Here is a 55789-nt window from a genome sequence, read left to right on the forward strand (position 1 = left end):
AGGAACTGAGGAACTGAGGAACTGAGGAACTGAGGAACTGAGGAACTGAGGAACTGAGGAACTGAGGAACTGAGGAACTGAGGAAAAAGGCGGCAACTGACGTTTTCCTTCTTCAATTCTTCAATTCTTCAATTCTTCAGTTCCTCTGTTCCTCTGTTCCTCTACCCGGCGCCCACTCACCCAACCCGCGCACGCGCTTCCAGATAGCGGCTGATCGAGGCGTTGAGCTCGCCGCCGAGAATGAAGATCGCCGAGATGATGTAGAGGAACACGACAGCGATCATGATCGAGGCGAGCCCGGCATAGGTCGTCACATAGGACGAGAAATGGTCGAGATAGGTGGCGAAGATCGTCGACCCGACCAGCCAGGCGATCAGCGTGAAGACGATGCCCGGTATGATCGAGACGAAGCGGCGTTTGCCGGCCGGCAGCCAGATATGCACCGAGAACAGCCCGATGACGATGACCGTCGAGGCGACCACGTAGCGCCAGATGGTGATCGTTCCCATATAGGGCTTGATCCATTCCAGATGCGCTTCCGCCAGCCGCGCCAAGAGCGGCGCGAACACCAGAAGCACGCTGACGGCGAGGAAGCAGGCGGTGGCGATCAGGACGAAGATGATGCTCTGCACCCTGCGGTGGATGATGCCGCGCGTCTCGGTGACCCGGTAGGCGCGGTTGAGCGACGTGCGCAGCGCCTCGATGCCGTTGGAGGCGAAATAGGCCGCCAGCAGCACGCCATAGGTCAGAAGGTCGGTGCGCCGCACGGTGAGCACGTTCTGCACCTCATGCGCGATCGGCTTGGCGATCTGCTCCGGCCATGTGTCGAAGACCAGATGCACGGCGGTGTCGGCGAAAGCGCGAGCGCCGAGGAAGCTGGCAAGCGTGGTGGCGAAGATCAGGAACGGAAACAACGCCATCAGCGAGGTGATCGCCAGATGGCTGGCCATCGCCCAGCCGTCATCGGTGTTGAAATGGCCTATCGCATCGTAGAGCACGCGCTTGAGGGCAACGATATTCCGCAGCAAGGGCCCGCGCTCCGCTCGATTGTGTCAACGCCGCGAATATGGGAAGTGATTGCGGCAAATGGCAACCCCAGGTCCCACAACGCGCCCCGCGACCAAACAGTTGCGCACCGTCATCGTCACCGGAGCTTCCTCCGGCATCGGCGCCTATTGCGCGCGGGCGTTGAAGGCGGAAGGCTGGCGGGTCTTCGCCACGGCACGCAAGCCGGCCGACATCGCGGCCCTCGAGGCCGACGGTCTGGAGGCCTTCTACCTCGACTATCGCGAGCTCGAATCCATCGCGGCCCTGGTCGATGCGGTGCTGGAACGGACCGGCGGCACGCTTGACGCGCTCTTCAACAACGGCGCCTATGCCCAGCCCGGCGCCGTCGAGGACCTGCCGGTCGCGGCGCTTCGCGAGCAGTTCGAGGCCAATTTCTTCGGCTGGCACGACCTCACCCGGCGCGTCGTGCCGGTCATGCGCCGCCAGGGGCACGGCCGGCTCGTCCACTGCTCCTCGATCCTCGGGCTGGCTCCGGTCCGCTTCCGCGGCGCCTATTCGGCCTCCAAGCACGCCATCGAAGGCCTGATGCTGTGCATGCGCCAGGAGCTCGAAGGCAGCGGCATCCACCTTTCGCTCATCGAACCGGGACCGGTGATATCGAAGATCGCCAGCAACGGCCTGCCCTGGTTCCTCAGGAATATCGACGTCGAAAACTCCGTCCACCGCGCCGACTATCAGGCGCAGCTCGCAAGGCTTCAGGCAGGCGGCAGCGTGTCGAAGCTGAAGCCGGGCCCGGAGATCGTGCACAGGGCGCTCCGCCACGCGCTTCTGTCACAGCGCCCGCGCCCGCACTATGTGGTAACGGTGCCGGCTAAGATCGGCGTGGCGCTGAAACGCGTCCTGCCAGCCTCCCTGCTCTACCGCGTGCTCGCCAGGCGCGCCTGACCGAACCTGAACCGGAGCCAGCCAGATGCTCATCACCTTGAAGATCCTCGCCGTCATCGCCATGGCCGCTGTGGTGATCGTGCTGGTCCGCGGCCTGATCAACATGATGCGCGGCGGTTCCGGCATGACCTCGAACAAGCTGATGCAGGCGCGCATCATGCTGCAGGCCGTGGCCTTGGCGCTGCTGTTGCTGGTGGTCTATTTCACGCGCAAATAGCGCAGGCTCGGCAATTCCAGGAAAATGCGGGGCGGTTTTCCGGCCGGAATTGCGCAAAAATCGATCGAGGGGGATCGCGTGGTCAAGCTCAACAAGATCTACACCCGCACCGGCGACGACGGCACGACAGGGCTCGGCACCGGCGAGCGGCGGCTGAAATCCGACCTGCGCGTCGACGCCTACGGCACCGTCGACGAGGCCAATGCCTGCATCGGCATGGCCCGCCTCCACACCGCCGCCGAGCATCCGGCGATCGACGCCATGCTGTCGCGCATCCAGAACGATCTGTTCGACCTGGGAGCCGACCTCGCGGTGCCCGATGACGGCAAGCCGCTGGAATACGAGCCGCTGCGCATCGTCGCCGCGCAGACCGGCCGCGTCGAGCAGGACATCGACGCGCTCAACAAGGATCTGCGGCCGCTGAAATCCTTCGTGCTAAACGGCGGCACGCCGGCCGCGGCGGCGCTCCATCTGGCCCGCACCGTGGCGCGGCGCGCCGAGCGGCTCATGGTGGCCCTGGCGCAGGATCCGGCCGAGCATGTCAACCGCGAGGCCCTCAAATACATCAACCGCGTCTCGGATTTCCTGTTCGTCGCCGCCCGTGCGGTCAATGACAATGGAAAGGCCGACGTGCTATGGGTTCCCGGCAAGAACCGCTGAATCCGGAGGCGGGAGGGTCCGATGTTCATCCCGCTTTACGACACCAACAGGCTGCGTCACATCCGCCTGCAATATGTGACGATCGGCCTGATCGCGGCGAATGTGCTTGTCTATCTGGCGACCACGCTTGGCGGTGAAAATTTCACCAATGCCGCGGTTCTCGGCCTGGGCTTCATCCCGTCGGTGGTCCACGACAAGGTCGAGCTGTCGCCCGAATTCGTCGTCATCCCCGAGAGCCTCAGCTACCTCACCTACTCGTTCCTGCATGCCGACATCTTCCATCTCGGCGGCAACATGCTGTTTCTTTGGGTGTTCGGCGACAATGTCGAGGATGCGCTCGGCCACATACGCTATCTGATCTTCTATCTCGCCTGCGCCGTAGCCGGCGCCTTCTTCCAAGGGTTGGTGGCGTGGGATTCGCAGGTGCCCCTGATCGGCGCCTCGGGCGCCATCGCCGGCGTCGTCGCCGCCTATCTGATCCTCTATCCGCGCGTGAAGGTCTGGGTGCTGGCCTTTGCCCGTATTCCGCTGCGCATCCCGGCCTTCATCCCGCTGATCCTGTGGATCCTGTTCCAGGTCGTGATGTTTGCCGCCGCCGGCGAAGACCAGATCTCCTGGGCCTGCCACATCGGCGGTATCATCGCCGGGTCGGTCTTGGTGCTGGTGCTGCGCAGCCGCGGCGTGCCGCTGCTGGCCGGCGCAGACGGCGAGCCGGACCCGACGCCCAACGTCCAACAGCCGCCTGTTCCTGCCGAGCCGGCCGCTGGCGATCCGGCGCAGCCGACCTCGCAATGGGGCCGTGGAGCAGCAACGCCCCGGGACTGAACCGATTTGGGTGCGTCATGGGATATTGACGCGCCGATTTGCCGCCACTACGGAAACGGCACCGCTGGGCGGATATTCCGTCCGTAATGTCGGCTTTCGACAACTCTGACAGGGCGCACGCTGCTATAGCGCCCCGACTATCTCAGGAGAGGTGACAGGAAAATGAAGATCCTTGTGCCCGTTAAGCGGGTTGTGGACGCCAACGTCAAGGTCCGGGTGAAAGCCGACGGACTGGGCGTTGAGCTTGCCAACGTCAAGATGGCGATGAACCCGTTCGACGAGATCGCGGTCGAGGAAGCGATCCGCATCAAGGAAGCCGGCAAGGCGGAAGAGATCATCGTCGTCTCGATCGGTCCGCAGCAGGCGCAGGAAACGCTGCGCACCGCGCTCGCCATGGGCGCCGACCGCGCCATCCTGGTCAAGACCGACGAGCAGACCGAGCCGCTCGGCGTCGCCAAGGTGCTGAAGGGCGTGGTCGAGGCCGAGAAGCCGGGCCTTGTCATCCTCGGCAAGCAGGCGATCGACGACGATTCGAACCAGACCGGCCAGATGCTGGCCGCGCTTCTGGGCTGGGCCCAGGGCACTTTCGCCTCCAAGGTCGAGCTCGCCGGCGACAAGGCCAAGGTGACGCGCGAAGTCGACGGCGGCCTGCAGACGGTCGAGTTGAAGATGCCGGTGATCGTCACCGCCGACCTTCGCCTCAACCAGCCGCGCTACGCCTCGCTGCCCAACATCATGAAGGCCAAGAAGAAGCCGCTCGACGAGAAGAGCCCGGCCGACTACGGCGCCGACGTCAAGCCGCGCCTCAAGGTCATCAAGACCGAGGAGCCGAGCGGCCGCAAGGCTGGCGTCAAGGTCAAGAGCGTCGCCGAGCTGGTCGAGAAGCTCAAGAACGAAGCCGGCGTGCTCTAAGCGGTCAGGAAAGGATCAAGAAAATGGCAATTCTCCTCATCGCCGAACACGACAATGCGAGCCTTTCCGACCAGACGGCCAAGGCGCTGTCGGCGGCCCTCCAGATCGGCTCGGATGTCGACGTGCTGGTGGCCGGCAAGGGCGCCAAGGCTGCGGCCGATGCTGCCGCCAAGCTGAAGGGCGTGCGCAAGGTGCTTCTGGCCGAAGCCGACGAGCTTTCGGAACGCCTCGCCGAGCCGACCGCGGCTCTCGTCGTCTCGCTTGCAGGCGGCTACGACACGATCGTCGCGCCGGCGACCTCCGCCGGCAAGAACATCGCGCCCCGCGTCGCGGCACTGCTCGACGTCGCGCAGGTCTCCGAGATCATCGAAGTGGTCTCACCCGACACCTTCAAGCGGCCGATCTATGCCGGCAACGCCATTCAGACCGTGCAGTCGACCGACGCCAAGAAGGTCGTCACCGTACGCACCGCTTCCTTCTCGGCGGCGCCGGAAGGCGGCTCGGCCTCGGTCGAAACGGCCAGCGCCGCCGCCAATCCCGGCCTCTCCTCCTTCGTCGAGAACAAGCTTTCCGAGAATGACCGTCCGGAACTGACGTCGGCCAAGATCATCATCTCGGGCGGCCGCGCGCTCGGCTCCTCGGAGAAGTTCCAGGAAGTCATCCTGCCGGTTGCCGACAAGCTCGGCGCCGCGGTCGGCGCCTCCCGCGCCGCGGTCGACGCCGGATACGCGCCGAACGACTGGCAGGTCGGCCAGACCGGCAAGGTCGTCGCGCCCGACCTCTACATCGCCGTCGGCATCTCCGGCGCCATCCAGCACCTGGCCGGCATGAAGGACTCCAAGGTCATCGTCGCCATCAACAAGGACGAGGAAGCCCCGATCTTCCAGGTTGCCGACTACGGCCTGGTCGGCGATCTCTTCGTCATCCTGCCGGAGCTGCAAAAGGCGCTTTGACGCCGTCCGTTCTGGCATATTAAAATCCGAAGGGTGGGGTAGACGAAGTCGCCCCGCCCTTTTAGTTTGCACTGCACAAAAAGCGGGCCATCAAGGCCTGAAGTCATTCCGGCGGTTTTGCTTCCGGATTGCGGGAAATAAACAAATAGGAGCGTTTCCGCGCTTCAAGGAAGCGGAACTGTTCCGGACGGGATCGGGGTAATGAGCAAGATCGAGACGATCGGCATTGTCGGCGCGGGTCAGATGGGTGGCGGTATCGCCCATGTCTCGGCGCTGGGTGGCTACAAGGTCCTTATTCACGACGTGTCGCCCGACCGGATCGAGAAGGGCATCGCCACCGTCAGCGGCAACATGGCCCGCCAGGTTGGTTCCGGCAAATTGGAGGAGAAGGCTCGCAACGAAGCGATGGCTCGCATCTCGGCCGCCCCGACCATGGCCGACCTCGCCGCCGCCGACCTTGTGATCGAAGCGGCGACCGAGGACGAGACGGTCAAGCGCAAGATCTACGCGCAGCTCTGCCCGCAGCTCAATCCGGAAGCGATTCTGGCGACCAACACCTCGTCCATCTCGATCACCCGGCTCGCCGCCCAGACCGATCGTCCCGAGCGCTTCATCGGCATACATTTCATGAACCCGGTGCCGGTGATGAAGCTGGTCGAGCTGGTGCGTGGCATCGCCACCGAGGACCAGACCTTCGAGGCGGCCAAGACCTATGTGAAGCACCTCGACAAGACCATCACCGTCTCGGAGGATTTCCCGGCCTTCATCGTCAACCGCATCCTTTTGCCGATGATCAACGAGGCGATCTACACGCTCTATGAGGGCGTCGGCACGGTCGATGCCATCGACACCGCCATGCGGCTCGGCGCCAACCATCCGATGGGGCCGCTGCAGCTCGCCGACTTCATCGGCCTCGACACCTGCCTGTCGATCATGCAGGTGCTGCATGAGGGCCTGTCGGATTCGAAATACCGCCCCTGCCCGCTGCTGGTGAAATATGTCGAGGCCGGCTGGCTTGGCCGCAAGACCGGGCGTGGCTTCTACGACTATCGCGGCGACCAGCCGGTGCCGACGCGCTGATCTTCTGCGGCTGAACCCTCTCGACGCGGCTTAGATCATTTCACCGTTTCACGGAAACGGCGAACTGCCCTATCTCTTTGTTTTTACGCAATTCCGGGCGGAAAACCGCTCACACTTTTCCTGGAATTGCTCTAGGACGCCGCGGCGAGTGGCAGGGGCGGCGCGCCGCGTTTTGAAATATCGTCGGGCGAAGCTTCGTCGGGCGCCGCCGAAACGCAGCCGCGCCCGGCTGCCTTGGCGGCGTAGCAGGCAGCGTCGGCGCGGGCGATGATCTCGTCCACTTCGCCGCAACCGGCGCGGATCGGCGCAAGCCCGATGCTGGCGCCGATCGAATGCGGGCGCCCGTCCCAGCTGAAATTGAGGTTGCGGATGGCGTCGATGATCGAGCGCGCGGCGATCGGCCCGCGCTCCGCGGCGTCCGACTTCAGGATGACGGCGAATTCGTCGCCGCCAAGCCGCGCGACGATGTCTTCCTGGCCAAGCACGCCGCGCAGTGTATCGGCCACGCGCTTGAGCAGCGCATCGCCCGCGGCATGGCCGCCGGTGTCGTTGACCGCCTTGAAGTGGTCGAGGTCGACGAACATGAATTGGTGCTCGCCGCCATTGAGGCGGCACTGGTCGACCAGATCTTCCATGGTGCGGATGAAGCTCGAGCGGTTGGCGAGCCCAGTCAGCGCGTCATGGGCGGCGGCGTAGGCCAGCTGGCGCTGCAGGGCGCGCGCATCCGTGAAATCCTGGAAGACGATGACCAGGCCGCAGAACTCGTCGCGGTCGTTCATAATCGGCGACACCACCTGGCGGATGCTGCAGCGCGTGTCGTCGCGCCGCACCAGAACCGCACGCGTGTTCTGGTCGCAGTGCGGACGTTCGCTCGCCGAAGGACGCGTCAGCCCGATCCTCTGCCCGCTTTCCTCGTCGACCGCCCAATAGACATGGCCGAGCACCTTGCCCATAGCCTCGCCGACCTCGACGCCGGTGAGCTTTTCGGCGACCGGGTTCATGAAGGTGACGCGGTTGGCGGCATCGGTGCAGATCACCGCGTCGCCGATCGACTGCAGCGTCACCCTGAGGCGCTCCTTCTCGTCGGCCAGCATTGCCGCCGAAACGATCAGCCTCGCCTCGGCTTCCTTGCGCTCGGTGATGTCGGTCAGGCTGCCTATGGCCCGGATCAGCCGGCCCTCGCCGTCGCGCTCAATCGTCTTGCCGCGGTCGAGGATCCAGACCCAGTACCCGTCCTTGTGCCGCATCCGGAACTCGGCTTCGAAAAACGGCGTCTCGCCGGCAAGATGCGCGCGATCCGCCTCGGCGACGCGCTCGCGATCGTCGGGGTGGATCATGGTCAGCCAGCGATCGGGGTCGCCGTCGAGCTCGCCATCCGCATAGCCCAGCATCTTTACCCAGGTTTCGGAGTAGGTCGTGCCGCCGTTGCGCATATCGAGGCTCCAGACGCCCTGTCCGGCGCTGGTCAGCGCGAAATTCCACCTTGTCTCGGCCTCGGCGATGCGCGCCTCGGCCTGCTTGCGCGCGTCGATGTCTTCGATCTGCGACACCAGGTAGAGCGGCTTGCCGGTATCCTCGTCGCGGATGACCGAGCCGGCGAGCCGCGCCCAGACCGCGGTCCCGTCTTTCCTGAGGTAGCGCTTTTCGAAATGGTAGGAGCTGATCCGGCCTTCCCGCACGTTCATCATCGTCTCGCGGCCGATCGAGAGATCGTCCGGATGCGTGATTTGCGGGAAAGACAGCGCCTCGATCTCCACCCGGCTGTAGCCAAGCATCGCGGCGAAAGCTGGATTGGCCTGCTGGATGCGCCCATCCAGGCCGACGATGGCGACGCCGATCGCCGAATCCTCCATGGCGCGGCGGAAGCGCTGCTCGCTCTCGGCGATCTGCCGGCGGTCATCGACGATGCGGTGAATGAACAGCGCCGACAAGAACAGCGTCGCGGCGGTGATGGCGATGAAAACCTGCAGGCAGAGCCTCAGCGCGTCGGCGCCGAATTCGAGACGGGGCAGCAGGATCGACGCGGCGGTGGCAACCAGACCGACCGCCAGCAGACCCTGCGCAGCGTGCCTGTCGGCACGGATCCTTTTCCAGTTCAACCACGCCACAATGCGATCCCACCCAACACGCAACTGCACGTTGCCACAACCCTGGCGGATCGGTTTTAAGGAATGGTTGCGTAAACGCCGGCGATCGCGCCGCTAACCGGCAAACAATTGGCGGCATGATTAAGGTACTATTTCCAAACCGTATCAAAGGATCGGTGTGGGGCGGCTACCAGCGCACGAAGAGGCGCCCGCCGATGGCACCGAGCAGCGTCAGGAACGCGATCGCGATCGTATACCAGGTGGCGACGAAGAGCGGTGAATCGTCGAAGCAATGCGCGGCATAGAAGGTTGCCGCGAGCCCGCCCGCGAGCAGGCCGGCGACCGCGCCCGCAAGCACCGGCCTGGTCGGCGCGCCGTAACGCAGCATGCCGAGGAAGATCGCCAATGGGCCGATGCCGATCAGTGGGATGAAGCTCATGCAGATCATCATGTTCGTGCCGACGAGCCGCTTGCCCCAATCGGCCTCGGGCACGACAAATAGCTCGAGGATCACGGCCAGCACGACCAGAAGCGGTGCGGCGATCATCCAGGCCATCGCCCGCCTGGTCGAAGCACCCGGCATCGACAGCACGCGGATCAGCGCGAAGGCGCTGACCGCAAGCACCAGCGTGAACAGGAATTTCGACATGAAGCGCATCGTGTGCATGGCCGGCATGATGTCGGGGCGCGGTCCGATGGTCGTAAAGAAGACGGCCGCCGCGATCACCACGGCCACGCCGACCGCCAGCCACCAGGCCTTGCCGAGTGGCATCGCCTTGTCGCGGGCATCGGCGTCGAGCGCCTTGATGAGATCCTCGGTCCTCATGTCACTGTCGTCCGAATCTTTTTGCGATCGCGGCGAGGCCGCGATGCAATGACACGCGCACCGCCGTCTCGCTGATGCCGAGCTTGGCCGCCGTCTCGCCGATCGACTGCCCATCGACCGAGATCGAGGAGACGACCGAGCGTTGCGCCGGCGGCAGGCCGTCGAGCGCCCGGTTGATGTCGCGCTCGCTCACCGTTTCCGCCTCCGGCTCGGCGAAGGTGTCGGCGATCTCGTCGATCTCGACCTCGATGCGCCGCCCGCGCCGGCGGAACGCGTCGATCAGCTTGAAGCGGGCGATGGCATAGATCCAGGGCAGCACCGGCGCCTCCGGCCGCCAGGTGTGGCGTTTGACATGAATGGCCAGCAAGGTTTCCTGCACGACATCCTCGGGATCGACCCCGCCCTGAACGATCTTGCGCCGGACAAAACCGCGAACGAGAGCGGCGATCCGGTGCAGAAAGTCGGCATAAGCCCTTTCATCTCCCGCGATCGCGGCTCTGAGCAGCCGGGAAAGCTCGGCCTCATCCTTGCCGGTCACAAGAGTTTACCCCCGATGTTCGCGTCTCGGCCCGGATTTGTTACGTGGCCGGCGAAATAATGTCCAAGCCAAACTGATGCAAACTCACGAAAGTTTGCGGATTTGGTGGTTTGCTGCTCGATGGACGGCGAGCGGATGCAGGTCGGTCCTGGTCGGCCACGGCAGAGAAAAAGTGTGCCTCAACCTCACATTGACGCAAGGTAAACCCTTCTGTAGCGTCAGAAGATCGGAGGGGGGCCAAGATGGATTTCATCGAGCGCATTTTTGGATTTTCTCCCGACAACGGCTCGGGAACTTTCGAGGGCAGCATTGTCATTGCAGCCATTGTCCTCGTCGCCGCCGTCTACTTCTACAGAAGACAGAAATCACTGAAGAAATAACATTTTAGACAATCGGCGGGGCACGCCTGCCGAGAAGTGCATCGCCGTTGCGTCCTCTCAGCGTGGGAAACACGACATGTTGGGATCACTGGTCGAACACGTTCGAACCGCGGCCTTTTTGTTGTTCGCCGCCGATTTCTGGAAGCGTCTCGCCGACGGACTGAAGGTGCTGTTCGCCACGATACGCATGCTGCTCTGCCGGCTGGTCAAGGGCCAGAAGCTGCCGAGCCCGTCACAGAGCGATTGCTGCATCCAGCTGCCGCCCGATGTCTACAAGCGCGCCGATCCGCTTCTCTATGCCCAGTACTACCTGATGGCGCAGGGGCTAGCCGTGACCTGGGACAATCCGGACATCGACATTTTCGACGGCGCGGCGCCCGTCACCGGCGCGCTTCAGCCGGCACATAAATACCGTGTCCGCGTCCGCGTCTGGAACGGCTCCTACGATGCTCCGGCGGTTGGGGTGGGAGTGGCTCTGTCCTATCTGTCCTTCGGCGCGCAGACCGTCTCCCATACGATCGCCAGCACCGCCGTCAATCTCGGCGCCAAGGGCACGATCGATTGTCCGGCTTATGCCGAGTTCAGCTGGACCACGCCTGCCATCGGCGGCCATTACTGCCTCCAGGCGCAGCTTTCCTGGAGCGATGACGCCAACCCCGGCAACAATCTCGGTCAGAAGAACGTCAATGTCGCCGAGATGCAGTCGCCGGCAAAGTTCGCCTTCACCGTCCGCAACGAAGCCTCGGTCGCGCGCCGTTTCCTGATCGAGGCGGATTGCTACGGCCTGCCGAAATTGCAGCCTTGCGTTCCGGAAACGCCGCCTGGCGAAGGTCTTGGTGAACGACCCCGAACACGGCTTGCCGAGAGCAAGGCGCGCTGGGCCAAAGCCTTGCGGGAGCAGGCTTACGGCCATTTTCCCGTTCCGGACGACTGGTCGGTCAGGATCGTTCCGGACACGCTTTCCCTGCAGCCGCGCCAGGAGGCCGAAGTGGCGGTCGAGATCGAAGCGAGGGACGCCGCCTTCCGCGGTTCAAAAGCCTTCAACGTCCACGTTTTCACGATCGGCGAGAGCGGATCGCGCGACATGACCGGTGGCGTGACGCTGACCGCGACGAAAGGGTGAGGCGCCCCCATGGCTTACAAGCACTATACGAGCTGCTTCCTCTATCCGGCCGGAGGCAAGCCCTACAATGAGGACGACCGTCTGGCGTTCCTGGCCGGCCAGGCGGTGAAGATCCTCGTCATCACCGGACTGGCGGCCGGCATCGGCTTTCTGGCCGGGCCGGTCGGCGCGGTGCTTGCCGCCGCCATCGCATATCTCGCTTCGGCCACAGCGACGATCGACAAGGCCGCCGCGGAGTGGCTCAACCATCGCCTGGTCTGCCTGGACAAGGACAATCCGAAATGCGCCGTCGGCATCGTGTCCTACAACCCGTTCCGCAGCGATCTCGGCGCCTTCGACAATGACCAGTATTTCGACGTCATACTGATGCCGCATCCGACGACCGAAATCCTCAACGCCGAAACGAACCAGGCGGCTTTGGCGGCGGCCAACCGCTACAATGCCGATGGCACGGTCGTCACGGAATTCGCCGCCAAGATCGCCGCCCATCCGGCAAACGACATTCTCAACGACGGCTTCCAGGGTCACGAGCTGCTTTTTCCGCGCGACGACCTGAAAAACGATCTGGGCTACGCACCAGCCGACGACCATGCGCGCTGGGGCCTGCATTGCGAGGCCGAGGGCGACTTCTGGATCAAGATGCGCCAATGGGCGCCGGCCATCGTCATCCTGCTGACGGCGGCTCTGGTCGTCACGGCAGCAGCGGCCGCGGCCGGCGCCAGCGTCGGCGCGGCAGTCGGCTGCGCCATAGGCTCGTTCTTCCTGGGCGCCCTGGGATGCGCCATCGGATCGTTCCTGGGAGGATTGCTTGGCGGGGCCATAGGTGGCGCTATCGGCGGCGCGGCATCCTATTACGGCGCGATCAAGCCGGTCCTGCAAGGATTGTTCAACATCAACCCTGGCGATGTCGAGGACGCCAATGTCGGCGACAAGGCGCTCGGCCCGATCAGGATGGGCGATCACGTCGCAGTGCTCGGCGAGCATGTCTACGACGGTTATCACAAGGGTTGGCACGAATTTCATCCGCTGATGGCGGTGGTCAAATTCGATGGCGCGGCCGGTGTCGATGCGAAGCACTATCTTCAGTGGGATCCGGACTTTCCCGACACCGGGACCGTACCGCAAAAACCTCCGGGCGAGGCCACCGATCTCGCGGCCCAGGACATGCGCGACGGCCTCGGCAGCGCGGCATTCAGGACGCGCTGCGAGAATTTGCGTCGAACCTGGTGCGCCATGCTGCACGACGCCTTCGATCCGGAGACCAAACGGACGCAGCAGGGGCTCGAGCAGCGCTGGACCATTCATCCGATGGTAGACGGCTGCATTCCGCACGAGCGGCCGCCGGGCCCGCATATCGGTTGATACCTTCATCAGCGTCGTCGGGACGCGCGGCAGCGTCGTCTTGACGCGCGAAAGCGTGATGAATGTGTCGCTCTCCAATGTTGACTAACACGCTCATGAATTGATACTCCGACGCATCCGCCCTGACCCGAGGAGTGTCCTATGAAGTCCCCCCTTATTGCCCTCGCCGCTGCGCTGGCGCTCGGCCTGATCGCCGCCCCGGCCGTGGCCGAGGATCAAGGCATCATCGTCTACAATGCCCAGCATGAGAGCCTCGCCAAGGAATGGGCGGCGGGATTCACCAAGGAAACCGGCATCAAGGTCACGCTGCGCAACGGCGGCGACAGCGACTTCTCCAACCAGATCGCCGCCGAGGGCGCGGCCTCGCCGGCCGACGTGTTCCTGACCGAGAACTCGCCGGCCATGGCGCTGGTCGAGACGGCCGGCCTGTTCGCGCCGGTCGACGCCGATACGCTCGCCCAGGTGCCGCAGGAATACCAGCCGTCGAGCGGCAAGTGGGTCGGCGTCGCCGCCCGCAGCACCGTCTTCGCCTACAACAAGGACAAGCTGAAGGAAGACCAGCTGCCCAAGTCGCTGCTCGATCTCGCCGATCCGAGCTGGAAGGGCCGCTGGGCCGCCTCGCCGTCCGGCGCCGACTTCCAGGCCATCGTCAGCGCCCTGCTTGAGCTCAAGGGCGAGACCGCCACCGGCGACTGGCTGAAGGCGATGAAGGAGAATTTCACCGCCTACAAGGGCAACTCGACGGTGATGAAGGCGGTCAATGCCGGCGAGATCGATGGCGGCGTGATCTACCACTATTATTGGTTCGGCGATCAGGCCAAGACCGGCGAGAACAGCGGCAATGTCGGCCTGCACTATTTCAAGAACCAGGACCCGGGCGCCTTCGTTTCGGTGTCGGGCGGCGGCGTGCTGGCTTCCAGCAAGCATCCGAAGGAAGCCCAGGCCTTCCTGAAGTGGGTGACCGGCAAGGGTGGCCAGGACGTGCTGAAGACCGGAACGTCCTATGAATATGCGATCGGCAAGGGTGCCGAATCCAACCCCAAGCTGGTGCCCCTGGCCGATCTGCAGGCGCCGAAAGTCGATCCGGCGAAACTGAATTCCAAGAAGGTCATCGACCTGATGACGCAAGCCGGCTTGCTTTAGTTCTCGTTCGTCCTAAAAGGGCGAACGACCGTGCTCCCGCGGCAATTCGCCTTTCCGCGGGAGCGTTTTTGTTTGGAGATCGCCTCGTCGATGACGATCGGCTGCGTTTCGAGCCGCTTGCGCGGCTTATCAGATCGCTTCACCGTTTCATGGAAACGGCGAACCGCTCTGTCTCCTTGTTTTGCCGCAATTCCGAACGGAAAACCGCTTCACACTTTTCCTGGGATTGCTCAAGCTCGCTTCCGCCATACGGCGTCGGCGACATGGTGGCGCGCCTGATGCAGTCGGCGATCGACATGACCCCGGCAAGATTGCCGGCGGCCGGGATGAAGAAGCGCCGGTCCACGTCGTGGATCACGCTCGCCGCGGCCCTGATCGCGCTGGTCGCGCTGCTGCCGCTCGCCTTCATCGTCTGGGTCGCGATCCAAACCGGCTGGGACACCGTGGTGGCGCTGATCTTCCGGCCGCGCGTCGGCGAGTTGCTGGTCAACACCGTGCTGCTGGTCGCCGTCGCCGTGCCGATCGCCATCGTGCTCTCGGTGGCGCTGGCCTGGCTGACGGAGCGCAGCGACCTGCCCGGCAACCGCTGGTGGTCTTGGCTTTCGGTCGCGCCGCTCGCCATCCCCGCTTTCGTGCACTCCTATGCCTGGATCAGCTTTGTTCCGGGATTGCATGGGCTTTGGGCCGGCGTGCTGGTCTCCGTCATCGCCTATTTCCCTTTCCTCTATCTGCCGATCGCCGCCGCGCTGCGCCGGCTCGATCCGGCGCTGGAGGATGCGGCCGCGGCGCTTGGCCTTGATCCGTGGCGGGTTTTCGCGCGCGTCGTGCTGCCGCAGCTGAGGCTCGCCATCTGCGGCGGCTCGTTGCTGGTCGGCCTGCATCTCCTGGCCGAATACGGCCTCTATGTCTTCATCCGCTTCGATACCTTCACCACCGCGATCGTCGACCAGTTCCAGTCGACCTTCAACGGCCCGGCCGCCAACATGCTGGCCGCCGTGCTGGTGGTCTGCTGCCTTTTCCTGCTCGCCCTCGAGGTGATGATCCGCGGCGAGGAACGTTATGCCCGCGTCGGCTCCGGCGCGGCGCGCCAGCAGCAGCGCGCTCGCCTCGGCCGTGCCACCTTGCCTTGCCTGCTTTTGCCGGCGGGTGTCGCGCTGCTGTCGCTCGGCGTGCCCTTCGTCACGGTCAGCCGCTGGCTGCTCGCCGGCGGCACGGAAGTCTGGCGTTGGGACGAGATCGGCCTGGCGCTCGGCCAGACGCTGTTCCTCGCCATTGCCGGCGCGGTGCTTGCAACGCTGGCCGCCATGCCGATGGCATGGATCTCGATCCGCGCGCCGGGGCGGCTGCAGCGCCTGCTCGAGAGCTGCAACTACATCGTCGGCGCGTTGCCGGGCGTGGTCGTCGCGCTGGCGCTGGTGACGATCACCGTGCGTGTCGCGCTGCCCCTCTACCAGACCCTGTTCACCATCCTGTTCGGTTACGCGCTGATGTTCCTGCCGCGCGCGCTGATCAGCCTGCGCGCCTCGATCGCGCAGGCTCCGGTGGAGCTGGAACGGGCCGCTTCCAGCCTCGGCCGGCCGCCGGTCAAGGCGCTGTGGTCGACGACCATCCGCCTGTCGGCGCCGGGGGCGGCGGCCGGCATGGCGATGGTGGCGCTCGGCATCACCAACGAGCTCACCGCCACCCAGATGCTGGCGCCCAACGGTACCCGCACGCTGGCGATGGCCTTCTGGTCCTACAGCGGCGAGATCGACTACGCTTCCGCCGCGCCTTACGCGTTGATCATGGTGGCGATGTCGTTGCCGATGACCTGGTGGCTTTACGTCCAGTCGAAGCGGATGGCCGGACGATGAGCTTTCTCGAACTCAGCGGCGTCGCGAAGAATTACGGCCCGGTGGCGGCGCTCGCGGGCGTCGACCTCAAGGTGGAAAGCGGCAGCCGCACCGCGATCGTCGGGCCGTCCGGCTGCGGCAAGACTACCTTGCTCAGGCTGATCGCCGGCTTCGAGGCGCCGGACCGCGGCCGGATCGCGCTCGACGGCAAGGTGCTCGCCAATGGCGGCGCGGCCGTGCCGGCGCATCGCCGCGGCATCGGCGTGGTGGCCCAGGACGGCGCCCTGTTCCCGCATCTCACCATCGCCGACAATATCGGCTTCGGCATGCCCCGCGGCGAGGACAGGCGCAGCGAGCGCATCGTCGAGCTGGCCTACATCGTCGGGCTGGACAAGGCGGTCCTGAAACGCCGGCCGCACGAGCTCTCCGGCGGCCAGCAGCAGCGCGTCGCGCTTGCCCGCGCCATGGCCATGAAGCCGCGGCTGATGCTGCTCGACGAGCCGTTCTCGGCGCTCGACACCGGGCTTCGCGCCTCGATGCGCAAGGCGGTGGCGGAGCTTCTGGAAGAAGCGGGAATCACCACTATCCTGGTCACGCACGACCAAGCCGAGGCGCTGTCCTTCGCCAGCCAGGTGGCGGTGATGCGCGACGGTCTGTTCTCGCAGGTCGGCACACCGCGCGAGCTCTATTTCAAGCCCAGGGACAGGATGGTCGCCGAGTTCCTCGGCGACGCCATCATCCTGCCGGCCAGAATCGCCGATGGCTTCGCCATCTCGCCGCTCGGCCGCATTGCCGTCGACACGAAGGAACGCCGAGACGTCGCCCGCATCATGCTCAGGCCTGAGCAAATCCTGCTCAAGCTCACCTCGCGCGAAGGCTTGTCGGGCACGCCGGACATGCTGTTCGGCGAAGTGACGGACTGCGAGTTCGCGGGCTCCATCTGCACTGTCGCGGTGCGGCTGCTCAACAGCCCCGATCCGCCCGATGCGGCCGCGATCGGCAACACGCCTCTCATCCTGCGCCGGACAGGTATGGACGCGCCGGCGATCGGCGAGATCGTGCGCCTCACCGTCACCGGCAAGGCGCATGTCTTTGCTTGATCTCCGCCTTGAGAATAATGCATTCCTGCATTATTTCTAGTGCACGGAGGTCGCATCATGACGACATTGACGGTTACCGCCCGGGGCCAGGTCACGTTCCGGAAAGACGTGCTCAAGCACCTCGGCATCCAGCCCGGCGACAAGATCAGGCTTGATCTTCTGCCTGGTGGGCGGGCGGAGCTGAAGGCCGACCAGGGCAAGGGCTCCTGGCAAGATCTGAGTGGAATGCTCAAGGGCAAAACGAACGGCACACGGCTTTCGATCGAGGAGATCAACGATGCGATCGCCAACGCCGGCACTTCGAGCGGAATGCGCGGAATCGAGCGCAAGTGAAGATCAGCCTCGACACCAACGTGCTGTTGTGCCTTGTCGTCGGGGACGACGAAGCGCAGCAGCGGACCGCAGCCGAGACGCTGGAAGGGGCCGAGCTGGTCGCGATCAGCGTTCAAGCGCTTTGCGAGTTTGTTTGGGTGCTGGATAGAAGTTATCGGGTTGCGCGGCCTGATATATCCGCCTCGATCCGCCGTATCCTCGATATGCGCAACGTCGTGGCCAACCGACCAACGATCGAAGCGGGCCTGGCTGTGCTTGACGCCGGTGGAGATTTCGCGGATGGCGTGATCGCGTTCGACGGTCAGTGGCTCGGTGGCGAAACCTTCGTGTCCTTCGACAGGAAAGCGGTGAAGCTGGTCGATGGACAGGGGACGCCCACGCTGTTGCTCGGGTGATTTCTACCGCATGCGTTGCCCCGTCGCCGGCGACCAGAGCGGCCATTGCTCGAGAAAATCGCAGCTGTGGATGACGACACGCTGGCCCTCGATCAGGATGATCGAATAGGCGGGCGGCGCCTGCTCGACCATTTCGTCGCCGCCGAGATCGAGCATGAAGCGGGCATGCAGCCCGCGCTGCACCGAGAACGGAATGCCGGCGACGGTGCCGGCGATGTCGCGGTGGACATGGCCGAAGAAGATGTAGCGGACATTGCCGTGGCGGGTCAGCACATCGATGAGCCGCTGCGGCTGTTCGAGGCCAAGCGGATCGAGCAATGTGAGCCCGAGCTCGACCGGCGGATGATGCAGGAAGATATAGGCCGCCTTGCCTGCCGCCTCGCCTAGCCGCGCATCGAGCCAGCCAAGCCGGTCGTCGCACAATTCTCCGGTGACGCGGCCTTCCGCCAGGCTGTCGAGGAAGACCAGGCGCCCTTCCGGCGTGTCGAAAACCGACTGCGCGAAGCCGTTGCTATCGGTTCCGTTTTCCGGGAAGGCGGCGACGAGGTTGGCGCGCCGGTCGTGGTTTCCCGGCAACAGACGGTAAGGCACAGTGAGCCGGCTCAGCGCCGCCTTGAGGTCGGCATAGCTCTCGGCCTCTCCATCATCGGTCAGGTCGCCGGTGAAGATGCAGAGCGCCGCATCGCTGTGACGTTGATTGATATGATCGATGCATCGATCGAGACGTTCATTCAGGTTCGCGCCATAGCGTATCTCGCGCCGACGACCGAGATGGACGTCGGTGACCTGGATGATCTTCATTGCATGAACCCTCAAATCAAATTCACAACGTCGCCGGAGCCGGTTCCGGCACCGAAGCCTTGAACACGTCGAGCCTGCCGCTCGTCTCCGAGGAGAAGAAGTGCAGGTCCGATTCGGCGAATTGCAGGCCGACCGTGCTGCCCGGCTCGGGGTGGACGGTCTCCGACGTCACGATGGAGAACGGCACACCGTCGAGATCGACATAGATGACGCGCCCGGCGCCCAGTTCCTCGATGAGGTCGACGGTCGCCGCAAGCGCCCCCGGCGTGCCCGGCGCCACCATACGCACCGCCTCCGGCCGAATGCCGACCGCGACCTTGGAGCCTACGGGAAGCCCAGTGCGCGACACGTTGAGCTTGCGGCTGTCGCCGAGCAGCGATAGCCCGTCGAGCGTGACGGTGCCTTCGAGCATGTTCATCGCCGGCGCGCCGACGAAGGTCGCGACGAAGCGGCTCGCCGGCCGGCTATAGACTTCCGCCGGGGTGCCGACCTGCTCGACCCGGCCGCCATTCATCACCACCAGCCGGTCGGCCAGCGTCATCGCCTCGACCTGGTCATGCGTGACGAAGACCGAAGTGGCGCTGAGCCGCCGGTGCAGCTTGCGAATCTCGGAACGCATCTGCACGCGCAGCTTGGCGTCGAGATTGGAAAGTGGCTCGTCGAACAGGAACACCTTCGGCTCGCGGATCATGGCGCGACCCATGGCGACGCGCTGGCGCTGGCCGCCGGACAGCGCCATCGGCTTGCGGTCGAGCAGGTGCTCCAGCTCCAGGACGCGCGCCACCGCCTGGATGCGCTGGGCGCGTTCGGCCGACGGAACGCCGGCCACCTTCAGCGAATAGCCGATATTCTGCGCCACGCTCATATGCGGGTAGAGCGCATAGTTCTGGAACACCATGGCGCAGCCGCGCTCGCGCGGCTCGAGCTTGTTGACGACCGTGCCGTCGATCGCGATCGTGCCGTCGGAAATCTCTTCCAGCCCGGCGATCATCCGGAGCAGCGTGGACTTGCCGCAGCCGGACGGCCCCAGGATCACGACGAACTCGCCGGAAGCGAAATCGAGGTCGACACCGTGCACGACCTGCGTCTTGGCGTAGTTCTTCTTGACGCCGCGAATGGTGATGGAGGCCATTTTTGTCTCCCTATTTTTCGGTGGCGATGAGGCCGCGCACGAACCAGCGCTGCATCAAGACCACGACGATCAGCGGCGGCAGCATGATGATCAGCGTCCCGGCCATGGCGATGTGCCATTCCGGCGCGCCGCCGACATTGGGTATGAGCTGCTTCAGCTCGGTCACCGCCATCGCGTGCGACTGGTCGGTGGTGATAAGCAGCGGCCACAGATACTGGTTCCAGGCCCACAGGAACATGATTGTGCCGAGCGCCGCCATGTTGTTGCGCGACAGCGGCAACAGGATATCGATGAAGAAGCGCAGCGCGCCGGCGCCGTCCATGCGCGCCGCCTCGGTCAATTCGTCCGGCACGGTCAGGAAGAACTGGCGGTAAAGGAACGTGCCGGTGGCGGTGGCGACCAGCGGCAGGATCAGGCCGCTATAAGAATTGAGCAGCCCCAGGCTGAGCTGGACCTGAACCCCCGATATCTTCTCGATCAGCCAGGAGAGCCCTGTCAGGTCCATGATCGTCTGATAGGGCTCGAGCACGTTGGCGACCACCGCGTAGGTCGGCACGATGCGCACTTCGAGCGGCAGCATCAGCGTGATGAAGATCAGCCAGAAGATCAGCATGCGGCCGGGATAGCGGAAATAGACGATCGAGAAGGCGGTGAGCGCCGAGACGATGACTTTGCCGGCGGCGACGCCGAACGCCATGATGAAGGAGTTGAGCAGCTTCGGACCGAGATCGGCTGTCGTCCACGCCGTCTTGATGTTGACCCAGAAATCGCTGCCCGGCAGCAGCGACATCGGCACGTCGTTGACGTCCTTCAGATTGTGCGAGGCGGCGATCGCCACGATAATGAACGGCGTCACGCAGAATACGAAGCCGGCGAACAGGATGAGATGCGTGAGGAAGTTGAGGATCGGGGTGCGCTCGACCATATCAGCCTCAACGATAATGCACGCGCCGCTCGATGAAGCGGAACTGGACGATGGTGAGCGCGATGATCAAGAGCATCAGGATGATGCTCTGCGCGGCGGCGCCGGAGTAATCCAGGCCTTTGAAGCCGTCGGAATAGATCTTGTAGACCATGAGATTCGTGGCGTTGGCCGGGCCGCCGGCGGTCATGATGTCGACGATGCCGAAGGAGTCCTGGAAACTCTCAGTGATGTTGATGACCAGAAGGAAGAAGATCGTCGGCGTGATCAGCGGGAACTGTATGTCCCAGAAACGCCGGATGACGCCGGAGCCGTCCATCGCCGCCGCCTCGATCAGCGAGCGCGGGATCGCCTGGAAGGCGGCAAGGAAGAAGATGAAATTGTAGCCGACATATTTCCAGGAGAAGGCGATGATGATCGAGGCCATCGCGTCGGCACCGTCGAGACCGGGGTCCCAGAAGCCCGGCCAGACCCGGTTGACGACGGCCATGAAGCCGGCTTCCGGCGCCAGGATGAAACGAAACGCCAGCGCCAGGGCGGGCGCGGCGATGCCGTAGGGCCAGATCAGCACCACGCGATAAAGCCATGAGCCGGCAAGCTGCCGGTCGGTCAGGGCGGCGAGCACCAGCGCGATGAGCATCGCAAGGCCCGTGCTGATGCCGGCGAAGATCATGCTGGCAGTGATGGAATTCCAATAGTCGGCGTTGGACAGGATCGAGCGGAAATTGTCGAGCCCGACCCAGATGTTGCCGCCGCCCCAGGGCTGCTGCAGCGTCAGCGACCAGTAGACCGCCTGGCCGGCCGGCCAATAGAAGAAGGTGAAGATCAGGAACAGCTGCGGCACCGCGAACAGGATGCCGATCGTCCATCTGCCGAAAGTGACGCGTTTTTCCATCGATCCGCCGATGTCGTTGAACCGCCAGCCCGCTTTCTTGGCGCAAGACTAGAGCATGTCTCCCTAAAGTGGGAACCGGTTTCGGGACAAAAGATATGCGTGGAAGCAAAACTACATGAAATGGCCGCCCGTCGATTCCCGACGGACGGCCGCTCCAACATCCGGGATCAGGGCAGGGTCTTACCCGGATAGGTCTGCTGGAAGCGCTCCAGGATCGCGTCGCCATTCTTGACCAGAGTGTCGAGGCCTTCCTGCACGCTGACCTTGTTGGCGAAGATCGCCTGCATCTGCGTGCCGAACTCGGCGCGGATCTGGGTGAAGTTGCCGAGGCGCACGCCACGGGTGATCTCCGTCGGCTCCGAGGCGGTAAGGCTGGCGATCGCCACTTCGCGGCCCTTATAGGGCGCCTTGTCGTAGAAGCCCTGGGACTTCATGTAGTCGAAGCCCGACTTCGTCACCGGGATGTAGCCGGTGTTGGTCGACCAGAATAAAGCCGTCTTGGGATCGTGGATGAAGTTGAGGAACGCCGCCGCACCCTTGTATTCGGCATCCGACTTGCCGGAGAGCACCCACAGCGAAGCGCCGCCGACCAGCGAGTTCTTGCGCTCGATGCCGGCATAGACCGGCAGTTCGGCGACGTCCCAGTTCATGCCTTCCTTCTGGGTGCGGCCGACCGTGCCGTGGTCGCCGACCGAGGTCAGGATCACCTGGCAGGTGCCGGTGGCGAAGGCCTGCACCATGTCCTGGCCGAGATCCTTCGACTTGATCTTGATCAGGCCGGCGTCATACCACTTCTTGAGATCTGTGACGTACTGGACGAACTTGGTCTTGTTGACCTCAAGCCGTGCGTCGAGCCCGTCATAGCCGTTGTTCTTCGTAGCGATCGGCTGGTTATGCAGCGCCGAGAACTGCTCCATCAGCTGCCAGCTTTCATTGGCCGAGATGTTGATCGCCATCGGGCATTCATAGCCGGCGTCCTTCAGCGCCTTGAGGTCGGCGCCGACGTCTTCCCAGGTCTTCGGCGCTTCGGTCTTGCCGATCTTGGCGAAGGCGTCCTTGTTCCAGTACATCAGCGGCGTGGAGGAATTGAACGGGAAGGAGAGCATCTCGCCCTTCGAGGTCGCGTAGTAGCGCGCGATGCCGGGGAAATAGTCGCTGTAGTCGATCTTGTAGCCGTTTTCTTCCATCAGCTTGTCGGCGGGCTTGTAGGCGCCCGACAGCATCATGGTGGCGGTGCCGACGTCATAGACCTGGACGACGGTGGGCTGCTTGCCGGCGCGGAAGGCGGCGATCGTGTTCTGCAGCGTGGCATCGTAATTGCCCTGGCTGGTGCAGACGACCTCGTAGTCCTTCTGCGAATCGTTGAAGTTCTTGCACAGCGTGTCGACGACGCGGGCGAGATCGCCCGAAAGACCGAACCAGAAATCGAATTTGACCGGCTCCGCAAAAGCAGGAACCGCAAGCGCGGTGGTGAGCGCGCCGGCGGCAAGGGCAGCGAAGCCCCGCTTGATGATCGTCATGGTTTTCCCTCTTGAATGGCAATGTGACAAGGGTTTTGCGCAAGTCCTTGCCCGTTCTCATAGAGAAGGTATGTGACAGTTCTGTTGTGGCCCCTGGGCCGATAAGCGGCCCCTGTGGACAGCCAGTCTCTCCTCCCTGGCAGCGGTTGCACCGGCATGAAAACGTCACATCGGCGCTCTAGAGCATGATGCCGAAAAGTGTGAAGCGGTTTTCGGACGACATCATGTTCTATCTCTTGGATTTAGAGACGGATTCAGATTTCAGGTCGATCCGACCTGAAATCATCCGGCTCTAGGAAGTTAGGGCGTCCCGAAGCGGCGAAAAGACCTTCCGTGATTAACCGGCTAACTGGATGAGAAGAGACATGCTGGTCCCCCAGCTCACGCACGTGCCTGTCGACGTCCGCAACGCCATGCGGGACGGACCGCGCGACAGCGCCACCCATCTGCGCCACGCCGCCGCCGTTCCGGCCCTCGGCGAGATCGAGATCGGCGGCCAGGCGTCGCGCGGGGGCGCCGGCGAGAGCCTGACCGTCATGGCCTGGAACGTCGAGCGGCTGCGTCACGTCGATGCCATCGCCGCCACGATCGCCGGCCGGGCGCCGGACGTCGTCCTGCTGTCCGAGGTCGACAAGGGCATGGCGCGCTCCGGCAACGGCCATTTGTTGAGCCGGCTTGCCGATCGTCTGGGCCATTCCTATGCCTATGGCGTCGAGTTCCTCGAGCTCGGCACCGGCAATGAGACGGAGCAGGCGGCAAATGGCGGCGCCGAGAACGTGGAAGGTTTCCATGGCAATGCCGTGACCAGCGCCATTCCGCTGCTGCGGCCTTTTCTCACCCGCTTCGACGCCGCAGGCGCCTGGTTCCTGCCGGAGCATGGCCAGCCGCGCATCGGCGGCCGCATGGCGCTTGGCGGCCAGGTGATGGTCGGCGACCGCCGCGTCACCGTCGTCTCCGTGCATCTGGAGAATCGCACCACGCCCGTCGGCCGCGCCGACCAGACGCGCCACTTGCTCGATGCCATCGACAGATACGATGCGGAAGCGCCGGTGCTGATCGGCGGCGATTTCAACACGCTGACCGCCACCTATCCGGAACGCAACGACGATCCTGCGGCGTGGCGAACCCGCATTGCCGCCGAACCGGACCGGCTGATGTATCCGGAACGTCATGAGCCCTTGTTCGCGGTGTTTGCCGAGCGTGGCTACGACTGGAAGACGGCGAATGCCTTCGACAAGCCCACCCAGCGGCGCGCGGCCGGCGACGCCACACCCGCCGGCCATATCGACTGGTTCTTCACGCGCGGACTCGCGGCGAGTGCGCCGGCGACGCTGCCGGCTGCGTTGCCGGACGGCAGCCCGAGCGCCGACCACGAGGCGCTGGTGGTTACAGTGCGGGTGAAGTAACGGCCTCCCGGATCGACACATTCGATCCCGAGATCATTCCAGCGCATCAATACAACCTGGAGAGCACGCAATGGTTGCGGGCGGCATAATCGATTCTTCAGTCGTCCGGCCCTAATCAATCACGTTGCCTTGATTGATGCGGGAAGATCAGGTGAAGAAAGATGCTGACCGTCTATAATTGTATCGTGAACGAGCACGATCTGAGACTGGTCGCACTCGCGGCGCTCATTTGCGGAATCTCCTGTTTCTCCGCCGTCAACCTGCTTCGCCATGTCGACCGATCGACCAGCCGAAACCGTCATGCGTGGCTGCTGATTGCTGCGACGTCGACCGGCTTCGGCATATGGGCGACGCACTTCATCGCCATGATCGCCTTCACGCCGGGAATACCCAACGCCTACAACGCCGAGCTTTCGGTGGCTTCGCTGGCGATGTCCGTCATCCTGACCGCGGCCGGTATGTGGATCGCGACCATACGCGGCGGCATCGACCACTACCTCGTCGGCGGCGCCGTGCTCGGCATCGGCATTGCGGCGATGCACTATACCGGCATGGCGGCTTTCGAGGTCGAAGGCCGGATCGTCTGGAACCAGCTGCTGGTCGCCGCCTCGTTGGCCTCGGGCATAATTCTTGCCGCGCTCTCCCTGCTTGTCGTGCTTCGCCGGCCGTCGACCCTGGCGACGGCCGCCGGGGCCGTGCTTCTGACGCTGGCGATCTGCACGCTGCATTTCATCGCCATGGCCGCCGTCTCGATCTATCCGGATTCCTCGATCGAGGTCTCGAAATTCACCATCGCGCCGATGTCGCAGGCCTTTGCCGCCGCCGCGGCAAGCCTGGTCATCCTGGTGCTTTCGGCCACGGCGCTCTGGATCGACCTGCGCTTCCGCCGTCACAGGATCGAGGCGGAGCGTATGCACGGCCTCGCCAACGCCGCCGTCGAAGGCCTCATCGTCTGCGACGGCAACCGCATCGTCAGCGCCAATGACAGCATTGCCGCGCTGAGCGGCATCGCCGCCGGCACGCTGAACACGATGACGCTGGGCAACCTGTTCGGCGAGCGGATTGGCTCCGGAGTCGCCGCCGGCAACGGACAGGCGCAGGAAGCCGATCTGCGCAGCCAGGACGACAGCCGGATTCCGGTGGAACTGATCGCCAGGAGCATCGACTATTGCGGCAAGCCGCATCTGGTCGTTGCCGTGCGCGACATTCGCGAGCGCAGGAAGGCCGAGCAGGAGATCATGCGCCTCGCACATTACGACCCGCTCACCGGGCTTGCCAATCGCCGCAGCTTCACCGGCCACCTGGAAGCCGAGATCGCCGCGTCCGCGGAAGCCGGCGCCGGCAAGGGTGGCCAGCTGGCGCTCATGCTGCTCGACCTCGACCGGTTCAAGGAAGTGAACGACCTCTTCGGCCACGCCGCCGGCGACGCCGTGCTGCAGAAGGTGGCCCACTGCGCCTCCAGCGTGCTGCGCCACGGCCAGATGCTGGCCCGGCTCGGCGGCGACGAATTCGCCATCATCGCCCCCAACCTTCCCGACCCGCAGGCGGCCGGCCGCATTGCCGAAGCGGTGCTTTCGGCGCTGCGCCAGGAAAACCGGCTGTCGCCCGGCGGCATGGTGTCGGCAAGCATCGGCATCGCGCTCTACCCGCTCGACGCCGACGAACAGGCGGCGCTGGTCAGCCATGCCGACACCGCGCTCTATCGCGCCAAGGCCGAAGGCAAGGACACTTTCCGCTACTTCGAGGCCTCGATGGGCGCCGAGGCGCGCGACCGGCGCATCATGGAGCAGGACCTGCGCCAGGCCGTGGCGCGCGGCGAGTTGCGGCTCGTCTATCAGCCGCAGAAGGAAATCAGCAGCGGCAGGATGATCGGCTTCGAAGCCTTGCTGCGCTGGCAGCATCCCGAACGCGGCGAGGTTCCGCCTTCTGTGTTCATCCCGGTGGCCGAGGACAGCGGTTCGATCGCCCAGATCGGCGAGTGGGTGCTGGCGACGGCCTGCAAGGAAGCAGCGACCTGGAAGAACCCACTGACGATCGCCGTCAACGTCTCGGCCGTGCAGCTCCACAATCCCGATTTCAGCCGCAAGGTGCATGAGGTGCTGCTGCGCTCGGGCCTCGCCCCGGGCAGGCTCGAGCTCGAGATCACCGAGACGGCGCTGGTGAAGGACATGCCCCGGGCGCTGGCCACCTTGCGCCAGATCAAGGCACTCGGCGTGCGCGTGGCGATGGACGATTTCGGCACCGGCTATTCGTCGCTGTCCAACCTGCGCGCCTTCCCGTTCGACAAGATCAAGATCGACGGCTCCTTCATCAAATCGGTCGACCGCAACGACCAGGTCGCGACCATCGTGCGCGCCGTGCTTGGGCTGGGGCGTGGCCTCGGCCTGCCGGTCCTGGCCGAAGGCGTCGAGACGCTTGACGAGCTGCGCTTTCTCGACGCCGAGGATTGCGACATCGGCCAGGGATATTTTCTGGGCAGGCCTGGCCCCATCGAGGCGTTCGGCGAGCTGACGGGGGCTCCGTCGCCCGACGGCGTCACGGAAGACGACGCCATCGGGGCAACCGCCAAGGTCGACAATGTCCGCGGCGGCAGCATCCTGATGCTGCAGCCGGCCGCGGCCGCGCGCTCAGGCTGACATCGTCACGGCGTCAGCGCCGCTTCCACCAGCCGCTTGGCGTCGGGGCTCGACCACTCGGCCGGGCCGTTCATATGCGCGATCAGGCAGCCATCCGCGTCGATCAGCATAGTGACCGGAAGCCCGAGCGCCAGGCCCCGCGTCTTCACCTCGTTGAACAGCGCGATCGTCGGGTCCCGGTAGAAGCCCAGCGTCTCGACACCGATCTCCTTGAGGAATTTCTTCGGCTTCGTGTCGTCGCCGGTGTCGACATTGACCGCGACCACCTCGAAGGCATTGCTGCCCTTTTCCTTCTGCAGCGTATCGAGCGCCGGCATCTCGGCGCGGCACGGCGCGCACCATGTCGCCCACAAATTGAGCAGCACCGTCTTGCCGGCATGGTCGGCCAGCGTCATCGGCTTGCCGTCGGGACCGTTGAAGGCCAGGCTCTTCAGCGATTGCGGCGGATCGGCCGGCTGCAGGGCCGCGACCTGGCCGACCGCTTTCGCCGCGATAGTCTTGGCGCGTGCGGCCTTGGCCACGCAGGCGGCATCGTCCTTGCCGGTGGTTGCGGCGACCTTCTCGGGAGCGTTGTTGCCAGAACCGCTCTCGCTGACATATACCGCGACCGCGCCGGCCAGCACGCCCGCCAGCAAAGCGGCGAGGATGAGGCGCGTAGCCGGAAAAAAGAATCTCTTGCCGTCTGCCATTTTCAAAACTGCTCCGGAGCACGGGTTATAGCGATGAGCGACAAGAAGGCCAGCAACCAGATGTGGGGCGGACGTTTTGCCTCGGGTCCGGCCGCGATCATGGAAGCGATCAACGCGTCGATCGGCTTCGACCGCAAGCTCTATGCGCAGGACATAGGCGGATCGATCGCCCATAGCCAGATGTTGGCTGAAACGGGCATTATTTCGGCGGCCGATCAAGAAAAAATCGCTCACGGGCTGAACACGATCTTGAAAGAGATCGAGGCCGGCAAATTCGAATTCTCGACCAAGCTCGAAGACATCCACATGAATGTCGAGGCCCGCCTTGCCGACCTGATCGGCCAGGCCGCGGGGCGCCTGCACACCGCCCGCTCGCGCAACGACCAGGTTGCGGTCGACCTGAGACTCTGGGTCAAGCAGGAATGCCAGCGCGCAGCCCTGGCGCTGAAGGACCTGATCGCCGCCTTCCTCGAACGCGCCGAGGAGCATGCGGCGACCGTCATGCCCGGCTTCACCCATATGCAGGCGGCGCAGCCGGTGACCTTCGGCCACCATTGCATGGCCTATGTGGAAATGTTCGGCCGCGACCTCTCGCGTGTCCACGACGCCATCGAGCGCATGGATGAAAGCCCGTTGGGCGCGGCGGCCCTTGCCGGCACCAGCTTTTCCATCGACCGCCATATGACCGCGAAAGCGCTGGGTTTCCGCGAACCGACGCGCAATTCGCTGGACAGCGTCTCGGATCGCGATTTCGCCCTCGAATTCCTCAGCCTCGCCGCGATCTGCGCGACGCATCTGTCCAGGCTCGCCGAGGAGATCATCATCTGGTCGACGCCGCAATTCGGCTTCATCCGCCTGTCGGATTCCTTCTCCACCGGCTCCTCGATCATGCCGCAGAAAAAGAACCCGGACGCCGCCGAGCTGGTGCGCGGCAAGACCGGTCGCGTCAACGGCCATCTCGTCGGCCTGCTGACCGTGATGAAAGGCATGCCGCTGACCTATGGCAAGGACATGCAGGAAGACAAGGAAGCGGTCTTCGACGCCGCCGAGACGCTCGACCTGATGCTGGCGGCGACCGCCGGCATGGTGCGCGACATGACCGTCAACGCCGCCGCCATGAAGAAGGCCGCCGGCGCCGGTCACGCCACCGCGACCGACCTTGCCGACTGGCTGGTGCGCAATCTGGGCCTGCCCTTCCGCGAGGCGCACCACGTCACCGGCCGTGCCGTGGCGCTCGCCGAGGAGAAGAAGGTCGGGCTGGAAAAGCTCTCGCTGGACGATCTGCGCTCGATCCATCCAGGCATCACCGACGGCATCTTCTCGGTGCTTGCCGTGCAGAATTCGGTGAAGAGCCGCACCAGCTTCGGCGGCACCGCGCCGTCGGAAGTGCGAAAGCAGATCCGCTACTGGAAAAAGCGGCTCGCCAAGGCTTGATGCATGTCGCCCAGAAGTGTGCAGCGGTTCTGGGACAACGACATGAATCAAAACAATTGCCGGGATGCAAAGCGCTGAAAACTCGGCTAAAAGCGCAGCACGCAATCAGTTTCGAACGGATGGATCGATGACCCGTAGCAGGATTTTGGTGACGCTCGCGCTGCTGGCGGCGGTTGTCACCGTCACGGCCTGCGGCAGGAAGACCGGCCTCGACACGCCCTACGAGGCGGCGGAGCAGGCGCGCAAGGATGCGGAAAAAGCCAAGCAGCCGGTGCCGCCCGAGCCGGAAAAACCGGTCAAGGACAGGAAATTCATCCTCGATCCCCTGCTCTAGAGCCGGTGAGATCGACCCGATCTCATTAGCTTCAACTTTCCGGAACCGAACCTCGTGAACCATTTCGATTACCGCGACGGCGTTCTCCATGCCGAGGACGTCGCCATCCCCGACATCGCAGCCGAGGTCGGCACGCCCTTCTATTGCTATTCGACGGCGACGCTGACCAGGCATTTCCGCGTCTTCAGAGAGGCTTTCGCCGGCCTCGACGCGCTGGTCTGCTACGCCATGAAGGCGAACTCCAACCAGGCCGTGCTGAGAACGCTGGCCCGGCAGGGGGCAGGCGCCGACGTCGTCTCCGAAGGCGAATTGCGCCGCGCTTTGGCCGCCGGCATCCCGGCCAGCAAGATCCTGTTTTCCGGCGTCGGCAAGACCGCGCGCGAGATGGACTTCGCGCTTTCGGCCGGCATTCTTTGCTTCAACGTCGAATCCGAGCCTGAACTCGAGCTTTTGTCGGCGCGCGCCGTGGCGCTCGGCAAGGTGGCGCCCGTCTCGCTGCGCATCAATCCGGACGTCGACGCCAAGACGCACAAGAAGATCTCGACCGGCAAGGCCGAGAACAAGTTCGGCATTCCATGGCAGCGCGCGCGGCAGGTCTATGCCCGTGCCGCGCAACTGCCGGGCATCAAGGTGACCGGCATCGACACCCATATCGGCAGCCAGATCACCGAATTGCAGCCTTTCGACGATGCCTTCGCATTGCTGGTCGAACTGGTCGGGGCTTTGCGCGCCGACGGACATGCGATCGAGCATGTCGACCTCGGCGGCGGTCTCGGCATTCCCTACCGCGTCGACAACAGCCCGCCGCCCCTGCCCGACGCCTATGCCGAGATCGTCAGGAAGCACGTCACAAGGCTTGGCCTCAAGGTGATGTTCGAGCCCGGCCGGCTGATCGTCGGCAATGCCGGCATCCTGGTTTCTGAGGTCATCTATGTGAAGGAAGGCGACGCCAAGAACTTCCTCGTCGTCGACGCCGCCATGAACGACCTGATCCGGCCGACGCTCTATGACGCCTTCCACGACATCAGGCCGGTGGTGCAGCCGCCCGCTTCCACGCCGCGCATGAAGGTCGACATCGTCGGCCCGGTCTGCGAGACGGGCGATTTCATCGGCCTCGACCGCGACCTGCCGAGGCTGAAAGCGGGCGACCTGATCGCCGTTTCCACCGCCGGCGCCTATGGCGCGGTGCAGGCCGGCACCTACAACACCAGGCTTCTGGTGCCCGAGGTGCTGGTCGACGGCGACCGCTTCCATGTCGTGCGTCCGCGCCATACCTATGAGGATCTGATCGGGCTGGATTCGGTTCCCGACTGGCTGAAATAGCCGGCTCCCGCCTGACGCTAAAGCGCGTCGCGCTGAACCGGATTCAGGCGACGCGCTTTAAGTCTTTGTTTTGATGCATGTCGTTGTCCCAGAACCGTTGCGCACTTCTGGGCGACATGCATTTAGATCTTCTCCTGGATCAGCGCCTTGGCCTCGGCGATCCGGCTCTCGTCGCGGCGATAGAATATCCATTGCTTGGTGCGCTTGGTCGAGAGCAGGCCGGCCTGGGTCAGCACGCGCATATGCTCACTGAGCGTCGCCTGGGTAATGCCGAGCTTTTCGGCGATCGACAGCGCGCAGACGCCGTCCTCGACCAGATCGCCATCGGCCTGGCTTGGAAAATGCGCGCGTGGATCCTTGAGCCAATCCAGGATCCGCAGCCTGCGCTCATTGGCGATCGCCTTGAAGATGTCGACCTCTTGCATTTAGCCATTTTGCTAAGTTACTAATTGAAGTCAATCCCGAGGAGCAGGTCATGCTGAACACCAGAACGATCACGCGCGAGCGCATCGCCGCCGTCGAACCGCGCATCCGCCCCTATGTCCGCCACACGCCAGTGATGCGCGTCGACATGGCGGATTTCGGCCGCCCCGCCTTCCCGGTCGATCTCAAGCTCGAATGCCTTCAGCACTCGGGCTCGTTCAAGGCGCGCGGCGCCTTCACCAATCTGCTCGAGCGCCAGGTGCCCGAAGCCGGCGTGGTCGCCGCGTCCGGCGGCAATCATGGTGCCGCCGTTGCCTACGCCGCCATGAAGCTCGGCCACAAGGCGACCATCTTCGTGCCCGAGGTCAGCCCGCCGGCAAAACTCGCGCGCATTCGCGGCTACGGCGCCGAGCTGGTGGTCGGCGGCGCGCGCTACGCCGAGGCGCTGGCCGCCAGCGAGGACTTTGCCGAAAAGACCGGCGCCCTGCAGGTCCACGCCTTCAACCAGGAGGAAACGCTGCTCGGCCAGGGCACGCTCGGCCTGGAGATCGAAGCTGACCTGCCCGAAATCGACACGCTGCTGGTCGCCGTCGGCGGCGGCGGCCTGATCGGCGGCATCGCCGCCTGGTTCTCGGGGCGTATCCGCATCGTCGCCATTGAGCCCGAGGGAGCACCGACGCTTTACCGCGCTCTGGAGGCCGGAGAGCCGGTCGATGCGCCCGCCGAGGGCATTGCCGCCGATTCGCTGGCGCCGAAGCGTGTCGGCGAAATGATGTTCCCGATCGCCGAGGCCTTCGTGGAGCGCTCGATCCTGGTCAGCGACGACGACATCGTCGCGGCGCAGAAGGCGCTGTGGGATCGCGTGCGAATCATCGCCGAGCCGGGTGGCGCCGCGGCCTTCGCCGCCATGCTTTCCGGACGCTATGTGCCCGCGGAAGGCGAGCGCGTGGCAGTCCTGGTCTGCGGTTCCAACACGAATCCGGCCAATTTCTGATCATAACCCGGCCAAACCGCTTCACGTTTTTGGAACCCGCCTCGCCTTTGCCGTGTTTGCTGGTATCCTTCTGGTGATGACGTCCGGGCTATTGTGCCCGGGCAGGAAGGGCCGATGACCGAACGACCCATTTCCAGCGGCGAACGCGGCCTGGCGGGGCGCCTGGCGCTCAGCCGGTTGGCGACGTGGGCCTCGATAATCTTCGAGCGCGCCTGGCCGCTCGTGCTGCCGCTGCTGGTCGTCGCCAGCCTGTTCCTCAGCTTTTCGTGGTTCGGCCTGTTCCCGCGTCTGCCGGACGCGGTGCGCATCGGCCTTCTCGTCCTGTTCGCGCTGGTGGCGGTCGCGGCGCTCTATCCGCTGCGCTTCTTCCGCATGCCGTCAGCCGCCGAGATCGACCGGCGCATCGAGGCGGCGAACCAATTGCTGCACAGCCCGGTGCAAGTGCAGACCGACCGGCCGAGCGGCGCCGACAGCATCTTCTCGCAGGCGCTGTGGCGCGAGCACCAGAAGCGCATGGCCGAGCGGCTTTCGAGCCTCGGCGCCGACCGCCCGCGCACCGGCGTGCCGGATTATGACCGCTGGGGCCTGCGCGCCGTGGCCGGGCTGCTGCTCGTCACCGCTCTTGCCTTCTCCTTCGGACCCTTTGGCGGCAGGCTCAGCGACGCTTTTGTCGCCCGCGCCGCGCATGACGCCGTGCCGCCTCGCATCGACGCCTGGGTGACGCCGCCCGCCTATACCGGCAAGGCGCCGCTGTTCCTGACCGCCGATGCCAACCAGGCCGTCCAGACGTTCTCCGTTCCGCAAGGCAGCGACGTTTCGCTGCGCGTTACCGGCGGCTCGGGCGAGGAAACACTGAATTATGCCGATCAAGGCGGCAATGACCGCGCCATCGAGCCTGCGGCGCTCCCCGTGGCCAAGGGGACCGCGCCAGCCGCCGCCAGCCAGACGGCACCAAAGGTGCGCCAGTTCTCCGGCAAGCTGAACACCAATGGCACGCTGACGCTGAAATCCGGTGACAGCGATCTCGGCCACTGGGCGTTCGCCGTCATTCCCGACAAGCCGCCGACGATCCGCTTCGTCAGCGAGCCGAAGCGCGCGGTCAACGGCGCCATCGAGCTGAACTACGAGATCGCCGACGACTACGGCGCGGCCTCCGCCAAGGCCGTCTTCGAGCCGTCGGACCCGCCGGCGGCCAACGCGCATCCGCTCTACGGCCCGCCCGACATGCCGCTGGCGCTGCCGCGCCGTGGCGGCAAGGCGAACGCTGCCAAGACGACCAAGGACCTGACCGAGCATGTCTGGGCCGGCACCAACGTCAAGCTGACGCTGAGCGTCACCGACGATGCCGGCCACACAGCGACCAGCGAAACCAAGACGCTTGTCATGCCCGAGCGGCCCTTCGCCAATCCGCTGGCGCGCGCGGTGATCGAACAGCGCCGGCTGCTGGCGCTCGACACCAATGCCAAGCCTCGCGTTCTCGACCTGGTGGACGCGATCACGCTGCGCCCCGAGGACACGTTCGACAACATGTCGAACTATCTCGCCATCATGAGCGCGGAAAGCAGGCTGAAGCTCTCCGAGAGCGACGACCAGCTGCGCAACGTCGTCGCCTATCTCTGGGAAATCGCGCTCGGCATCGAGGAAGGCAATCTGTCGGCCGCCGAGCGGCGGCTGCGTCAGGCGCAGCAGGCGTTGCAGGACGCCATCAAGAACGGCGCCAGCGATCAGGAGATCGAAAAGGCGATGAAGGAACTGCGCGAGGCGATGAACCAGTTCCTGCAGGAATTCGCCCAGCGCGCGCAGCAGAACCCGAACGCGCCGCAGATGCAGCAGAACGGCCGCGAGCTGCGCCAGAGCGATATCGACCGCATGATGGATCAGATCGAGAACCTGGCCAAATCGGGCGATCGCGACAAGGCCCAGCAGCTTCTTTCCGAGCTGCAGGACATGATGAACAACCTGCAGGCAGGCCGTCAGCAGCAGGGCGGCGAACAGGACAGCGAGCTGCGCCAGCAGATGGACAAGCTCGGCGATATCATGCGCCGCCAGCAGGAAATGATGAACGACACCTTCCGGCTGGACCAGATGCAGCGTGGCTCACGCGACAATGGCGAACAACAGTTCGGCGAGGATGGCGAGCAGCAGCAGGGTCAGGACGAGCAGCGGCCAGGCCCCGGCCAGGATCGCGATCCGCTCGGACGGCCGAAAATGTCGCCGAAGGATCTGGCCGATGCGCTGAAGCAGCTGCAGGAGGGCCAGGGCCAGCTGCAGAGCGAGCTCGACCAGCTGAAGAAGGGGCTCGAGGGCATGGGCATGGAGCCCAATGAGGGCTTCGGCGAGGCCGGCAAGTCGATGGGCAATGCCGAAAAATCGCTTGGCCAGGGCGAGGGCGACCAGGCCATCGGTCACCAGGGCCGCGCGCTGGAAGCGCTGCGCCGCGGCGCCAAGGACATGATGAAGCAGATGCAGGCCATGCAGGGCGATCAGGGCGGCAGCGAGCAGGGCGGCCGCCAGCAGGACGCCGACCGGGATCCGCTGGGGCGGCCGCGCGCCACCAACGGCCCCGATGACGGCACCTCGGTCAAGGTTCCCGACGAGATCGACGTTCAGCGCGCGCGCCAGATCCTCGACGCGATCCGCAAGCGGCTCGGCAACGCGCTCAGCCCCGACATCGAGCGCAGCTACCTCGAACGGCTGCTGGAACTGAAGTAAGCTCGCCTACACCATCCCGGATTGCCGCCGCCCATGCCCAAGCTTGGAACCGTCACCCCGATCCTGCGCATGTTCGACATCGCCAAGGCGCGCGAATTCTACCTCGATTTCCTTGGCTTCGAGGTGCGGTTCGAACATCGCTTCGACGACAACGCGCCGCTCTACATGGGCATCGCCCGCGACGGCTGCGAACTGCATTTGAGCGAGCATCACGGCGACGGCTCGCCTGGTGTCCATATTCGCGTCGGGGCCGCCGATATCGCGGCGCTTCATCGCGAGTTGACGGCGAAGAAATACCGCTATGCCGGGCCGGGATTGGAAGAGACGCCCTGGCGGACATGGGAAGTCACAGTCGGCGACCCGTTCGGCAATCGGCTCACTTTCCACGAGGACATGCCAGAGCGATAGACCGGGCCGAGGCGAAGCGGCTCTGAGTTTCCGCGAAACGGCGCTCCAAACCAGACGCAGTTCCAGAATTCAAAGACCGGCGGCGACCGGTGCCTGCCGGGTCAGCATGAAGGCCTCGCGGATCGCGTTTTCCATGCCGTCGATCGCTTCGCCGGTCGCCAGCGGATTGCGATGCAGGACGACGTTGGAGGAATCGATGTCGCCGAAACCGTCGGCGACCGTCAGTTCGCGGCAATCTTCCGGGATGTTGCTGCGCGAGATCGGCGCGATCGCCAGGCCGGAAGTGACCGCGAGCGTCAGGCCGCCATTGGTGTCGCTGGTATAGGCGACGCGGTAGTCGAGGCCGCGCTGCTGCAGCGATTTGATGGCGAAGTCGCGGCACCAGCCGTTGCGGCTGTAAAGCGCGATCGGTATCGGCCGCTCCTCATGCATATATTGCAGCGTCGAGGTCACCCACACGGTCGGGTCGTGCATCAGCACCTCGCCGCCGGAAGAGCCCTCCCATTCGAACACCACCGCGAGATCGAGTTCGCCGGCCGCGAGCGCCCTCACCTGCGAATCCGAATGCGCGTAACGCACGGTGACCTCGACGCGCGGATGCCGCTTGGCGAATTCGCCCAGCGCCCGCGACAGGATCGAACGGCCATATTCGGCCGGGATGCCGATGCGCACCAGCCCGCCGAGCGGCGGCGCCACCAGCGAGGCCGCCGTCTCGTCGAGCAGCGAGACGATCCGCCGCGCGTTCGAGATCAATTCGCTGCCGCGACGGGTCAGCGCCACGCCGCGCGAGCCACGCTCGAACAGATCGTCGCCGACCATGTCCTCCAGCTTCTTCATCTGCATCGACACTGCCGACTGCGTACGCCCGGCTTTCTCCGCCGCGCGGGTGAAATTGCCGGTCTCGGCCACCGCCACGAAGGTGCGCAGGAGGTCGCTGTCGAGGACTGGTCGCATCGGAGGTCGCCATAAGAAAATTTGATTGCTGGCATCATTCCAATTCGTTTGCAAGATGTCAAACGGAGCAGGATAGTTGCCATACCCATTGGATATGCGGCCGCGAAATCGGCCGCGGACCAATCGTAGAGTCCTCACTCGTGCCCGCTGCCGGAAAAACGGTAGCGGGTTCTTTTTGATGAGCAATTCCAGGAAAAGTGCTTGCGGTTTTCCGTCCGGAATTGCGTGAAATGAAATATCATTGCGGCTCGCGGGGGGCCGATACTGATGCAGAACCGGATGGTGCTAGGCATTCTGAGCCTCTGCCTCGGCGTGCTGGTCTTTTCGCTGCAGGATCCGCTGGTGAAGGCGGTATCCGGCGGCTATCCGGTGACCGAGGTGATGGCGATCCGCGCCATCGTCGCGCTGCCGATCCTGATCGTGCTGGTCCAGGCCGATGTCGGCCTGAAGGCGGTGCTGTCGAAGCGGGCAGGCATGCTGACGCTGCGCGCCTTCATCCAGTTCTCGTCCTACACGGTCTATTATCTGGCGATCGCCGCCCTGCCGCTGGCCGACGCGGTGGCGCTCTATTTCATGGCACCGCTGTTCATCATGGCGATGGCCGGCCCCTATCTCGGCGAGCGCGTCTCGTGGAAGACGCTGGCGACGGTGTTGATCGGTCTGGTCGGCGTCCTGGTGATGGTGCGTCCCGGCGAGGGCGTGTTCGACTGGGCGGCGCTGCTGTCGCTGGGCTCGGCCTTCCTCTACGGCTTTTCGCAGTTGATGGCGCGCCGCATCGGCGACACCGAATCATCGACGGTGATGGCCTTCTACCAGAGCGGCGCCTATCTCAGCGGCGCAATTGCCGTCGCGACCGTCTTCCATCTTGCCGGCATCACCCATGCGGCGCATCCGAGCGTCGAATTCCTGGTGCGGCCATGGGTATGGCCGACGATGCCGGATTTCCTGAAAATGGCCGCCTGCGGCCTCGTCGCGTCCGCCGGCATGATCCTGCTGTCGCAGGCCTATCGCATGGCGCCGGCCAACCGCGTCGCCACGTTCGAATATACCGGCATCCTGTGGTCGCCGCTGTGGGGATTCCTGTTCTTCGCCGAAGTGCCGCGTGAAACGACCGTGCTGGGCGCGGCGCTGATCATCGGCGCCGGCCTGCTTGCGCTCAGCGGCGGGCGTCGGCGACGTGCCGCGCCGGCGGCCGGCGCGGTCTCAAGCGAAGCAGCTTAATGCCTTGCCGACGCGGGCGCGGATCTCGGCGAGCGTGAATGGCTTCTGCACGACGTCGAGGATGATGCCGTTTAGCCCCTCGGCACGCTCGCGCTGGTCGGCATAGCCGGTCATCAGCATGATTCTCATCGTCGGAAACTGTCCCGCGGCGGCCGTCGCCATCTGGATGCCGTCCATTTCCGGCATGCGGATGTCGGACACCACCAGGTCGTAGCCGCCACCGGCCTGCCGGATCAGGTCCAGCCCCTGCGCGCCGTCGGTAGCGATGGTGACAGTATGGCCGTCGCGCTCCAGCGCGCGAGCGGCGAGGGTGCGGACGGACTCATCGTCCTCGACGATCAGAAGCTTTGCCATGCCGAGATAGATGCCGCCGAAACATTGATGTTTTCTGAAAATTCTAACGATCGGCAGCTTTTCGGGATGACTTCGACGCCTTCTCAGGCGTCGCCCTTCACCACTCCGACGAACGGCAGCTCGCGGAACGCATGGGCGACATCCATGCCATAGCCGACGACGAAATAGTCCGGGCAGTCGAAGCCGACATAATCGGCGTTGAGCGAGGTCTGGCGGCGCATCCGCTTGTCGAGCAGCACCGCGATGGCGCAGCTCTTCGCGCCGCGCGAAAGCATCAGGTCCCGGGTGTAGGAAAGCGTCTTGCCGGATTCCAGTATGTCGTCGATCAACAGCACGTCGCGGCCGGCGACCTCGTTGTCGATGTCGCGCAGCACCCTGACCTCGCCGCTCGTGGTGCCGGCGCCGTAGCTGGAGATGAAGATGAACTCGACTTCCGGCGACAGGCCGACATCATGCATGGCGCGGATGAGGTCGGCGGCGAAGACGAAAGAGCCCTTCAGGATCGAGATCACCAGCAGGTCGTGATAGTCGCGCCCGGCGATTTCCTTGGCCAGCTCGAGATTGCGGCGCGCGATCGCCGACGCCGAAAACAAGACCTCGATGTCCTTGCCGCGTACAACTGGCATAATTTTTCCTTCAAAAAAACGACAGTGGTGTTGATAGACGGGTTGAGGTTCAGGTCAGGCCGAGCCGAAAATAGTGGCTGCCGAGAACCGGAGCGGAGCGTACGTTTCAGCACGTGAGCACCGGAAGCGCAGGAAGCCGCTATTTGCAGGCCGGCCTCACCTGAATATCGACCCGTCTAGCCGGCGAAGATGACTGCGACGGTCCTTACGCCGTCTTTAGGCACATCGAGGCGGCTCGAAAAGCCGAATCTTTCGCCGGGTCCCAGGGAACGGCGCGATGTCCCCAGCCTGTAGCGGATAATGTTGGCGTTGTTGTCGGTGACGCGGATTTCCAACGGCGGCAGCGCCTCCGACCTCAACCCGTCATTGGCGGCCTCGCCATCGACGAACAGCACCGGCTTCAAGCCCGACACATCGATGCGCGACGTCACGCCGGAAATGGTGAGCGCGCTTGCCGGCGCGGCGGTCGCCCAGAAAGGGCTCTGCCGGACCAGCGCGTGACCGCCCGACACCCAGAAGGAGACCAGCGCTATGCCGACGCCGGCGATCCAGAACATCGGGCCGCCGCGCGAGGACCGCGACGGCACGGCCTCGGGTTTGCGCAGCATGCCCATGCCTTCGATCGATGGCGTCGGAGGAATCTGCGGCGGTGGCGCCGCCGGCGCAGCGGCAAAACGCGGCAGCACCACATATTCGGCATCGACGATGTCGACCGCATCGAAAATGCCGCGCTCCGGCGCGGCATTTGTTGCCGGACCGGTCATGATTTCGCCGGAAACAGGGCGCGCGGTTCTCTCGTCAGCCATTACGGCACCAATGCAGTCTTCGTTTCTTTTGCGTAAACGGAATTGGTTAACGCTTCCCCACCGGAATGGCTCTGATGCAAGCTGAACGTTGCAAAATTAACCGCCGGTTAACCATGCCGGCCGATGGTCTGTTAGAGCAATTCCAGGAAAAGTGTGAAACGGTTTTCCGTCCGGAATTGCGTGAAAGCGCAGAGATAGAGCGGTTCGCCGTTTCCGTGAAACGGTGGAACGCTCTAGAGTTAGATTGTGGCGCGTCGCCGCCGAAAGTTTCAGGTCGCCGAACGTGATCCGCTTCGAAAATGTCGGCCTTCGCTATGGCATGGGTCCGGAAATCCTCCGCGACATCTCCCTGCACATTCCGGAGCGCTCCTTTCAGTTCCTGAGCGGCCCCTCGGGCGCCGGCAAGACGACCTTGCTACGCCTGTTGTTCATGTCGCTGAAGCCGACGCGCGGCCTGATCACCATTTTCGGCAAGGACCGCTCGCGCATCTCGCGCAGCGAATTGCCGCTTATGCGCCGCCGCATCGGCGTGGTGTTCCAGGATTTCCGCCTGCTCGACCACATGACCACCTATGAGAATGTCGCGCTCCCGTTGCGCGTGCGCGGGCGCGAGGAAGCGAGCTACCGCACCGACGTAACCGAGCTTCTGAAATGGGTTGGCCTTGGCGACCGCATGCATGTGCTGCCGCCGGTGCTTTCGGGCGGCGAGAAGCAGCGCGCCGCGATTGCCCGCGCGCTGATCGAACAGCCGGAAATCCTTTTGGCCGACGAGCCCACCGGCAATGTCGATCCGCCGCTGGCGCGCCGGCTGCTCAGGTTGTTCATCGAGCTCAACCGGCTGGGCACCGCCGTGGTGATCGCCACCCACGACCTTGGCCTGATGGAACAGGTCGATGCGCGCCGTATGATTCTGGCCGGCGGGAGGCTGGACGTCTATGACTGACTTTCCCGCCGACCACCTGCACGATGAAGCCGACGCCGAGGCGCCGGTGACGGTCCGGCGTGTCCAGCGCAAGACAGCGCCGATCGTGCCGGCGCAGAACATCGCCGGACGGGCGCTGGTGCTGGTCATCGCCATCATGACCTTCCTGTCTTGCCTCACCTTCGGCGCGGTGACGCTGGTGCGCGATACCGCATCCGTCTGGGAGAACCAGATCTCGCGTGAGGCGACGATCCAGATCAAGCCGGCCGACGGCCTCGACATGGAGGCGGCGCTCGCGCAGGCCTCGCAAATCGCCAGCGAGTTCCCCGGCGTGAAGGGCACCAAGATCATCGACCGCGACGCGACCGCGCGCCTTCTGGAGCCATGGCTGGGCAGCGGCCTCAACATCGACGAGTTGCCGGTGCCGCGCCTCATCATCGTCACCATCGACGAGGCCAGCCCGCCGGACTTTGCCGCCATGCGCGCCGCCATCACCCCGAAGATCCCGACCGCTTCGCTCGATGATCATCGCACCTGGGTCGACCGTCTGGTCGCCATGGCGCACACGACGGTGACGATCGGCATCGCCGTGCTGGTGCTGATGCTGTCGGCAACCGTGCTGACGGTGGTGTTCGCCACGCGAGGCGCCATGGCCGGCAACGGCCACATCATCGAGGTCCTGCATTTCGTCGGCGCCGAGGCGCGCTTCATTGCGCGCGAATTCCGCTGGCATTTCCTGGTCACCGGCATGAAGGGCGCGGCCGCCGGCGGTGCGCTCGCGATCGCCGTCTTCATCGTCTTTTCCTGGTGGTCGTCGCGCAACATGGCCACGCCTCAGGCCGATCAGGCGACCGCTTTGTTCGGCAATTTCGCCATCGGTTCCGCGGGCTATCTCGGCGTCGGCCTGATGGTGCTGGTCATCGGTGCGCTGACCGCGGCGACCTCGCACGCGACCGTCGTCGCCTATCTCAGCGACATCGACGTTCGCCAACCGGACGCGGGCTGACCCATGAGCTCAAACCGAAGGTCCGGCGCAAGCGTTATATACAAACAAGACAACGATCACACATGGGACACTTGCCGTAACGCAATGTGCGCGCCTTACCTATCAAAGGCCGCATTTCGGAGTTAACCATGGGATGTTTTCAGGATTAACCTGGGGATGATGGAAGCGCAGGATTCGATCGGGACGACTGGACGGATGCTGGCGGTGCGTGCGCACGCTGCTGCCGCCACGCCCGGCCGTTTGCGGCTTGCCATGCGCGTCTGCGGTTTCATCGTTCTCGCCGCGCTGGTGCTTTTTGCCGGCGGCTTCGGCTGGTTCGCCGACAAGGTCAGCCACATGACCACCCCGCTCAATCCGGCCAGGGCCGACGCCATCATCGTGCTCACCGGCGGGCAGTCGCGGCTCGACGCGGCGATGGACCTGCTGACCTCCGGCAAGGGCGATCGGCTGCTGATCAGTGGCGTGCATCCGTCGGCCACAAGGCGCCAGTTGCAGGCGGCGATGGGCGGCGACAAGCAGCTCTTCTCCTGCTGCGTCGATATCGACCGCGCCGCGCTCGACACCATCGGCAATGCCGAGGAAAGCGCCAAATGGGTGGAAAACCACGCCTATGGCAGCATCATCATCGTCACCAACAACTATCACATGCCGCGCAGCCTGCTCGAGATGGGCCGGCTGCTGCATGGCGCGCGCCTCGAGCCCTATCCGGTGGTCAACACCAATCTCGGCAATGGCGGCTGGCTGACCAAGCCGGAGGCCCTGCGCGTGTTGCTCACCGAATACAGCAAATACGTGCTGTCGCTGGCGCGCGGCTTCCTGCCGGTCCGCGCGACGCCCGAGGGCGTCACGCTGGCGGAAGCCTCGACCGTGGTGAAGAACTAAAGCTTAGAGCGTTACGCCGTTTCACGGAAACGGCGTAACGCTCTATCTCTTTGTTTTTACGCAATTCCGGACGGAAAACCGCTCACACTTTTCCTGGAATTGCTCCAGCCGCCGCACTATCGCGCAAATGGGCAATCTCCTGCTCCAGGCAGGCGATGCGCCGGTCGCGCTCGGCGAGCGCCGCGGCGACATCCGCCGCCTCGAAACGCTGCGGAATGTGCTGCGGACAATTGGCATCCCAGGCCGTGACCGTGAACAGGATCGCCTGCTCCGGCCGCGCTTTGTAGTCCGCCGGCATCAGCCGCGCCATCAGCTCCGCACCACCCTCGACGACACGCGCCCTGCCCCAGACCTTGATGCGCTGCCTGAGCATGTAGTCGATCAGGAACAGGAAAGCCTGGTCGTTGTCCTCGAGATTGCCCTGGGTGATGAACTGCCGATTCCCGGAAAAATCCGCGAAGCCGACCACGTGCTCGTCCAGCACCTTGAGAAAGCCGGCCGGCCCGCCGCGATGCTGGATATAAGGCTGCCCTTCGGCGTTGGCCGTCGCCAGGAACACGCTGGTCTGCATTTCGATGAAGGCCGCAAGGTCCGGCGTGATCGTTGCCCGCCAGCCGCCGCGCTGCTCGACGCGCGCATAGGACTCGCGCGATCCCTTGCGGGACTGGATGGCCTTGACGGTCGGCGTGAAGGCGACGTCGCTGGTGAATTCGTTCATGCCGGCGCTCCTAGAGCATGATGCCGAAAAGCGTGAAGCGGTTTTCGGACGACACCATGCTCTATCTCTTTGATTTGGAGACGGATTCAGATTTCAGGTCGATTCGACCTGAAATCATCCGGCTCTAGACAGGATGGCACGTCATTTAGCCTCTTCCGAAAATCGGATGTAGAGAGCATATTCGCAACCTATCTTTCCAGATTTCGGAAGAATAATGGACCGCCTCGACGCCATGTCCCTGTTCGTCGCCACGGTGGAGGCCGGCAGCCTATCCGCCGCGGCGCGCCGCGCCGGCGTGCCGCTGGCGACCGTCAGCAGAAAGCTTTCCGAACTGGAGAAGCACTTGACGACGCGTCTGCTCAACCGCTCGACGCGGCGGCTGACGCTGACCGATGCAGGCCAGTCCTACCTCGCCGCCTGTCGCCGTATCCTCGACGAGGTGAGCGAGGCCGAGCGCACCGCGGCCGGTGAATATTCGAGCCCGACCGGCGAGCTGGTCATCGCTGCGCCGGTCGTCTTCGGCCGCCTGCATGTGCTGCCGGTGATCACCGGGTTCCTCGCCGTCTATCCGCAAGTGGATGTCCGCCTGACCCTGTCGGACCGGATCACCCAACTGGTCGAGGAGCATATCGATCTGGCGGTGCGCATCAGCGAACTGCCGGATTCCGCCATGGTCGCGATCCGCGTCGGCTCGATCCGCCGCATCGTCTGCGCAAGCCCCGCCTACCTCGCCTTGCATGGCACGCCGGAGAAACCGCCGGAGCTCGCGGGCCACAACTGCGTCACCTTCGAAGGCCTTGCCGCTCCGGCGACATGGAGTTTCGGAACGGGCAAGGCAGAAACCACGGTCCCGGTCCGCTCGCGCCTGCAGGTCAATACCGCCGAGGCGGCGATCGATGCAGCGATTGCCGGGCTTGGCCTGACGAAAGTGCTCTCCTACCAGGCGGATGCCGCGGTGCGCTCCGGCGCGCTGCGGGTGGTGCTGGAGCCGTTCGAGCCGCCGCCCTGGCCGGTGAGCCTCGTCCATGCCGGCCAAGGTAGGCTGCCGGTGAAGCTGCGCGCCTTCCTCGATTTCGCCGCGCCGCGCCTTAAGGAGCGGCTGGCGCGGTCATTGTAAGCAATTCCAGGAAAAGTGCATCGCGGTCAGGTTCGGCGACTTCGCCGTAACCCTCCGTCCGGAATTCCGCCAAAACAAGAGTGGCCGGCATTCGACCACCGTGCCGTTTCCTTTTTGCCGCCGCTTGGTGTAACCAACGCACACTTCCTCACGGGCCCCTTGCATGCTCATCATCCGCTCGCTGGCGTTCAACATCGTCTTCTATCTCAGCCTGATCGTCCAGATGATCTTCTGGACGCCTTTCTACTTCCTCGCGCCGCGCCACCGCGCCTGGTTCGTGCCGAAATTCTGGTCGCGCACCTCGATGTGGCTCTATGACAAGATCGCCGCGACCAAGAGCGAGATCACCGGCGTCGAGAACCTGCCCGAGGGGTCCTTCATCCTGGCGCCGAAGCACCAGTCCTTCTGGGACGCGATCGCCTTCTTCCCCTATCTCGACGACGCGCTCTATATCCTGAAGCGCGAGCTGACCTGGATCCCCTTCTTCGGCTGGTACATCATGAAGATGCGCATGATCCCGGTCGACCGCGGCAGCCGCTCGAAGGCGCTGAAGGCGGTCGTCACCGCGACCAGGCAGGAGATGGATCGCAACCCGCGCCAGCTCATCATCTATCCCGAAGGCACGCGCCGCCCGCCGGGCGCCGAGCCGTCCTACAAATACGGCATCGTCGAGATCTATTCGCAACTGGGCGTGCCAGTGGTGCCTGTCGCCCATGTCGCCGGCCTCTACTGGCCGCGCCGCAAGTTCCTGCGCTATCCCGGCACCATCAAGGCCCGCTTCCTGCCGCCGATCCCGCCCGGTCTCGGCAAGGACGAATTCATGCAGCGGCTGATCGGCGAGACCGAGGCCGCCTGCGACCAGATGCTCGTCGAGGCGGCCCAGACGCCGAACCCGCCGCCCATGCCGCCGACGGCGCTGAAGCGGCTTGCGGAACTTGGCGTAACCGCGAAGGCCTGACTAACGCAGCGCTGCCAGCAGGGTCGTCAGCACCAGCGTCGCGGCAAACACCAGGTTGATGACCCGCGACGCCAGCGGATGACGCAGGAAGCGCGCAAAGGCGGTTCCAGCGAGCAGCCACGCCGCATGGATGACAACAATCATCCCTGTAAGCACCAGCAGTTTGGCGGAACCACCCAACGCATCGGCTTGCGACGAAGCGCCGGCAAAGACGGCGGCGATCGCCACATAAGCCTTCGGATTGGCGACGGCGAGCGCGAAGCCACCGGCAAAGGTCGGACGTGCCGCTTGCCTTCTGCTTTCGACCAGCGGCGGCGCCGTCGCAATCTTGAAAGCGAGATAAAGGATGTAGACGGCTGAGAGGATGGTCAGAATCTTGGCCAGCCCAGGCATCGAAGCAAGCATGCCGACGATGCCGGCCGCCACGACCAACAGCACGGCGATCGTTCCAAGCACGAGCCCTGACGCGTAGCCCAGCGAGGAACGCAGGCCGAACGCCGCTCCGACGGCTGTGACACTGATGGTCGATGGCCCTGGGCTGCCCATGACGACAGTTGCTGCCACGATCAGCGCCAGCAATTGCTGCCAGGGCTGCGCCTCAGCCAGAACGCCACCGGCCATGTCCGACTCCGTCTCCTGCCTTACCGGCAGGAGTTACGAGAGATCGTCAGCGCGGTCTTGAACGATTGTGCTGCCATTCGTCAGGAGCTGGCGCGATCCAACGCCCCGATGTCATCCGCCGAAAGCTTGAGCGACGCGGCGCGGATCAGGCTGTCCATCTGGGCCGGCGTCGTGGCGCTGGCGATCGGCGCCGTGACGCCCGGCCGCGCGATGATCCAGGCCAGCGCCACTTCCGCCTGCTTGGCCGAATGGCGCTCGGCGAGCCCATCGAGCGCGGAGAGGATGCGCATGCCGCGCTCGTTGAGATACTCGGCCACGTCCTCGCCGCGCGCGCTTTGCCCGAGATCGCCTTTGCCGCGGTATTTGCCGCTCAAAAATCCCTTGGCCAGGCTGAAATAGGTGATGACGCCGATATCCTCGGCCTTGCAGAGGTCGAGCAGCGGTCCGTCGAGCGACGAGCGGTCGTACAGATTGTATTCAGGCTGCAGCACCTCGTAGCGCGGCAGGCTGCGCAGGCTGGCGACGTCGAGTGCCGCGCGCAACTGCCCGGCATCGAGATTGGAGCAGCCGGCATAGCGGATCTTGCCCTTTTCAAGCAGCCGCTGATAGGCGCCGAGCGTCTCCTCGTAAGGCGTGGCCGGATCCGGCCAGTGCGACAGATAGAGGTCGATGACATCGACCTGCAGCCGCTTCAGCGACGCGTCGACCGCCTTTTCGATATAGGCGGCGGAGAGGTCCTTCTTGCCCTGGCCCATGTCGGAGCCGACCTTGGTGATGACGACCACCTTGTCGCGGTTGCCGCGGCTTTTCATCCAATTGCCGATGATGGTTTCCGATTCGCCGCCCTTGTTGCCGGGAACCCAGCGCGAATAGGCGTCGGCCGTATCGATGGCGTTCAAGCCTGCCCCGACGAACCGGTCGAGCAGGTCGAAGGAGGTCTTCTCGTCGGCGGTCCAGCCGAAGACGTTTCCGCCCAGGACCAGCGGCGCGATGGAAAGGTCGGTGCGACCGAGACGGCGTTTCTGCAAGACTGATCTCCGTGGTGCTGGAACGGGCCTGATGCCCAGGGATGGGAGTTGCCGCTAAGCTAGGTCGTGCCCGGTCGAGGTCAAAGGCATGGTTTTGCTTTTTGATCGGACCAGAGCAATTCCAGCAAAAGTGCGCAGCGGTTTTGCGTCCGGAATTGCGCTAGGACAAGGGGCATTGCAGGCGATCTTTTTCGCCGGAAATGCACTTCACGAAGGCGCTACCCGACGGCCCACCTCCTCCAGCCAGTGATCGCGGATGCCGAGCGCCTCGAGGTGATCGAGCGTGCTCAAGACATAGTCCTCGTTCCGGCCTGACTGGCCGACGGCGCCGCGAACGACCTCTGCGGCGTGATCGGCATCGAGCCCGCCGGCATACTGCTCATGCTGCCGGTCGACGGTGTAGGCGACCGCCTCGACCGAACCGCCGCCATCCAGCCGGACATCGAGCATGCGTTCGAGATAGACGCTGGTCACCAGCTCGCGTTCGCGCAGGTAGGAAAGCACCTCGTCGCGCAAATTGCCCGGAACGCGGTAGGCGAGGCCGATGCAGGAACCGCCCCGGTCGAGGCCGAGCACCAGGCCCGGCCGCGCGCGCGTGCCGCGATGCACGAAGGAATAGACGCAAAGCGAGCGGCGATAGCCGTAAAGCCGGGCCCGACGTGTCTCGACATGGGCAAATCCAGGCCGCCAGATCAGCGACCCATAGCCAAAAACCCAAAAATCGCCCATATCGCCAAGCCTGATCGCATTCGAGTGAACGACACCGCACCGCCGAGGTGCTTCTTCTGTCGCCCGCTTGTTTGCGTGAGAGTGAATGCCCGCTCGCCAGATGAGGGGTTAACGAGAGCCGCAGCATGACGTCAAGTGACGAGCGATCGCCCAAACTTCGCCGCCGGCTGTTCTGGCTTGCCGCATTCCTCATCGTGCTGTTCGCCATTTACAGCGGCGGCTGGTTCTATCTCGCCGACAGGCTGAAGACCGAGGCCGACCAGGCGGTCGCAAGACTGGGCGGCAAGGGCATCGCCGCCGGCTGCGCCAACCTCGCCGTCAGCGGCTACCCGATGAGCTTCACGGTCTCCTGCGACAACATCGCCTATGAGGACGACGCCCGCAAGGTCGCCGCCTCCACCGGAAGCTTCAACGCCGTCGCCGGGATCACCGGGCCCTTGTCGCCGGTCGCCGATCTGCGCGGGCCGCTGCGGACGATGGCGCCCGGCATGCCGCCGCTCTGGATCGACTGGGACCAGCTGCAGGCCAATGTCAAAGTGTGGTGGCCGCTGCCGCGCAGTGTCTCGCTGCGGGCTGAAGGCCTGAACGGTCAGACCGATCCGCAGGACGACACGGACCCGATGCAATTGTTCAGCGCCGGCAAGGCCGCCGGCCAGTTGCAGCCAATCGGACAGGACATCAACTATGTCGGCAGCTTCGGCGATCTGGAGATCAATGCGGATGCTATCGACGGACGCGTGCTGCCGGCGCTGGACGGCAGTGGCGACGTCACGCTGAAGGACGGGGTGGCGCTGATCGCCGCGCCGCCGAAAAGCCTGCGCGGCCAGTCGATCGACATCGCCAGGCTCGACCTGTCATCCGGCACGGCGCGGATCACCGTGTCCGGACCGGTCTCCGTCGACACGGAAGGCCTGATCGACGCAAGCCTGACGATCAAGCTCAAGGACCCCAAGGCGGTGGCGACCATCCTTGGCGGCGCCATGCCGGAGCACAAAAGCGAAATCGAGCAGGGCTTTGCCGCCATTGCCATGCTTGGCAAGGAGCCGTCCTTGCCGCTCAAGATCGTCAAGGGCAAGGCCTCGCTGGGCTTCATCCCGCTCGGCAAGATCAAGCCGCTCGAGTAACTTGGCGATGACGGGCCCTGTAAGACTGCTCAGCGTCGGCGCCTTCACCCTCGACACGATCCTTCGCGTCGAGACGCTGCCTGCGCATCAAGGCAAGTTCATCGCCAGCGACGGCGTCCAGATCGCCTCCGGCATGGCGACGAGCGCCGCCTGCGCCGCGCGGCGCCTCGGCGCCGACGTCTCGCTATGGGCGAGCGCGGGCGACGATCCGGTCGGCGACCAGCTGATTGCCGACATCGAGGCCGAAGGCATCGACTGCAGCCTCATCCGCCGCGTCGCCGGCGCGCGTTCGGCGCTGGCCGCCATCCTGGTCGATGCGCATGGCGAGCGCATCATCGTCCCCTTCTACGACAAAAAGGCGCAAGCCGATCCCGAGGCTCTGCCGCTCGCCGACTTCTCCGCTTTCGACGCCGTGCTGGTGGATGTCCGCTGGCCGGGGGCCGCAGCACTTGCTCTGAGCGCGGCAAGGTCGATTGGCCGCCCGGCGATCCTGGATGCCGACACAGCGCCCGTCGAGGTGCTGGAGCGCCTGCTGCCCTTGGCCTCGCACATCGTCGCCTCGGAGCCTGCGGCGCGCATCGTCTGCGGCCACGCGCTCGACCCCGAAAGCGCCTGCGCCGACCTCGCCTCGCGCACCGATGCCTTCGTCGCGGTGACCGGCGGCGCGGCCGGCACCTGGTGGCACGACCGGGCGACCGCGCGCGTGCGCCATGTCCAGGCGCCGAAGGTCAAGGCGATTGACACGCTTGCCGCTGGCGACGTCTTCCACGGCGCCTTCGCCGTCGGCCTCGCCGAGGCCATGCCGATGGAACAAGCCCTGCGCTTCGCCAGCGCCGCCGCCGCGCTCAAATGCCTGCGCTTCGGCGGCCGCCTCGGCGCGCCGGATCGCGCCGAAACGCTGGCCATGATGGCGGCGCACTGGCCGGCATCGCAATAACGCAAAGGGAGCTGAGATTCAGGTCAGGCCGAGTCGGAGTCGAAGACGGGCGCGAAGCGACCAAACTGGGCGGATTTCGAGAACCGGAGCGGAGCGTACTTTTCGTACGTGAGCACCGGAAGTGCAGAAAGCCGTCATTTGCAGGCCGGCCTCACCTGAATATCAGCTCCCTTTCGGGTGCTCGACCGCCTGGCGGCCGAAATCCGGCACATCGATATCCTGGCCGGCCTCGATGATCGAGCGGCGGATGGCGCGGGTGCGGGTGAAGAGGTCGAACAGCTTCTCGCCGTCGCCCCAGCGGATCGCCCGCTGCAACGAAGCGAGATCCTCCGAAAAACGCGCCAGCATCTCCAGGATCGCGTCCTTGTTGTGCAGGCACACGTCCCGCCACATGGTCGGATCGGAGGCGGCAAGGCGGGTGAAGTCGCGAAAACCGGAGGCGGAATACTTGATGACTTCGCTCTTGGTCACCGCTTCCAGATCGTCCGCCGTGCCGACGATGTTGTAGGCGATGATATGCGGCAGATGCGACACGATCGCAAGCGTCATGTCGTGATGCTGCGGATCCATCGTATCGATGTTGGAGCCGCAGCGCCGCCAGAATTCCGAAAGCGTCTCGAGCGCCGCGGGATCGGTGCCCGGCAGCGGCGTGAAGATGCACCAGCGATTCTCGAAGAGATCGGCGAAGCCGGCATCGGGTCCGGACTTTTCCGTGCCCGCCAGCGGATGTCCCGGGATGAAGTGCACGCCTTCCGGCACATGCGGCTGCATCTGTGCGATGACGGAAGCCTTGGTCGAGCCGACATCGGTCAGGATGGCGCCTTTCTTCAGCGCCGGCGCGATCTCGGCCGCGACCTCGCCGGACGAGCCGACCGGCACCGAGACGGTGACGAGGCCGGCATCGCGCACCGCTTCTTTTGCATCCGTGGTGTAGGAATCGCCAAGGCCGAGCTCCTCGGCGCGCTTCAGCGTCGAGGCGCTGCGCGTCGCGATGGCGATGTGCTTGGCAAGGCCCTCTCGGCGGATGACGCGGGCGAGCGACGAGCCGATCAGGCCGATGCCGACCAGCGCAATTTTCTCGAACATCGGTGATGCCATGGTGTTCTAGCTTTTCAGGAAGGTCTTGAGCGCGTCGATGACCCCGCGATTGGCCTCTTCGGTGCCGATGCTCATGCGCAGCGCATTGGGGAAACCGTAGCCGGTGACGCGGCGCAGGATGTAACCGCGCGCGCTGAGATAATCGTCCGCTGCCGCCGCCGAATGCTTCTTGCCGTCGGGAAAATGGATCAGCACGAAATTGCCGACGCTGGGCGTGACGCGCAGGCCGAGCTCGGTCAGCTCCGCGCTCAGCCAGGTCAGCCATTTCTCGTTATGCGTCACGCTGCGCTCGATATGGGCGCGGTCGCGGATCGCGGCGATGCCGGCTTCGATCGCGGTGGCATTGACGTTGAACGGACCGCGGATGCGGTTGATCGCATCGACGATATGCGCCGGCCCGTACATCCAGCCGATGCGCGCGCCGCCAAGGCCGAGCTTGGAGAAGGTGCGGGTCATCACCACGTTCTCGGAGCTGCCCGCCAGCTCGATGCCGGCTTCGTAGTCGTTGCGCCGCACATATTCGGCATAGGCCGCGTCGAGCACCAGGAGCACGTCCTTCGGCAATGCCGCGTGCAGCCGGCGCACTTCCTGGAACGGCACATAGGTGCCGGTCGGATTGTTGGGATTGGCGAGGAACACGATCCGCGTCGCCGGCGTCACCGCGGCCAAGATCGCGTCGATGTCGGCGCGCTCGTCGGTTTCCTTGACCGCCACCGGCTTGGCGCCCGCCGCCTGGATGTAGATCTTGTAGACCATAAAGGCGTGCTCGGTGAACACGGCCTCGTCGCCCGGCGCGAGATAGGTCTGCGCCAGCAGCCCCAGGATCTCGTCGGAGCCGTTGGAGCAGATGATGTTGGCCGGGTTCAGCCCATGCACCTCGGCGATCGCCTCGCGCAGCCGCCGCGCCGTGCCGTCTGGATAGACGTCGAGCTTCGCCGCCACTTCGCGCGCGGCCTCGATCGCCTTCGGCGAAGGCCCGAGCGGGTTTTCGTTCGACGACAGCTTGTAGACTTTCGTCACGCCGGCCGGCGCGGTGCTTTTTCCCGGCACATAGGCCTCGATGTCCATGATGCCCGCGCGGGGCGTCGGACGGGGCTGATCCTGCTTCATGTCACAAATCCGTCGAGAAGGCCTTCAAGGCCGCAGCGGAAATACAGGCCACGGGCTGGAATGTCGAGTGCCGGCGCCTGGCCTATGCGGACCGCCCGCGAGGATCGGGCCTTGAAATTGCGCCGGGTCTCAAAGACCAGTCATGGCTTCGTCGAATCGACGACGGCGCGGAACCCCTCCAACTCCTCTTCGGCAATGGCCGCGATCTCGGCCTTGCCGGGGTAGCTGCCGCCGTCGACCTCCTTGCGGAAGGCGGTGAGCGCGTCGATCCGGGCATCGCTTATCTGCCGATGCAACGCGGCCAGATTGCCCCAGGCCCGCGCATGGCGGGGGAGCCGGGTCGACTCGCCGCAGATGTCCGACGTGAACAGGAAGATGACGTCCGGCTCGGCGCCTGAGCCGAGCGACACGGTCACCAGCGCGGTGCGGCGGTGGATTTCCGCCATCAGCGCCGCCGGAATGATCTCGCACTCGACCGCGAAGGCGCCGGCATCCTCCAGTCGCCGGAACTGATCCCAGAGCTCGACCGCCTCGGCCGCGGTCTTGCCGACCGCCCGGATACCGCCGACCCAGGTCGATTTGCGCGGCACGAAACCGAGATGGCCCATGACCGGTATCCGCTCATTGGCCAGCATGCGCACCGTGTCGAAGCCGCGTCCGGTGATGACGGCGTCCGCGCCGGAAGTGATCGCCGAAAAAGCGGTGCGCAGGATTTCGTCGCCGGTCACCGCGTCGGCGAAGCCGAGCGCGGCCGTCACGAAGACGCGGCGCGATCCTTCGCGGACGCGGGCAACATTGGCCGCCCGGCAGACGACCATCTCGATGCCGGCCGCCTCGGCCGCGGCCGCCTCGGCCGCCGTCTCGGCGGTCACCTGGGCGACGCGCCGGCCGGCCTGCCGCAATGCGCGCAGGCCGGCGACGGTGATGCTCCGCTCGACCTCGCGCCCGCCGAAATCGAAGATCTTCGGCACGCTCAGCCCTTGAGTTTCTTGGCGTAGTAGTCGGGGGCGACAACGCCGGGCTTGGAGAACCAGGCCGGGACATCGACACCGGAATAGAGCAGGATGTTGCCCCAGGGGTCGAAGGCGCCGGTGCGCACGATCACCTTGGCCTTGGCGGCCATCTCGCCGAGAATGGCCTCGTGCTTGACGGTTTCATGGTCGGCGTCCGGGAACAGCCGCTTCACCTTCGCGAGCAGCGGCGCGTTGTGCACCGGCAGCGTGTCGGCATAGGCGATGCGTTCGGCGATCAGGTTGGCCGCGATCGGCGTCAGCACGGTCTCGAGATCGGGAATGTCGGGCGCGATCGCGAGGTCGATGCGCCATGCGCTCGACGGAATGGGAAAACCCGCGTCGCAGACGATCATCAGGTCGCCATGCCCCATGGAGGCGATGGCGTGAGCGAGTTCGGCGTTAAGCAGTCGGTTGCGGTTCACGGTTGCTCCTTCCACACGGTTTTCATGGCTTCGGCATAAAGCGCGTCGGCCTGGGCGCGCTGGGGCAGGCCGGGAATGACGCCGAGCCTGGTGCAGGCGATCGCGCCGCAGACGACGCCGAAACGCACGGCGTCGACGATGTCGCGGCCTTCGGCAAGCGCCATGGCGAAGCCCGAATTGAAGGCATCGCCCGCGCCGGTCGTGTCGGTGACCTCCACCGGCACCGCCGGCACCATGACGTCGATCTCGTCGGTCAGGATGAGCGCGCCGCTGCGGCCGAGTGTGACGACGACGTTGCGCACGCCGCGCCGCCGCAATTCCCGGGCGAGCTCGCGCGAGGACCGCGGATCGTCGGCGGGCAGGCCGAGCAAGATGCGCAGTTCGCTTTCATTCGGAGTGAGGTAATCGACCCAGGCGAAGATCGTGTCCGGCAGCTGGCGCGCCGGCGCCGGGTTGAGGATCGTCCTTGCGCCATGCTTGCGGCCAAGCTCCATCGCCCGCGTGGCGGCGGCCGTCGGCACCTCCAGAACGGTCATCACGACATCGCTCTCGGCGATGCGCGCCTCGGCCGTGTCGACCGTGGCCGCGTCCATCAGCTCGTTGGCGCCCATGTCGAGGATGATGAAGTTCTCGCCCTTGTTGTTGAGGATGATGAAGCCGACGCCGGTCGCCCGCTCCGTCCGCGTGGTCACGAGGCTGGTGTCGACGCCTTCGGCCGCATAGAGATCGGTGGCGATGCTGGCGAGCTTGTCGGTACCGAGGATGGCGAGCAGCGACGACGACGCGCCCAGACGCGCCGTTGCAACGGCCTGGTTGGAGCCCTTGCCGCCCGGACCCATGTCGAAATCGGTGCCGAGCATGGTTTCGCCGAAAATGGGCAGCTTGGGTGCCCGCATGGTCAGCCCGACCGCGAAGCTGCCGACGATGGTTATCTTTGGCTTGGTCATCCGCATTCCCGTCTCAGGATGTCATGGCGCGCGCGAGGATCGCCGTCTCGTTGATAGCCTGGCCAGTGAGTTCACCAGACAGGCGGCCGTCGCGCAGCACAAGCACTCGTTCGGCATTCATGATCAACTCCGGTATCTCCGACGAGATCATGACGATCGCCATGCCTTCGCCGGCGATGCCGCGCAGGATCGAGTAGATTTCCGCCTTGGCGCCGACGTCGATGCCGCGCGTCGGCTCGTGAAGCACCAGCACGCGCGGATTGGTGACGAGGCTGCGGCCGAGGATGATCTTCTGCTGGTTGCCGCCCGAAAGCGTTCCCAGTTTCTGGCCAAGATGTGAAATCCGCGCATCGAGCCGCGCGACCTGGGCGCGCGCCTCGCGTTTCACCGCGCCGCGCCGCACGAAGCCGGCCAGCGAAAAGCGCGCCAGCGAGGCGGAGACGACATTGTCGGCCACGCTCATCTGCAGCAGGCCGCCGGAACCGCGCCGGTCGGCCGGAACGAAGGACATGCCGAGGCGGATCGCGGCGAGCGGATCGGCGCCGCGCAGTTCCTTGCCGTCTATGGTGACCTTGCCACGCCGGGCGCAGAGCCCGAAAAGCGCGTCGCCAAGTGCGTCCTTGCCGGAATCGGGAAGTCCGCCGATGCCGAGGATCTCGCCGGCGCGCACGCTGAAGCTGACGTCCTCCAGCCCCTCCGCCTCGAGGTTCTCGACCTTCAGCACGGCGTCCTCGTCCTCAGGCCTGGGCTCGACCTGAAGCGACCATTGCAGGGCGGCATCGAGGTCGCGGCCAACCATGGCCCGGATGAGCTGGTCCTCCGACAGGCCCTCATTGTCCAACGTGACGATCGTACGGCCATCGCGCATCACCGTGACGCGGTCGGCTATATCCAGCACCTCGCGCAGATGGTGCGATACGTAGATGATGGTCACGCCCTCGGCGCGAAGCTGCCTGACGACCTCGAAAAGCCTTTCGCTTTCGCGTTTGGAAAGCGCCGAATTCGGCTCGTCCAGCACCAGCACGCGGGCCTTCTGGCGGATGGCGCCGGCGATTTCGACCAGCTGCATCTCGGCGACCGAGAGACGACCGACCTTGGTGTCGGGGTCGAGGCCGCCCATGCCGAGCCGGGTGAGCGCGTCCCGCGCCTCCCGCCGCATCATGTCGCGTGGCAGCAGCGAAACGGCCGAGCGCGCCGCCATGTCCGACATCATGATGTTTTCGGCCACGCTCATCGTCGGGCAGAGCGCCAGCTCCTGGTAGACGACGGTGATGCCATGGGCGCGGCTGTCGAGCGGGGAGGCCAGTTTCACCTCCCTGCCGTCGACCCGAAGCTTGCCGCCATCGGGGCGCAGGTCGCCGGCCAGGATGTTCATCAGGGTCGACTTGCCGGCGCCGTTCTCGCCGATCACGGCGTGAACCTCGCCGGCCCGGAAGCCGACGGAAATACGATCAAGCGCGAGCATGCCGGGGAACCGCTTGGTCAGTCCGGCGATCTCGACGATGTTTGCGAGCGAGGGGGCGGCCGTCATCGAGCTGGCTCGACGGCCGGCGGGACCTGTGGCCCGCCGGCCGTCACGCTGGCCTTGTTACTTCTTGGCCACCTCGGCGATGTTCTCCTTGGTGTAGACGCCGACGCCGGTGTCGAGGTTCTCGATCGTCTGGCCCTTGAGGAACTGGACGATGAGGTCGACCGCGGCGAAGCCCTGCTTTTCCGGAGCCTGGTCGATCGTGGCCTGCACGTCGCCGCTCTGCACGAGCTGCACGGTCTGGTCGAGCAGGTCGAAGCCGACCACCTTCACCTTGTCGGCGGCCTTGTTGCGCTCGACCCAGGTGCCGGCGGCGGGAG

Annotated in this window: 57 protein-coding genes (1 of these 57 cut by a window edge); 31 read left to right on the plus strand and 26 right to left on the minus strand. The window is 64.8% G+C overall.

What is annotated here, in order from left to right:
- Positions 1–176 precede the first annotated feature (176 nt).
- Positions 177–1028, minus strand: a complete 852-nt coding sequence (locus LB572_RS20190; RefSeq protein WP_140809366.1) for a YihY/virulence factor BrkB family protein — start codon at positions 1026–1028, stop codon at positions 177–179.
- A gap of 58 nt (positions 1029–1086) precedes the next feature.
- Between LB572_RS20190 and LB572_RS20195 the strand changes: the two genes are divergently transcribed.
- From LB572_RS20195 to LB572_RS20225, 7 genes are all read left to right on the plus strand, one after another.
- Positions 1087–1953 (plus strand): SDR family oxidoreductase, encoded by an 867-nt coding sequence (locus LB572_RS20195; RefSeq protein ID WP_224668934.1) that lies wholly within the window; start codon positions 1087–1089, stop codon positions 1951–1953.
- 25 nt (positions 1954–1978) lie between these two features.
- Entirely contained in the window at positions 1979–2170 is a 192-nt protein-coding gene (locus tag LB572_RS20200) for a twin transmembrane helix small protein (protein ID WP_140809370.1), read from the plus strand.
- 78 nt (positions 2171–2248) lie between these two features.
- The gene (locus tag LB572_RS20205; RefSeq protein ID WP_224668935.1) at positions 2249–2830 is read left to right on the plus strand and encodes a cob(I)yrinic acid a,c-diamide adenosyltransferase; all 582 of its coding nucleotides are present in this window, start codon (positions 2249–2251) and stop codon (positions 2828–2830) included.
- Positions 2831–2851: 21 nt separating this feature from the next.
- A complete protein-coding gene (locus LB572_RS20210; protein WP_140809374.1) occupies positions 2852–3655 on the plus strand; it encodes a rhomboid family intramembrane serine protease in 804 nt (267 codons plus the stop codon).
- 162 nt (positions 3656–3817) lie between these two features.
- Positions 3818–4567: an electron transfer flavoprotein subunit beta/FixA family protein gene (locus LB572_RS20215; RefSeq protein ID WP_140809376.1), complete on the plus strand. Its 750-nt coding sequence runs from the start codon at positions 3818–3820 to the stop codon at positions 4565–4567.
- A 23-nt stretch (positions 4568–4590) separates the two neighbouring features.
- The gene (locus tag LB572_RS20220) at positions 4591–5520 is read left to right on the plus strand and encodes an electron transfer flavoprotein subunit alpha/FixB family protein (RefSeq protein ID WP_140809378.1); all 930 of its coding nucleotides are present in this window, start codon (positions 4591–4593) and stop codon (positions 5518–5520) included.
- 201 nt (positions 5521–5721) lie between these two features.
- Positions 5722–6600 carry a 3-hydroxybutyryl-CoA dehydrogenase gene (locus tag LB572_RS20225; RefSeq protein ID WP_224668936.1) on the plus strand — a complete coding sequence of 293 codons (879 nt, stop codon included), beginning with the start codon at positions 5722–5724 and terminating at the stop codon, positions 6598–6600.
- 131 nt (positions 6601–6731) lie between these two features.
- Here LB572_RS20225 and LB572_RS20230 read toward each other — a convergent pair whose 3' ends face one another.
- The 3 genes from LB572_RS20230 to LB572_RS20240 all read right to left on the minus strand — a co-directional run bounded on the left by LB572_RS20230 (position 6732) and on the right by LB572_RS20240 (position 10051).
- Entirely contained in the window at positions 6732–8708 is a 1977-nt protein-coding gene (locus LB572_RS20230; RefSeq protein WP_224668937.1) for a PAS domain S-box protein, read from the minus strand.
- 166 nt (positions 8709–8874) lie between these two features.
- A complete protein-coding gene (locus LB572_RS20235) occupies positions 8875–9513 on the minus strand; it encodes an NrsF family protein (protein ID WP_140808772.1) in 639 nt (212 codons plus the stop codon).
- Position 9514: 1 nt separating this feature from the next.
- The gene (locus LB572_RS20240; RefSeq protein WP_140808774.1) at positions 9515–10051 is read right to left on the minus strand and encodes a sigma-70 family RNA polymerase sigma factor; all 537 of its coding nucleotides are present in this window, start codon (positions 10049–10051) and stop codon (positions 9515–9517) included.
- 242 nt (positions 10052–10293) lie between these two features.
- Between LB572_RS20240 and LB572_RS20245 the strand changes: the two genes are divergently transcribed.
- From LB572_RS20245 to LB572_RS20280, 8 genes are all read left to right on the plus strand, one after another.
- Positions 10294–10431 (plus strand): hypothetical protein, encoded by a 138-nt coding sequence (locus tag LB572_RS20245; RefSeq protein ID WP_181179847.1) that lies wholly within the window; start codon positions 10294–10296, stop codon positions 10429–10431.
- A gap of 76 nt (positions 10432–10507) precedes the next feature.
- Positions 10508–11554 carry a hypothetical protein gene (locus LB572_RS20250; RefSeq protein ID WP_224668938.1) on the plus strand — a complete coding sequence of 349 codons (1047 nt, stop codon included), beginning with the start codon at positions 10508–10510 and terminating at the stop codon, positions 11552–11554.
- Positions 11555–11563: 9 nt separating this feature from the next.
- Entirely contained in the window at positions 11564–12916 is a 1353-nt protein-coding gene (locus LB572_RS20255; protein WP_224668939.1) for a hypothetical protein, read from the plus strand.
- 141 nt (positions 12917–13057) lie between these two features.
- A complete protein-coding gene (locus tag LB572_RS20260; RefSeq protein WP_224668940.1) occupies positions 13058–14059 on the plus strand; it encodes an iron ABC transporter substrate-binding protein in 1002 nt (333 codons plus the stop codon).
- A gap of 278 nt (positions 14060–14337) precedes the next feature.
- Entirely contained in the window at positions 14338–15912 is a 1575-nt protein-coding gene (locus tag LB572_RS20265) for an ABC transporter permease (RefSeq protein ID WP_224669048.1), read from the plus strand.
- Entirely contained in the window at positions 15909–16991 is a 1083-nt protein-coding gene (locus LB572_RS20270; RefSeq protein WP_140808782.1) for an ABC transporter ATP-binding protein, read from the plus strand. Before LB572_RS20265 ends, LB572_RS20270 begins: the two co-directional genes overlap by 4 nt.
- 57 nt (positions 16992–17048) lie before the next feature.
- Complete coding sequence (locus LB572_RS20275) at positions 17049–17324, plus strand: AbrB/MazE/SpoVT family DNA-binding domain-containing protein (protein ID WP_224668941.1); 276 nt, start codon at positions 17049–17051, stop codon at positions 17322–17324.
- Positions 17321–17719 (plus strand): type II toxin-antitoxin system VapC family toxin, encoded by a 399-nt coding sequence (locus LB572_RS20280; protein ID WP_224668942.1) that lies wholly within the window; start codon positions 17321–17323, stop codon positions 17717–17719. Before LB572_RS20275 ends, LB572_RS20280 begins: the two co-directional genes overlap by 4 nt.
- 3 nt (positions 17720–17722) lie before the next feature.
- Here the strand turns inward: LB572_RS20280 and LB572_RS20285 are convergent, their stop codons facing one another.
- From LB572_RS20285 to LB572_RS20305, 5 genes are all read right to left on the minus strand, one after another.
- Positions 17723–18520, minus strand: coding sequence for a phosphodiesterase (locus tag LB572_RS20285; protein ID WP_224668943.1), 798 nt, complete (start codon positions 18518–18520; stop codon positions 17723–17725).
- Between the two features lie 22 nt (positions 18521–18542).
- A complete protein-coding gene (ugpC, locus tag LB572_RS20290) occupies positions 18543–19652 on the minus strand; it encodes a sn-glycerol-3-phosphate ABC transporter ATP-binding protein UgpC (RefSeq protein ID WP_224668944.1) in 1110 nt (369 codons plus the stop codon).
- Between the two features lie 10 nt (positions 19653–19662).
- Positions 19663–20577, minus strand: a complete 915-nt coding sequence (locus LB572_RS20295; RefSeq protein WP_224668945.1) for an ABC transporter permease subunit — start codon at positions 20575–20577, stop codon at positions 19663–19665.
- Positions 20578–20584: 7 nt separating this feature from the next.
- The gene (locus LB572_RS20300) at positions 20585–21469 is read right to left on the minus strand and encodes an ABC transporter permease subunit (RefSeq protein ID WP_224668946.1); all 885 of its coding nucleotides are present in this window, start codon (positions 21467–21469) and stop codon (positions 20585–20587) included.
- 167 nt (positions 21470–21636) lie between these two features.
- The gene (locus tag LB572_RS20305) at positions 21637–22989 is read right to left on the minus strand and encodes an extracellular solute-binding protein (RefSeq protein ID WP_224668947.1); all 1353 of its coding nucleotides are present in this window, start codon (positions 22987–22989) and stop codon (positions 21637–21639) included.
- A 365-nt stretch (positions 22990–23354) separates the two neighbouring features.
- Here LB572_RS20305 and LB572_RS20310 point away from each other — a divergent pair, with 365 nt between their 5' ends.
- Positions 23355–24395, plus strand: a complete 1041-nt coding sequence (locus LB572_RS20310; protein ID WP_224668948.1) for an endonuclease/exonuclease/phosphatase family protein — start codon at positions 23355–23357, stop codon at positions 24393–24395.
- 161 nt (positions 24396–24556) lie between these two features.
- A complete protein-coding gene (locus tag LB572_RS20315) occupies positions 24557–27031 on the plus strand; it encodes an EAL domain-containing protein (protein WP_224668949.1) in 2475 nt (824 codons plus the stop codon).
- A gap of 5 nt (positions 27032–27036) precedes the next feature.
- Here LB572_RS20315 and tlpA read toward each other — a convergent pair whose 3' ends face one another.
- Positions 27037–27720, minus strand: coding sequence for a thiol:disulfide interchange protein TlpA (gene tlpA / locus LB572_RS20320; protein ID WP_140803430.1), 684 nt, complete (start codon positions 27718–27720; stop codon positions 27037–27039).
- Between the two features lie 33 nt (positions 27721–27753).
- Here tlpA and argH point away from each other — a divergent pair, with 33 nt between their 5' ends.
- The 3 genes from argH (at position 27754) to lysA (ending at position 30811) form a co-directional block, all read left to right on the plus strand.
- Positions 27754–29154, plus strand: a complete 1401-nt coding sequence (gene argH / locus LB572_RS20325; RefSeq protein ID WP_224668950.1) for an argininosuccinate lyase — start codon at positions 27754–27756, stop codon at positions 29152–29154.
- Between the two features lie 127 nt (positions 29155–29281).
- Positions 29282–29488: a lipoprotein gene (locus tag LB572_RS20330; protein ID WP_127253283.1), complete on the plus strand. Its 207-nt coding sequence runs from the start codon at positions 29282–29284 to the stop codon at positions 29486–29488.
- 54 nt (positions 29489–29542) lie between these two features.
- A complete protein-coding gene (lysA, locus tag LB572_RS20335; protein ID WP_224668951.1) occupies positions 29543–30811 on the plus strand; it encodes a diaminopimelate decarboxylase in 1269 nt (422 codons plus the stop codon).
- Positions 30812–30933: 122 nt separating this feature from the next.
- On the opposite strand, the gene LB572_RS20340 is transcribed toward lysA, so the two are convergent.
- Positions 30934–31236 carry an ArsR/SmtB family transcription factor gene (locus LB572_RS20340; RefSeq protein WP_140803433.1) on the minus strand — a complete coding sequence of 101 codons (303 nt, stop codon included), beginning with the start codon at positions 31234–31236 and terminating at the stop codon, positions 30934–30936.
- Between the two features lie 50 nt (positions 31237–31286).
- Here LB572_RS20340 and LB572_RS20345 point away from each other — a divergent pair, with 50 nt between their 5' ends.
- The 3 genes from LB572_RS20345 to LB572_RS20355 all read left to right on the plus strand — a co-directional run bounded on the left by LB572_RS20345 (position 31287) and on the right by LB572_RS20355 (position 35348).
- Positions 31287–32228, plus strand: a complete 942-nt coding sequence (locus tag LB572_RS20345) for a threonine/serine dehydratase (RefSeq protein ID WP_224668952.1) — start codon at positions 31287–31289, stop codon at positions 32226–32228.
- Positions 32229–32342: 114 nt separating this feature from the next.
- Complete coding sequence (locus LB572_RS20350; RefSeq protein WP_224668953.1) at positions 32343–34940, plus strand: TIGR02302 family protein; 2598 nt, start codon at positions 32343–32345, stop codon at positions 34938–34940.
- Between the two features lie 33 nt (positions 34941–34973).
- Positions 34974–35348 carry a glyoxalase superfamily protein gene (locus tag LB572_RS20355; RefSeq protein WP_224668954.1) on the plus strand — a complete coding sequence of 125 codons (375 nt, stop codon included), beginning with the start codon at positions 34974–34976 and terminating at the stop codon, positions 35346–35348.
- 69 nt (positions 35349–35417) lie between these two features.
- Here the strand turns inward: LB572_RS20355 and LB572_RS20360 are convergent, their stop codons facing one another.
- Positions 35418–36302 (minus strand): LysR family transcriptional regulator, encoded by an 885-nt coding sequence (locus LB572_RS20360; protein WP_224668955.1) that lies wholly within the window; start codon positions 36300–36302, stop codon positions 35418–35420.
- 267 nt (positions 36303–36569) lie between these two features.
- On the opposite strand from LB572_RS20360, the gene LB572_RS20365 reads away from it, so the two are divergent.
- Positions 36570–37523, plus strand: a complete 954-nt coding sequence (locus LB572_RS20365; RefSeq protein WP_224668956.1) for a DMT family transporter — start codon at positions 36570–36572, stop codon at positions 37521–37523.
- Here the strand turns inward: LB572_RS20365 and LB572_RS20370 are convergent.
- From LB572_RS20370 to LB572_RS20380, 3 genes are all read right to left on the minus strand, one after another.
- Positions 37506–37877, minus strand: coding sequence for a response regulator (locus LB572_RS20370; RefSeq protein ID WP_140803439.1), 372 nt, complete (start codon positions 37875–37877; stop codon positions 37506–37508). The two genes, LB572_RS20365 and LB572_RS20370, sit on opposite strands and share 18 nt — an antisense overlap.
- Positions 37878–37960: 83 nt before the next feature.
- Positions 37961–38503 (minus strand): hypoxanthine phosphoribosyltransferase, encoded by a 543-nt coding sequence (gene hpt / locus LB572_RS20375; RefSeq protein WP_095767471.1) that lies wholly within the window; start codon positions 38501–38503, stop codon positions 37961–37963.
- Positions 38504–38679: 176 nt separating this feature from the next.
- A complete protein-coding gene (locus tag LB572_RS20380) occupies positions 38680–39309 on the minus strand; it encodes a hypothetical protein (RefSeq protein ID WP_224668957.1) in 630 nt (209 codons plus the stop codon).
- Positions 39310–39592: 283 nt separating this feature from the next.
- On the opposite strand from LB572_RS20380, the gene ftsE reads away from it, so the two are divergent.
- From ftsE to LB572_RS20395, 3 genes are all read left to right on the plus strand, one after another.
- The gene (gene ftsE, locus LB572_RS20385; RefSeq protein WP_140803441.1) at positions 39593–40252 is read left to right on the plus strand and encodes a cell division ATP-binding protein FtsE; all 660 of its coding nucleotides are present in this window, start codon (positions 39593–39595) and stop codon (positions 40250–40252) included.
- Positions 40245–41237 carry a cell division protein FtsX gene (locus tag LB572_RS20390; protein WP_224668958.1) on the plus strand — a complete coding sequence of 331 codons (993 nt, stop codon included), beginning with the start codon at positions 40245–40247 and terminating at the stop codon, positions 41235–41237. The genes ftsE and LB572_RS20390 overlap by 8 nt, the downstream gene beginning before the upstream one ends.
- 195 nt (positions 41238–41432) lie before the next feature.
- Complete coding sequence (locus LB572_RS20395; RefSeq protein WP_224669049.1) at positions 41433–42119, plus strand: YdcF family protein; 687 nt, start codon at positions 41433–41435, stop codon at positions 42117–42119.
- An 82-nt stretch (positions 42120–42201) separates the two neighbouring features.
- On the opposite strand, the gene LB572_RS20400 is transcribed toward LB572_RS20395, so the two are convergent.
- A complete protein-coding gene (locus LB572_RS20400) occupies positions 42202–42837 on the minus strand; it encodes a pyridoxamine 5'-phosphate oxidase family protein (protein WP_224668959.1) in 636 nt (211 codons plus the stop codon).
- A gap of 214 nt (positions 42838–43051) precedes the next feature.
- Here LB572_RS20400 and LB572_RS20405 point away from each other — a divergent pair, with 214 nt between their 5' ends.
- Complete coding sequence (locus LB572_RS20405) at positions 43052–43954, plus strand: LysR family transcriptional regulator (RefSeq protein WP_224668960.1); 903 nt, start codon at positions 43052–43054, stop codon at positions 43952–43954.
- Positions 43955–44117: 163 nt separating this feature from the next.
- Entirely contained in the window at positions 44118–44912 is a 795-nt protein-coding gene (locus tag LB572_RS20410) for a lysophospholipid acyltransferase family protein (protein WP_224668961.1), read from the plus strand.
- Here LB572_RS20410 and LB572_RS20415 read toward each other — a convergent pair whose 3' ends face one another.
- The 3 genes from LB572_RS20415 to LB572_RS20425 all read right to left on the minus strand — a co-directional run bounded on the left by LB572_RS20415 (position 44913) and on the right by LB572_RS20425 (position 47290).
- Positions 44913–45533 (minus strand): LysE family translocator, encoded by a 621-nt coding sequence (locus tag LB572_RS20415; protein WP_224668962.1) that lies wholly within the window; start codon positions 45531–45533, stop codon positions 44913–44915.
- Positions 45534–45613: 80 nt separating this feature from the next.
- Positions 45614–46561 carry an aldo/keto reductase gene (locus LB572_RS20420; protein WP_140803448.1) on the minus strand — a complete coding sequence of 316 codons (948 nt, stop codon included), beginning with the start codon at positions 46559–46561 and terminating at the stop codon, positions 45614–45616.
- Positions 46562–46768: 207 nt separating this feature from the next.
- Positions 46769–47290: a gamma-glutamylcyclotransferase gene (locus tag LB572_RS20425; RefSeq protein ID WP_224668963.1), complete on the minus strand. Its 522-nt coding sequence runs from the start codon at positions 47288–47290 to the stop codon at positions 46769–46771.
- Positions 47291–47415: 125 nt separating this feature from the next.
- On the opposite strand from LB572_RS20425, the gene LB572_RS20430 reads away from it, so the two are divergent.
- On the plus strand, positions 47416–48414 hold the full coding sequence (locus tag LB572_RS20430; protein WP_140803450.1) for a DUF2125 domain-containing protein: 999 nt from the start codon (positions 47416–47418) through the stop codon (positions 48412–48414).
- Between the two features lie 7 nt (positions 48415–48421).
- On the plus strand, positions 48422–49351 hold the full coding sequence (locus tag LB572_RS20435) for a sugar kinase (protein ID WP_224668964.1): 930 nt from the start codon (positions 48422–48424) through the stop codon (positions 49349–49351).
- A 162-nt stretch (positions 49352–49513) separates the two neighbouring features.
- Here the strand turns inward: LB572_RS20435 and LB572_RS20440 are convergent, their stop codons facing one another.
- The 7 genes from LB572_RS20440 to LB572_RS20470 all read right to left on the minus strand — a co-directional run.
- On the minus strand, positions 49514–50449 hold the full coding sequence (locus LB572_RS20440) for a prephenate/arogenate dehydrogenase family protein (RefSeq protein WP_224668965.1): 936 nt from the start codon (positions 50447–50449) through the stop codon (positions 49514–49516).
- 6 nt (positions 50450–50455) lie between these two features.
- Positions 50456–51559 carry a histidinol-phosphate transaminase gene (hisC, locus tag LB572_RS20445; protein ID WP_140803453.1) on the minus strand — a complete coding sequence of 368 codons (1104 nt, stop codon included), beginning with the start codon at positions 51557–51559 and terminating at the stop codon, positions 50456–50458.
- Between the two features lie 140 nt (positions 51560–51699).
- Positions 51700–52530 carry a 3-methyl-2-oxobutanoate hydroxymethyltransferase gene (locus LB572_RS20450; protein WP_224668966.1) on the minus strand — a complete coding sequence of 277 codons (831 nt, stop codon included), beginning with the start codon at positions 52528–52530 and terminating at the stop codon, positions 51700–51702.
- Positions 52531–52532: 2 nt separating this feature from the next.
- The gene (gene rbsD / locus LB572_RS20455; RefSeq protein WP_140803455.1) at positions 52533–52994 is read right to left on the minus strand and encodes a D-ribose pyranase; all 462 of its coding nucleotides are present in this window, start codon (positions 52992–52994) and stop codon (positions 52533–52535) included.
- On the minus strand, positions 52991–53941 hold the full coding sequence (gene rbsK, locus LB572_RS20460; protein ID WP_224668967.1) for a ribokinase: 951 nt from the start codon (positions 53939–53941) through the stop codon (positions 52991–52993). Before rbsK ends, rbsD begins: the two co-directional genes overlap by 4 nt.
- A 13-nt stretch (positions 53942–53954) precedes the next feature.
- Entirely contained in the window at positions 53955–55472 is a 1518-nt protein-coding gene (locus LB572_RS20465; RefSeq protein WP_224668968.1) for a sugar ABC transporter ATP-binding protein, read from the minus strand.
- 57 nt (positions 55473–55529) lie between these two features.
- Positions 55530–55789, minus strand: the 3' end of a protein-coding gene (locus LB572_RS20470) for a sugar ABC transporter substrate-binding protein (protein ID WP_224668969.1). It continues 709 nt past the right edge of the window; only the last 260 of its 969 coding nucleotides appear in the window; its start codon lies off the right edge, out of view; it ends in the stop codon at positions 55530–55532.

Origin of the sequence: Mesorhizobium sp. BH1-1-5, from assembly GCF_020165615.1 — a bacterium.
Taxonomy (GTDB): domain Bacteria; phylum Pseudomonadota; class Alphaproteobacteria; order Rhizobiales; family Rhizobiaceae; genus Mesorhizobium.

Excerpts from the sequence above, each read along its gene's own strand:
- LB572_RS20195 (WP_224668934.1), top strand. The coding sequence starts at position 1,087 with ATGGCAACCCCAGGTCCCACAACGCGCCCCGCGACCAAACAGTTGCGC.
- LB572_RS20200 (WP_140809370.1), top strand. The coding sequence starts at position 1,979 with ATGCTCATCACCTTGAAGATCCTCGCCGTCATCGCCATGGCCGCTGTG.
- LB572_RS20210 (WP_140809374.1), top strand. The coding sequence starts at position 2,852 with ATGTTCATCCCGCTTTACGACACCAACAGGCTGCGTCACATCCGCCTG.
- LB572_RS20215 (WP_140809376.1), top strand. The coding sequence starts at position 3,818 with ATGAAGATCCTTGTGCCCGTTAAGCGGGTTGTGGACGCCAACGTCAAG.
- LB572_RS20220 (WP_140809378.1), top strand. The coding sequence starts at position 4,591 with ATGGCAATTCTCCTCATCGCCGAACACGACAATGCGAGCCTTTCCGAC.
- LB572_RS20225 (WP_224668936.1), top strand. The coding sequence starts at position 5,722 with ATGAGCAAGATCGAGACGATCGGCATTGTCGGCGCGGGTCAGATGGGT.
- LB572_RS20235 (WP_140808772.1), bottom strand. The coding sequence starts at position 9,513 with ATGAGGACCGAGGATCTCATCAAGGCGCTCGACGCCGATGCCCGCGAC.
- LB572_RS20245 (WP_181179847.1), top strand. The coding sequence starts at position 10,294 with ATGGATTTCATCGAGCGCATTTTTGGATTTTCTCCCGACAACGGCTCG.
- LB572_RS20250 (WP_224668938.1), top strand. The coding sequence starts at position 10,508 with ATGTTGGGATCACTGGTCGAACACGTTCGAACCGCGGCCTTTTTGTTG.
- LB572_RS20255 (WP_224668939.1), top strand. The coding sequence starts at position 11,564 with ATGGCTTACAAGCACTATACGAGCTGCTTCCTCTATCCGGCCGGAGGC.
- LB572_RS20260 (WP_224668940.1), top strand. The coding sequence starts at position 13,058 with ATGAAGTCCCCCCTTATTGCCCTCGCCGCTGCGCTGGCGCTCGGCCTG.
- LB572_RS20265 (WP_224669048.1), top strand. The coding sequence starts at position 14,338 with ATGCAGTCGGCGATCGACATGACCCCGGCAAGATTGCCGGCGGCCGGG.
- LB572_RS20270 (WP_140808782.1), top strand. The coding sequence starts at position 15,909 with ATGAGCTTTCTCGAACTCAGCGGCGTCGCGAAGAATTACGGCCCGGTG.
- LB572_RS20275 (WP_224668941.1), top strand. The coding sequence starts at position 17,049 with ATGACGACATTGACGGTTACCGCCCGGGGCCAGGTCACGTTCCGGAAA.
- LB572_RS20285 (WP_224668943.1), bottom strand. The coding sequence starts at position 18,520 with ATGAAGATCATCCAGGTCACCGACGTCCATCTCGGTCGTCGGCGCGAG.
- ugpC (WP_224668944.1), bottom strand. The coding sequence starts at position 19,652 with ATGGCCTCCATCACCATTCGCGGCGTCAAGAAGAACTACGCCAAGACG.
- LB572_RS20295 (WP_224668945.1), bottom strand. The coding sequence starts at position 20,577 with ATGGTCGAGCGCACCCCGATCCTCAACTTCCTCACGCATCTCATCCTG.
- LB572_RS20300 (WP_224668946.1), bottom strand. The coding sequence starts at position 21,469 with ATGGAAAAACGCGTCACTTTCGGCAGATGGACGATCGGCATCCTGTTC.
- LB572_RS20305 (WP_224668947.1), bottom strand. The coding sequence starts at position 22,989 with ATGACGATCATCAAGCGGGGCTTCGCTGCCCTTGCCGCCGGCGCGCTC.
- LB572_RS20310 (WP_224668948.1), top strand. The coding sequence starts at position 23,355 with ATGCTGGTCCCCCAGCTCACGCACGTGCCTGTCGACGTCCGCAACGCC.
- LB572_RS20315 (WP_224668949.1), top strand. The coding sequence starts at position 24,557 with ATGCTGACCGTCTATAATTGTATCGTGAACGAGCACGATCTGAGACTG.
- tlpA (WP_140803430.1), bottom strand. The coding sequence starts at position 27,720 with ATGGCAGACGGCAAGAGATTCTTTTTTCCGGCTACGCGCCTCATCCTC.
- argH (WP_224668950.1), top strand. The coding sequence starts at position 27,754 with ATGAGCGACAAGAAGGCCAGCAACCAGATGTGGGGCGGACGTTTTGCC.
- LB572_RS20330 (WP_127253283.1), top strand. The coding sequence starts at position 29,282 with ATGACCCGTAGCAGGATTTTGGTGACGCTCGCGCTGCTGGCGGCGGTT.
- LB572_RS20340 (WP_140803433.1), bottom strand. The coding sequence starts at position 31,236 with ATGCAAGAGGTCGACATCTTCAAGGCGATCGCCAATGAGCGCAGGCTG.
- LB572_RS20345 (WP_224668952.1), top strand. The coding sequence starts at position 31,287 with ATGCTGAACACCAGAACGATCACGCGCGAGCGCATCGCCGCCGTCGAA.
- LB572_RS20350 (WP_224668953.1), top strand. The coding sequence starts at position 32,343 with ATGACCGAACGACCCATTTCCAGCGGCGAACGCGGCCTGGCGGGGCGC.
- LB572_RS20355 (WP_224668954.1), top strand. The coding sequence starts at position 34,974 with ATGCCCAAGCTTGGAACCGTCACCCCGATCCTGCGCATGTTCGACATC.
- LB572_RS20360 (WP_224668955.1), bottom strand. The coding sequence starts at position 36,302 with ATGCGACCAGTCCTCGACAGCGACCTCCTGCGCACCTTCGTGGCGGTG.
- LB572_RS20365 (WP_224668956.1), top strand. The coding sequence starts at position 36,570 with ATGCAGAACCGGATGGTGCTAGGCATTCTGAGCCTCTGCCTCGGCGTG.
- LB572_RS20370 (WP_140803439.1), bottom strand. The coding sequence starts at position 37,877 with ATGGCAAAGCTTCTGATCGTCGAGGACGATGAGTCCGTCCGCACCCTC.
- hpt (WP_095767471.1), bottom strand. The coding sequence starts at position 38,503 with ATGCCAGTTGTACGCGGCAAGGACATCGAGGTCTTGTTTTCGGCGTCG.
- LB572_RS20380 (WP_224668957.1), bottom strand. The coding sequence starts at position 39,309 with ATGGCTGACGAGAGAACCGCGCGCCCTGTTTCCGGCGAAATCATGACC.
- LB572_RS20390 (WP_224668958.1), top strand. The coding sequence starts at position 40,245 with ATGACTGACTTTCCCGCCGACCACCTGCACGATGAAGCCGACGCCGAG.
- LB572_RS20395 (WP_224669049.1), top strand. The coding sequence starts at position 41,433 with ATGCTGGCGGTGCGTGCGCACGCTGCTGCCGCCACGCCCGGCCGTTTG.
- LB572_RS20400 (WP_224668959.1), bottom strand. The coding sequence starts at position 42,837 with ATGAACGAATTCACCAGCGACGTCGCCTTCACGCCGACCGTCAAGGCC.
- LB572_RS20405 (WP_224668960.1), top strand. The coding sequence starts at position 43,052 with ATGGACCGCCTCGACGCCATGTCCCTGTTCGTCGCCACGGTGGAGGCC.
- LB572_RS20410 (WP_224668961.1), top strand. The coding sequence starts at position 44,118 with ATGCTCATCATCCGCTCGCTGGCGTTCAACATCGTCTTCTATCTCAGC.
- LB572_RS20415 (WP_224668962.1), bottom strand. The coding sequence starts at position 45,533 with ATGGCCGGTGGCGTTCTGGCTGAGGCGCAGCCCTGGCAGCAATTGCTG.
- LB572_RS20425 (WP_224668963.1), bottom strand. The coding sequence starts at position 47,290 with ATGGGCGATTTTTGGGTTTTTGGCTATGGGTCGCTGATCTGGCGGCCT.
- LB572_RS20430 (WP_140803450.1), top strand. The coding sequence starts at position 47,416 with ATGACGTCAAGTGACGAGCGATCGCCCAAACTTCGCCGCCGGCTGTTC.
- LB572_RS20435 (WP_224668964.1), top strand. The coding sequence starts at position 48,422 with ATGACGGGCCCTGTAAGACTGCTCAGCGTCGGCGCCTTCACCCTCGAC.
- LB572_RS20440 (WP_224668965.1), bottom strand. The coding sequence starts at position 50,449 with ATGGCATCACCGATGTTCGAGAAAATTGCGCTGGTCGGCATCGGCCTG.
- hisC (WP_140803453.1), bottom strand. The coding sequence starts at position 51,559 with ATGAAGCAGGATCAGCCCCGTCCGACGCCCCGCGCGGGCATCATGGAC.
- rbsK (WP_224668967.1), bottom strand. The coding sequence starts at position 53,941 with ATGACCAAGCCAAAGATAACCATCGTCGGCAGCTTCGCGGTCGGGCTG.
- LB572_RS20465 (WP_224668968.1), bottom strand. The coding sequence starts at position 55,472 with ATGACGGCCGCCCCCTCGCTCGCAAACATCGTCGAGATCGCCGGACTG.